This window comes from Spirosoma sp. 48-14 (assembly GCF_001898575.1).
Lineage (GTDB): Bacteria > Bacteroidota > Bacteroidia > Cytophagales > Spirosomataceae > Spirosoma.
Genome location: NZ_MKUD01000036.1, coordinates 1 through 57671 on the forward strand (window position 1 = coordinate 1; position 57671 = coordinate 57671).

The 57671-nt window shown below is 47.6% G+C and carries 58 protein-coding genes; 26 read left to right on the forward strand and 32 right to left on the reverse strand.

Annotated elements, in window-relative coordinates; all coding sequences use genetic code 11:
• The first annotated feature begins 71 nt into the window (after positions 1 to 71).
• Both BGO59_RS18520 and BGO59_RS18525 read left to right on the forward strand, forming a co-directional pair.
• On the forward strand, positions 72 to 434 hold the full coding sequence (locus BGO59_RS18520; RefSeq protein WP_293685460.1) for a transposase: 363 nt from the start codon (positions 72 to 74) through the stop codon (positions 432 to 434).
• 46 nt (positions 435 to 480) lie between these two features.
• Positions 481 to 1398: a transposase gene (locus BGO59_RS18525; RefSeq protein ID WP_293685462.1), complete on the forward strand. Its 918-nt coding sequence runs from the start codon at positions 481 to 483 to the stop codon at positions 1396 to 1398.
• Between the two features lie 1372 nt (positions 1399 to 2770).
• On the opposite strand, the gene BGO59_RS18530 is transcribed toward BGO59_RS18525, so the two are convergent.
• Positions 2771 to 3202 (reverse strand): hypothetical protein, encoded by a 432-nt coding sequence (locus BGO59_RS18530; RefSeq protein WP_293685463.1) that lies wholly within the window; start codon positions 3200 to 3202, stop codon positions 2771 to 2773.
• Between the two features lie 151 nt (positions 3203 to 3353).
• On the reverse strand, positions 3354 to 3851 hold the full coding sequence (locus tag BGO59_RS18535; RefSeq protein WP_293685465.1) for a DUF3299 domain-containing protein: 498 nt from the start codon (positions 3849 to 3851) through the stop codon (positions 3354 to 3356).
• Between the two features lie 90 nt (positions 3852 to 3941).
• On the opposite strand from BGO59_RS18535, the gene BGO59_RS18540 reads away from it, so the two are divergent.
• The 5 genes from BGO59_RS18540 (at position 3942) to BGO59_RS18560 (ending at position 8164) form a co-directional block, all read left to right on the forward strand.
• Positions 3942 to 5513 carry a sensor histidine kinase gene (locus BGO59_RS18540; protein WP_293685467.1) on the forward strand — a complete coding sequence of 524 codons (1572 nt, stop codon included), beginning with the start codon at positions 3942 to 3944 and terminating at the stop codon, positions 5511 to 5513.
• A gap of 4 nt (positions 5514 to 5517) precedes the next feature.
• Positions 5518 to 6174 (forward strand): response regulator transcription factor, encoded by a 657-nt coding sequence (locus BGO59_RS18545; protein ID WP_080057262.1) that lies wholly within the window; start codon positions 5518 to 5520, stop codon positions 6172 to 6174.
• Between the two features lie 136 nt (positions 6175 to 6310).
• Entirely contained in the window at positions 6311 to 6946 is a 636-nt protein-coding gene (locus BGO59_RS18550) for a peroxiredoxin (RefSeq protein ID WP_293685469.1), read from the forward strand.
• Positions 6947 to 7027: 81 nt separating this feature from the next.
• Positions 7028 to 7273 (forward strand): hypothetical protein, encoded by a 246-nt coding sequence (locus BGO59_RS18555; RefSeq protein WP_293685471.1) that lies wholly within the window; start codon positions 7028 to 7030, stop codon positions 7271 to 7273.
• 231 nt (positions 7274 to 7504) lie between these two features.
• Positions 7505 to 8164, forward strand: coding sequence for a GH25 family lysozyme (locus BGO59_RS18560; protein ID WP_293685473.1), 660 nt, complete (start codon positions 7505 to 7507; stop codon positions 8162 to 8164).
• Positions 8165 to 8190: 26 nt separating this feature from the next.
• Here the strand turns inward: BGO59_RS18560 and BGO59_RS18565 are convergent, their stop codons facing one another.
• The 3 genes from BGO59_RS18565 to BGO59_RS18575 form a co-directional block, all read right to left on the reverse strand.
• Entirely contained in the window at positions 8191 to 8934 is a 744-nt protein-coding gene (locus tag BGO59_RS18565; protein ID WP_293685475.1) for a shikimate dehydrogenase, read from the reverse strand.
• Between the two features lie 92 nt (positions 8935 to 9026).
• Entirely contained in the window at positions 9027 to 9674 is a 648-nt protein-coding gene (locus tag BGO59_RS18570; RefSeq protein ID WP_293685477.1) for a DedA family protein, read from the reverse strand.
• 120 nt (positions 9675 to 9794) lie between these two features.
• Positions 9795 to 10559 (reverse strand): phosphosulfolactate synthase, encoded by a 765-nt coding sequence (locus BGO59_RS18575; protein WP_293685479.1) that lies wholly within the window; start codon positions 10557 to 10559, stop codon positions 9795 to 9797.
• Positions 10560 to 10689: 130 nt separating this feature from the next.
• Between BGO59_RS18575 and BGO59_RS18580 the strand changes: the two genes are divergently transcribed.
• The 5 genes from BGO59_RS18580 to BGO59_RS18600 all read left to right on the forward strand — a co-directional run bounded on the left by BGO59_RS18580 (position 10690) and on the right by BGO59_RS18600 (position 18219).
• Complete coding sequence (locus tag BGO59_RS18580) at positions 10690 to 11139, forward strand: PaaI family thioesterase (RefSeq protein ID WP_293685481.1); 450 nt, start codon at positions 10690 to 10692, stop codon at positions 11137 to 11139.
• Between the two features lie 844 nt (positions 11140 to 11983).
• Positions 11984 to 13960: a hypothetical protein gene (locus BGO59_RS18585; RefSeq protein WP_293685598.1), complete on the forward strand. Its 1977-nt coding sequence runs from the start codon at positions 11984 to 11986 to the stop codon at positions 13958 to 13960.
• A 72-nt stretch (positions 13961 to 14032) separates the two neighbouring features.
• Positions 14033 to 14527 (forward strand): PPC domain-containing DNA-binding protein, encoded by a 495-nt coding sequence (locus tag BGO59_RS18590; protein ID WP_293685483.1) that lies wholly within the window; start codon positions 14033 to 14035, stop codon positions 14525 to 14527.
• 284 nt (positions 14528 to 14811) lie between these two features.
• Complete coding sequence (locus BGO59_RS18595) at positions 14812 to 14976, forward strand: hypothetical protein (RefSeq protein WP_293685485.1); 165 nt, start codon at positions 14812 to 14814, stop codon at positions 14974 to 14976.
• 894 nt (positions 14977 to 15870) lie between these two features.
• Entirely contained in the window at positions 15871 to 18219 is a 2349-nt protein-coding gene (locus BGO59_RS18600; RefSeq protein WP_293685487.1) for a gliding motility-associated C-terminal domain-containing protein, read from the forward strand.
• A gap of 20 nt (positions 18220 to 18239) precedes the next feature.
• Here BGO59_RS18600 and BGO59_RS18605 read toward each other — a convergent pair whose 3' ends face one another.
• From BGO59_RS18605 to BGO59_RS18635, 7 genes are all read right to left on the reverse strand, one after another.
• On the reverse strand, positions 18240 to 19070 hold the full coding sequence (locus tag BGO59_RS18605; RefSeq protein ID WP_293685489.1) for a hypothetical protein: 831 nt from the start codon (positions 19068 to 19070) through the stop codon (positions 18240 to 18242).
• Positions 19071 to 19222: 152 nt separating this feature from the next.
• Positions 19223 to 20155: an alpha/beta hydrolase gene (locus BGO59_RS18610; RefSeq protein WP_293685490.1), complete on the reverse strand. Its 933-nt coding sequence runs from the start codon at positions 20153 to 20155 to the stop codon at positions 19223 to 19225.
• A 61-nt stretch (positions 20156 to 20216) separates the two neighbouring features.
• Entirely contained in the window at positions 20217 to 20618 is a 402-nt protein-coding gene (locus tag BGO59_RS18615; RefSeq protein WP_293685492.1) for an OsmC family protein, read from the reverse strand.
• A gap of 92 nt (positions 20619 to 20710) precedes the next feature.
• Complete coding sequence (locus tag BGO59_RS18620) at positions 20711 to 21943, reverse strand: DUF6596 domain-containing protein (protein WP_293685494.1); 1233 nt, start codon at positions 21941 to 21943, stop codon at positions 20711 to 20713.
• A gap of 76 nt (positions 21944 to 22019) precedes the next feature.
• Positions 22020 to 22361: a YciI family protein gene (locus BGO59_RS18625; protein WP_293685496.1), complete on the reverse strand. Its 342-nt coding sequence runs from the start codon at positions 22359 to 22361 to the stop codon at positions 22020 to 22022.
• A 90-nt stretch (positions 22362 to 22451) separates the two neighbouring features.
• Complete coding sequence (locus tag BGO59_RS18630; RefSeq protein ID WP_293685498.1) at positions 22452 to 22865, reverse strand: hypothetical protein; 414 nt, start codon at positions 22863 to 22865, stop codon at positions 22452 to 22454.
• A 32-nt stretch (positions 22866 to 22897) separates the two neighbouring features.
• Positions 22898 to 23383 (reverse strand): N-acetyltransferase, encoded by a 486-nt coding sequence (locus BGO59_RS18635; RefSeq protein WP_293685500.1) that lies wholly within the window; start codon positions 23381 to 23383, stop codon positions 22898 to 22900.
• A 212-nt stretch (positions 23384 to 23595) separates the two neighbouring features.
• On the opposite strand from BGO59_RS18635, the gene BGO59_RS18640 reads away from it, so the two are divergent.
• Positions 23596 to 23841, forward strand: coding sequence for a hypothetical protein (locus BGO59_RS18640; RefSeq protein WP_293685502.1), 246 nt, complete (start codon positions 23596 to 23598; stop codon positions 23839 to 23841).
• A 121-nt stretch (positions 23842 to 23962) separates the two neighbouring features.
• A complete protein-coding gene (locus BGO59_RS18645; protein WP_293685504.1) occupies positions 23963 to 25189 on the forward strand; it encodes a L,D-transpeptidase family protein in 1227 nt (408 codons plus the stop codon).
• Here BGO59_RS18645 and BGO59_RS18650 read toward each other — a convergent pair.
• The gene (locus BGO59_RS18650; RefSeq protein ID WP_293685506.1) at positions 25159 to 25887 is read right to left on the reverse strand and encodes a murein L,D-transpeptidase catalytic domain family protein; all 729 of its coding nucleotides are present in this window, start codon (positions 25885 to 25887) and stop codon (positions 25159 to 25161) included. The genes BGO59_RS18645 and BGO59_RS18650 overlap by 31 nt on opposite strands.
• Before the next feature lie 111 nt (positions 25888 to 25998).
• Here BGO59_RS18650 and BGO59_RS18655 point away from each other — a divergent pair, with 111 nt between their 5' ends.
• The gene (locus BGO59_RS18655) at positions 25999 to 26742 is read left to right on the forward strand and encodes an EcsC family protein (protein WP_293685508.1); all 744 of its coding nucleotides are present in this window, start codon (positions 25999 to 26001) and stop codon (positions 26740 to 26742) included.
• 171 nt (positions 26743 to 26913) lie between these two features.
• On the opposite strand, the gene BGO59_RS18660 is transcribed toward BGO59_RS18655, so the two are convergent.
• Positions 26914 to 27585: a PorT family protein gene (locus BGO59_RS18660; RefSeq protein ID WP_293685510.1), complete on the reverse strand. Its 672-nt coding sequence runs from the start codon at positions 27583 to 27585 to the stop codon at positions 26914 to 26916.
• Positions 27586 to 27677: 92 nt separating this feature from the next.
• On the opposite strand from BGO59_RS18660, the gene BGO59_RS18665 reads away from it, so the two are divergent.
• The 4 genes from BGO59_RS18665 to BGO59_RS18680 all read left to right on the forward strand — a co-directional run bounded on the left by BGO59_RS18665 (position 27678) and on the right by BGO59_RS18680 (position 33276).
• Positions 27678 to 28595, forward strand: coding sequence for an EamA/RhaT family transporter (locus tag BGO59_RS18665; RefSeq protein ID WP_293685512.1), 918 nt, complete (start codon positions 27678 to 27680; stop codon positions 28593 to 28595).
• Positions 28596 to 28760: 165 nt separating this feature from the next.
• Entirely contained in the window at positions 28761 to 30335 is a 1575-nt protein-coding gene (locus tag BGO59_RS18670) for a sulfatase (RefSeq protein WP_293685514.1), read from the forward strand.
• Positions 30336 to 30426: 91 nt separating this feature from the next.
• Positions 30427 to 31467, forward strand: coding sequence for a formylglycine-generating enzyme family protein (locus tag BGO59_RS18675; RefSeq protein WP_293685516.1), 1041 nt, complete (start codon positions 30427 to 30429; stop codon positions 31465 to 31467).
• A 177-nt stretch (positions 31468 to 31644) separates the two neighbouring features.
• On the forward strand, positions 31645 to 33276 hold the full coding sequence (locus BGO59_RS18680) for an ABC-F family ATP-binding cassette domain-containing protein (RefSeq protein WP_293685518.1): 1632 nt from the start codon (positions 31645 to 31647) through the stop codon (positions 33274 to 33276).
• Between the two features lie 130 nt (positions 33277 to 33406).
• Here BGO59_RS18680 and BGO59_RS18685 read toward each other — a convergent pair whose 3' ends face one another.
• Both BGO59_RS18685 and BGO59_RS18690 read right to left on the reverse strand, forming a co-directional pair.
• Positions 33407 to 33697, reverse strand: coding sequence for a hypothetical protein (locus tag BGO59_RS18685; RefSeq protein WP_293685520.1), 291 nt, complete (start codon positions 33695 to 33697; stop codon positions 33407 to 33409).
• 385 nt (positions 33698 to 34082) lie between these two features.
• Positions 34083 to 35270, reverse strand: a complete 1188-nt coding sequence (locus tag BGO59_RS18690) for an amine oxidase (RefSeq protein ID WP_293685522.1) — start codon at positions 35268 to 35270, stop codon at positions 34083 to 34085.
• A gap of 251 nt (positions 35271 to 35521) precedes the next feature.
• On the opposite strand from BGO59_RS18690, the gene BGO59_RS18695 reads away from it, so the two are divergent.
• Positions 35522 to 36700: a glycosyltransferase family 1 protein gene (locus BGO59_RS18695; RefSeq protein ID WP_293685524.1), complete on the forward strand. Its 1179-nt coding sequence runs from the start codon at positions 35522 to 35524 to the stop codon at positions 36698 to 36700.
• A 315-nt stretch (positions 36701 to 37015) separates the two neighbouring features.
• Here the strand turns inward: BGO59_RS18695 and BGO59_RS18700 are convergent, their stop codons facing one another.
• A complete protein-coding gene (locus BGO59_RS18700) occupies positions 37016 to 37465 on the reverse strand; it encodes a (4Fe-4S)-binding protein (protein ID WP_293685526.1) in 450 nt (149 codons plus the stop codon).
• A 78-nt stretch (positions 37466 to 37543) separates the two neighbouring features.
• A complete protein-coding gene (gene pyrE / locus BGO59_RS18705; RefSeq protein WP_293685527.1) occupies positions 37544 to 38182 on the reverse strand; it encodes an orotate phosphoribosyltransferase in 639 nt (212 codons plus the stop codon).
• A 211-nt stretch (positions 38183 to 38393) separates the two neighbouring features.
• Between pyrE and BGO59_RS18710 the strand changes: the two genes are divergently transcribed.
• Complete coding sequence (locus BGO59_RS18710) at positions 38394 to 38945, forward strand: cupin domain-containing protein (RefSeq protein WP_293685529.1); 552 nt, start codon at positions 38394 to 38396, stop codon at positions 38943 to 38945.
• Positions 38946 to 38971: 26 nt separating this feature from the next.
• Here BGO59_RS18710 and BGO59_RS18715 read toward each other — a convergent pair whose 3' ends face one another.
• The 9 genes from BGO59_RS18715 to BGO59_RS18755 all read right to left on the reverse strand — a co-directional run bounded on the left by BGO59_RS18715 (position 38972) and on the right by BGO59_RS18755 (position 45905).
• A complete protein-coding gene (locus BGO59_RS18715; protein ID WP_293685531.1) occupies positions 38972 to 40255 on the reverse strand; it encodes a hemolysin family protein in 1284 nt (427 codons plus the stop codon).
• Positions 40256 to 40319: 64 nt separating this feature from the next.
• A complete protein-coding gene (locus BGO59_RS18720; RefSeq protein ID WP_293685533.1) occupies positions 40320 to 40553 on the reverse strand; it encodes a hypothetical protein in 234 nt (77 codons plus the stop codon).
• 41 nt (positions 40554 to 40594) lie between these two features.
• On the reverse strand, positions 40595 to 43255 hold the full coding sequence (gene ccsA, locus BGO59_RS18725; protein WP_293685535.1) for a cytochrome c biogenesis protein CcsA: 2661 nt from the start codon (positions 43253 to 43255) through the stop codon (positions 40595 to 40597).
• Complete coding sequence (locus BGO59_RS18730) at positions 43252 to 43518, reverse strand: hypothetical protein (RefSeq protein WP_293685537.1); 267 nt, start codon at positions 43516 to 43518, stop codon at positions 43252 to 43254. Before BGO59_RS18730 ends, ccsA (BGO59_RS18725) begins: the two co-directional genes overlap by 4 nt.
• The gene (locus tag BGO59_RS18735; RefSeq protein ID WP_293685539.1) at positions 43515 to 43712 is read right to left on the reverse strand and encodes a hypothetical protein; all 198 of its coding nucleotides are present in this window, start codon (positions 43710 to 43712) and stop codon (positions 43515 to 43517) included. Before BGO59_RS18735 ends, BGO59_RS18730 begins: the two co-directional genes overlap by 4 nt.
• A complete protein-coding gene (locus tag BGO59_RS18740) occupies positions 43709 to 44149 on the reverse strand; it encodes a cytochrome c maturation protein CcmE (RefSeq protein WP_293685541.1) in 441 nt (146 codons plus the stop codon). Before BGO59_RS18740 ends, BGO59_RS18735 begins: the two co-directional genes overlap by 4 nt.
• A 36-nt stretch (positions 44150 to 44185) precedes the next feature.
• Positions 44186 to 44443 carry a CcmD family protein gene (locus tag BGO59_RS18745; RefSeq protein WP_293685543.1) on the reverse strand — a complete coding sequence of 86 codons (258 nt, stop codon included), beginning with the start codon at positions 44441 to 44443 and terminating at the stop codon, positions 44186 to 44188.
• A 67-nt stretch (positions 44444 to 44510) separates the two neighbouring features.
• Positions 44511 to 45170, reverse strand: a complete 660-nt coding sequence (gene ccsA, locus BGO59_RS18750; RefSeq protein ID WP_293685600.1) for a cytochrome c biogenesis protein CcsA — start codon at positions 45168 to 45170, stop codon at positions 44511 to 44513.
• Between the two features lie 60 nt (positions 45171 to 45230).
• Positions 45231 to 45905 carry a heme exporter protein CcmB gene (locus tag BGO59_RS18755; protein ID WP_293685545.1) on the reverse strand — a complete coding sequence of 225 codons (675 nt, stop codon included), beginning with the start codon at positions 45903 to 45905 and terminating at the stop codon, positions 45231 to 45233.
• A 127-nt stretch (positions 45906 to 46032) separates the two neighbouring features.
• Here BGO59_RS18755 and BGO59_RS18760 point away from each other — a divergent pair, with 127 nt between their 5' ends.
• On the forward strand, positions 46033 to 46797 hold the full coding sequence (locus BGO59_RS18760; RefSeq protein WP_293685547.1) for a TSUP family transporter: 765 nt from the start codon (positions 46033 to 46035) through the stop codon (positions 46795 to 46797).
• 21 nt (positions 46798 to 46818) lie between these two features.
• Here the strand turns inward: BGO59_RS18760 and BGO59_RS18765 are convergent, their stop codons facing one another.
• The 4 genes from BGO59_RS18765 to BGO59_RS18780 form a co-directional block, all read right to left on the reverse strand.
• Positions 46819 to 47664 carry a serine/threonine-protein kinase gene (locus BGO59_RS18765; RefSeq protein WP_293685549.1) on the reverse strand — a complete coding sequence of 282 codons (846 nt, stop codon included), beginning with the start codon at positions 47662 to 47664 and terminating at the stop codon, positions 46819 to 46821.
• Positions 47665 to 47703: 39 nt separating this feature from the next.
• Positions 47704 to 49485, reverse strand: coding sequence for an ABC transporter ATP-binding protein (locus tag BGO59_RS18770; RefSeq protein ID WP_293685551.1), 1782 nt, complete (start codon positions 49483 to 49485; stop codon positions 47704 to 47706).
• 40 nt (positions 49486 to 49525) lie between these two features.
• Positions 49526 to 50860, reverse strand: a complete 1335-nt coding sequence (locus tag BGO59_RS18775) for a hypothetical protein (protein ID WP_293685553.1) — start codon at positions 50858 to 50860, stop codon at positions 49526 to 49528.
• Between the two features lie 188 nt (positions 50861 to 51048).
• Positions 51049 to 51555 carry a DUF3592 domain-containing protein gene (locus tag BGO59_RS18780; RefSeq protein WP_293685555.1) on the reverse strand — a complete coding sequence of 169 codons (507 nt, stop codon included), beginning with the start codon at positions 51553 to 51555 and terminating at the stop codon, positions 51049 to 51051.
• Between the two features lie 221 nt (positions 51556 to 51776).
• On the opposite strand from BGO59_RS18780, the gene BGO59_RS18785 reads away from it, so the two are divergent.
• Both BGO59_RS18785 and feoB read left to right on the forward strand, forming a co-directional pair.
• Complete coding sequence (locus BGO59_RS18785) at positions 51777 to 52001, forward strand: FeoA family protein (RefSeq protein WP_020595543.1); 225 nt, start codon at positions 51777 to 51779, stop codon at positions 51999 to 52001.
• 66 nt (positions 52002 to 52067) lie between these two features.
• Complete coding sequence (gene feoB / locus BGO59_RS18790) at positions 52068 to 54182, forward strand: ferrous iron transport protein B (protein WP_293685558.1); 2115 nt, start codon at positions 52068 to 52070, stop codon at positions 54180 to 54182.
• A gap of 455 nt (positions 54183 to 54637) precedes the next feature.
• Here the strand turns inward: feoB and BGO59_RS18795 are convergent, their stop codons facing one another.
• Positions 54638 to 56155 (reverse strand): NAD(P)H-hydrate dehydratase, encoded by a 1518-nt coding sequence (locus BGO59_RS18795; RefSeq protein WP_293685559.1) that lies wholly within the window; start codon positions 56153 to 56155, stop codon positions 54638 to 54640.
• A 113-nt stretch (positions 56156 to 56268) separates the two neighbouring features.
• On the opposite strand from BGO59_RS18795, the gene rplS reads away from it, so the two are divergent.
• The gene (gene rplS, locus BGO59_RS18800; protein WP_080057142.1) at positions 56269 to 56640 is read left to right on the forward strand and encodes a 50S ribosomal protein L19; all 372 of its coding nucleotides are present in this window, start codon (positions 56269 to 56271) and stop codon (positions 56638 to 56640) included.
• 76 nt (positions 56641 to 56716) lie between these two features.
• On the forward strand, positions 56717 to 57496 hold the full coding sequence (gene dapF / locus BGO59_RS18805; protein WP_293685561.1) for a diaminopimelate epimerase: 780 nt from the start codon (positions 56717 to 56719) through the stop codon (positions 57494 to 57496).
• Positions 57497 to 57671 lie beyond the last annotated feature (175 nt).

Consider the following 57671-nt stretch of genomic DNA (forward strand, 5'->3'; position numbering starts at 1 on the left):
GGATCAAGGCCAATACTTGTGGAGGGCGTTGTATTTTTCTAGGTTTGTGACTTTCATCAAACCTACTTGCTTTGGAGAGTTTCTTGCCCATCGTTCAGTTTCTGCTACCCGAGTTCATTCTAGACAATTTTGAACTGACTTCTATCGACCGACAGGACGGCCTCTTTCAGGTGCATATCGAGGAGAAAAATGCCGACCAGAATGACCCCGAACGCAAAAACTTACTCTCTAAAGGCTTTTTCCCTACTATCACCGTCCAGGACTTTCCCATCCGTGGTCACCAAGTGTTCCTCCATATCAAGCGTCGTCGCTGGCTCAATACCAAAACCGGAAAAGTCGTGTATCGAGACTGGACTCAAGTGGCTGATGGCACGCGGATGACCAGTGAGTTCTCCGCTTTTTTAAAACAAATCAGTCGATACCAACCCGAATAGCATCCAATCCATCGGTGGCTTTTATGGGGTTGGTGGCAAAGCCTTATTGCGTCACTATCGCGATTGCCCAAGTGGCTTTACCGATTGGGAGCAACGAGCCCATGCCAAAGAGTGGCTGTTGTTTCCTCAGAATCTGGGGGCGCATCTGTCACTGGATGAAACGAGTCTGTCACAGGGAGAACTCTATACCATCCTAACCAACAAAGCCGCCAAGGGCGGAAAAGGTAGTATTGTGGCGATTGTGGCAGGCACTAAGGCCCAAACCGTCATGGACGTCTTGCGTAAGTTGCCTGAAAAACAGCGTAAAAAGGTCAAGGAGGTTACCCTGGACATGGCCGGTAACATGGGGCTGATTGTCAAGAAATGTTTTCCCAAGGCCACTCAGGTAACCGACCGTTTCCATGTGCAGCAATTAGCCCTAGAAGCGGTTCAGGACATGCGCATTGGGTATCGCTGGCAAGCCCTGGAAGCCGAGAATGAGGCCCTTGAGCAGGCTAAACTCAACCAGACTGAGTATCAACCAGAGCTACTTTCTAATGGCGACACGCTTAAACAGTTGCTGGCTCGCAGTCGCTATGTGCTCTATAAAAAGGCCACGGCCTGGACGCTCAGTCAGCGCGAGCGGGCTGCTTTGCTGTTTGATCGGTATCCAGATTTGAAGCAAGCTTATGAATTGAGTCAGTCTCTGAGCCACATTTTTGAGAACACGACTGATAAACTCTACGGCTTAGCTCGGTTAGCCAAGTGGCACGAGAAAGTCCGCCAAGCTGGTTTTAAGGCCTTCAACACGGTGGCTCGTTCAATCCAGAACCATTACGAAACCATTCTCAATTACTTTGACAACCGTAGTACGAATGCCTCAGCCGAGTCCTTCAATGCCAAGATTAAAGCGTTCCGAAGTCAGCTTCGAGGGGTTCGCAGCGTGGAGTTCTTCTTATATAGGCTGACTCAGTTATATGCTTAATTCAAGTCGCTCCACAAGTATTGCGCTTGATCCGAGTTGTCTAAAGAGGATTCTCCACAGATAAACCCTTCCAACTTTGTACGCTTTACCCCTTAACCAATTTCTAGATCAAACTAAAAGCCCCGTAGAGCTGACCAAGCTTTTAGTTTGATCTAGAAATTGGTTAAGGGATCGTATTACATTTGTTTGGCTTGTTATAGTCAATTGATAATGAGTGATTTATCTTTGACGGATCAATAGCTGCCCCGCAACCGCAGACTACTATTTTTATCTAGAAACAATTTTCCAGTGGGGGTATAAAGTATTTGTAAAGCTTGCCCTTGATAATCTGGTGGCAGATATACGGCATGATTTAAGGTAACCACGTCCGTTTCTATTGGTAATCGTCCACACGACCATACACTTATATCTGTCCAACTGCCTGCCTTTAAACTATACATGCTGATACAACCGCGCACCGAGCTTATACCTAGTTGGAAGCTTGTTTCTGCCGATAAGCCAAGTGAATAAGTAGCTTTTTCTCTTAGGTTCAAGGGAGAATCTGCCGTGGTCGAAGACACGCCTGTAATGGTACTTGGGGATAGATAACTCAGACGATTGGCTAGGCCACTAACAGAGATGGAAAAGCTGGTTGGCGTCTCGGCTGTTTGATTGGGGATGCCCCTTGTTGTGGGAGAGCTGTTAAAGGACATTACTGTTACACTCATTGTTCCCGAAGCCGTTTGGCTATTAGCGTCAGAAAATATAGGAGTGAAGTTAGAAGTAAGGGCCGAGTGACCAGATAGCAGGATTTGAGCAGGACTATCAGTAGGGGATAGGGTTAATCGCTTAATGGTGGCTGACTTCGCATTCTTGATAGACAAAGTACTAGTAACTACATCATATCGTAGTATTATTGACGAATTTGGTAATAAACTAATCGGAACGATAGGCCATCTAGCCAAGGTGGGGAAGGAGAATAATCCAAGTCTGATAAAGAGTAGGGCAAGGAAAAGTTTGCGCATGAAGGATAGTGCCTGAGTGGATTTTAAATAAACTTTAGTGATAAATATAAGGTGCCTAAGGGCTAATTCTGCGAGATTCAGTTCTATGGGGCATGAATTTCGTATCAATAGTTTATTTTGGGAGTAAAATCAATAAATTATAAGTTGTGTTTTTCTCACATAGGTCGCGTCACCTTTGTCGGATACGGGTGCATATGGAACGTAATTGGTAATGCCCTTGAATTAAGGCAATTTTATAAAGCAACCCTTAATGCGGCTTCACTGGTTGTCTAGGCTTTACGAGACTCGTCTGATAAGTTCGGGGCTCAAGCCTATATATAATAGAACACCCCCGATTTCCGAGTTTTCAGGGTACGCCGTTTGTAAGGTTATTGGTTTTGATTGACCCAGATAGTGCAGTTGCTACTCGTCGAGGTCTTTTTAACAAACGCGTAATAGGTCGAGTATTTGAGCTGCCCTCCGCAGTTGGCTGCCACGTTCACGATTAATCGCTGGTATTTACTGACCAGGCTGTCAGGTACAACGAAGGTGCTGGCTTCTATCATTTTTATTTTTTCGTCCTTCGAGGTAAAACCCATGATGCGGCTGGTATCTTTCAATGCATAAATATCCCAGGTGAAACTTAGAGGTGCATCGCCATACTGACTGGCTGTTAGGCGCAGGCCATTGCCCGTATAGCATTCAGAATCGGCGGTTACCTGCTGGGGCTGGCCGCAGGGAGAAGTTGTTTGATTGGTGCAGCTTTCGGTAAGTCCGAAAAGTGCCAGGAAGCCTAGTGCAAGAAAAGCTGACGTTTTCATAACCTTGTTGATTAGGGTTTGCCTAAAGAGCAAACAAAAGGATAAAAGGTTGGAAAGCTCATGAAGCTACTTGACGAGGTAACTCATTGCAAAACAAAAATCCCTGTTACTCATACGAATAGCAGGGATTTTATGGATGACCGGAAGCAACTTATTGACCAATCATTTCCGCATCAGCCAGAATGTAGTTCAGTTCGTAGATATTATCGGCGTTCAGTTTAAGGGTTCCCCGGAAGGTCCGGCGTTCATCCGTCTTAAACTTCTTATCTGATTTCTTGAATTTTAATGATACGACCGATTCCGGGCCAGCACCCCCGCAGAAGAAGCAGGCACTATAGGGGAATGCCGAAAGCACATACACGTTCGTTTCCAGATCGACTGGCAGCACATAACCCGTCAGTTCAACCGTTTTGCCATTCAGTTTCTGGATACTCTGGCCAAAGGTAGGATATAGCATATATACTGATTCTTCGGCATACCATTTCTTCTTAAACGTCACATCGCGCAACACTTCCCACGACAGTTTGACGGGCTCGGCAGCGACGGAGGGAGCGGCTTTTGAAGTAGTTAGCTCGACGGACAACTTAGCAGGCCGAAAAGCCGAGGCTACGAGCGATACGCATAGGAAAGCGATAACGATACGGTTCATGGCGTTGAAAGACTTTAACGATAGAAACTAATGGTAAAACTACAAAAAAGATTACTTTTATAAATCATTTTGACTTGATTACGCTGTCCAGTGGCCGATTTACTTCACGATAACGCAAAAGACGGTTCGGTAATTCCCGTTCGATTCACTCGTTTATACATAACGATGTTTTTAATTCTGGCCGTTCTGCTAACCGTCGGACAGGGGCTGTCGCAGTGGCGTTTCGGCGTTATTGAGGACGAAATGGTCGTAGTTCGTCAAACAGCCCTTCAGCGGCACCAGAGTCAGCAGATTGTGAAGCAGGTACTTCAGATCACCGACGCTAGCGAACAAGGTAGTTTTGAAGAGAATGTAGCCGAGCTTCGTCAGCTATTTCCGGTTTTTGAACGGTACCATCTCGAAACCCGCGAAGGACGTGCGGGTGGCCGTGAAGTAAAAATGGTTTATTCGGACGCTATCAATCAGCTATATACCGATATAAAGCCACAGTTTGAAGCGTTTCAGCAAAGCGCGCATCGGATGATGAAGCTGCAGCATTTTGAAGAGGTACATCAGCCCGATGTGCAGGCTAATCTTCGGCTGATGCTAGCTAACGAAAAGCCATTTCTGGAAAAAATTGACCGGATTGTCGTTGTTTGTAACGCGCAATTACGGGCAAAGCTAACCTTGCTGCGTACCATTGAGTTTTACTCTTACATTTTTACACTGGTTACGTTAGTGGCCATTGGCTTACTAATTTTCAGACCCGCCACCCGAAAACTTAAACAAACGTTTGATCAGTTGGTGGAAGCTGAAAGTCGTACTACGGCGGCTAATAAAAAATTAGTGAATGCCAATAAATCGCTGAAGGAAACCCGCCAAAAACTGTTTGAGGCTACCAAGTTGCAATATCAGCAGCAAATCGACGACCAGAAACTGAGGACATCGTACCTGATTGCCGGGCAGGAAGAAGAACGAAAGCGACTTTCCCGTGAGCTGCATGATGGGCTGGGGCAAATGCTCACCGCCATCAAATTACAGATTGAAGGACTTGAAGCTGCACTTTCCAGGATGATCGTTGGTGAACAAAATGGTGTAAGTCCGTATGCTAAGAACTTGAAAACGTTAAAAAGTCTGGTAACCCAAACGATTCAGGAAACTCGTACAATTTCTAACAATTTGATGCCCAGTGTGTTGAGTGATTTTGGGATTATACCTGCCATTAAAATGTTAGCCGAGCAGGACCGAAGTGAAACAATTGACGTTACATTTAAGACAAATCTGACGACAGACATGCCTCGCCTGGATAAGAACGTTGAGATCATGCTGTATCGGGTTACGCAGGAGGCTGTTAGTAATGCCGTACGCCATGGCAAACCATCTCACGTGCATATCGAACTAAAGGACCGTGGAAACTCTTTACAGTTAGTAGTGAGTGACGATGGAAAAGGATTTGATGTGCCTTCTGTGAACCAGCCGAATGGGTTGATGAAACCTATACAGGAGGGTGAACAATTGCGGATGCCGAAATCCCGCCCGCCATCGCAGGGGCTGCATAACATACTGGAACGTACGAAACTCGTCAACGGTAAACTAAAAATAAATTCAACGCCCGGAAAAGGCACTAAATTACAGATTAGCATTCCCTACCAAACGCATTTTGCTCAACATGACACCTACTAAATTAATGCTGGTGGACGATCATTCAATCGTTCGTGATGGTATCCGACTTTTGTTAGAACAAGCCGAAGGGTTAGACATCATCGATGAAGCTAACGATGGTGAAGAAACGCTCGATAAGCTTAAAGCCAACCAGCAGACCCCAGAAAAATTACCCGACCTGATTTTGATGGATATTTCGTTGCCGGGTATGTCGGGTATTCAAACGGCACAGGTTATCAGTCGGTTATATAAAAATGTGCGGGTGCTGATGCTGTCCATGCATAATAACGAAGACTATATTTTGCGGTCGGTAGAAGCAGGCGCATATGGGTATATTCTGAAAGATTCCTCATCCGACGAAATGATCAAGGCGATCCGTACCATTGCCAGTGGAGAAAAATACTACAGTTCGCCGGTCGCTTCCATTATTCTGAGTGGCTATATGCAGCAACTCAAAAAAGGTAGTAAACAGAATCGGGCCGAACGTCAGTCGAAGCTTTCAAACAAAGAAAAAGAAATTCTACAGTTTCTGGTGGCCGGTATGAGCAGCCGAGAAATTGCTGAAAAACTGCAACTTAGCGTTCGGACAGTCGATAACCACCGCGCAAATATGATGCGTCGATTGCAGGTTCGGAATGCAGCAGAACTGGTCCGAATGGCGGTTGAAGATAAACTGATCTAAATTTATTAACGCTGTCATTGCGAACTCATAGCTTATTTTTTAGGTTTGCCCATCAAAACCGGCTCACTGCCGGTTTTAGATTCAATAACTACTATATTAATTAGATAGAATTTATCAACTAAAACCACCCTTTATTATGTCACTGCGTTTAGGCGATATTGCTCCCGACTTTGAGGCTGATACAACCCAGGGCCACATTCACTTTCATGAATGGCTGGGTAATTCCTGGGGTATGCTGTTTTCGCACCCGGCTGATTTTACTCCGGTTTGTACTACTGAGCTGGGCAGAACCGCATTGCTGAAAGACGAATTTGGTAAGCGTAATGTAAAGGTGATCGCTGTGTCGGTCGACGACCTGGAGTCACATAACCGTTGGACGCCTGATATCAAAGATGTGACGGGTTCGGAAGTGAACTTTCCGATCATTGCCGATCCCGATCGGAACGTAGCAACACTCTACGACATGATCCATCCTAACGCCAGCGAAAAAGCAACGGTACGTTCGGTATTTGTCATTGGACCCGACAAAAAAATCAAGCTAACGTTGACCTATCCAGCATCGACAGGGCGGAATTTCAATGAGCTTCTACGGGTAATTGATTCGCTTCAACTGACTGCCGACTATCAGGTGGCTACACCTGCCGACTGGAAAAATGGTGAAGACGTAATCGTAACCCCAGCCGTATCTAATGATCAACTGGAGGCTAAATTCCCGAAAGGTGTCACGTTTGTGAAGCCCTATCTGCGGACTACGCCACAGCCGAATGTGTAAGCGGACCATTCGAACACTTTATTAACCTTATGTCAAAACGGTCGGTTGCTGATTTGTAAAGAATCAAACAATTGAAACGTTATGGCTAAGAACAAGAATGACAATCCTGAGCACACGGAAGGCCCTGTAGCAACGGCCATTGAGGAACAAACCGCCAAGCTGCCTTCTGATATTTTTTTATGGGCCTCGCTGGGTTCGATGGCCGTATCCCTGGCTTTACAGGCAACGGGTGAGCGCCATAAGAGTTTATTTGTAGGCCAATGGGCAGCACCCTTTTTGTTGCTGGGCCTATACAATAAGTTAGTAAAACTGGAAGGGCACGACTGAGTTGCTTCTACCAATTAGTGCCTAAAAGCTCGTTGCTCCTGCATCGAGCTTTTTTGTATATGATAGGTTCGGAAAGAAAGCTGTATTTTCGGTGTTGAAAGAGTCAGTTTGATTTGAATGAGAGTTCGTGTTCTATATAAGTTGATTTCAAAACGCTACGGGTTTTGGATCATAGCCTTTTTTATCCTGTTGGTAGGTATCTGGGTTGTTCGTACAAGGCGGCCCGACGAAATGAACTGGCGATTTGTACAGTCGTTTGGGATTCGATTACCCATGCGCTATACCATTCATGGCATTGATGTGTCAAGGCATAATGATCGGATCAACTGGGCGAATGTACAGAAGATGGAAGCGGAAGGGATTCGTATTCAGTTCGTTTTTATCAAAGCGACGGAAGGGGCTACCTTGTCTGATAAGCATTTTAGCAAAAACTGGCGGGAAGCTAAAAAGATTGCGTTGCACCGGGGAGCCTATCATTTCTACCACCCAACCCGTGATCCGATAAAGCAGGCTACTAATTTTATTCGTCACGTCGAACTTCAATCAGGTGATTTTGCGCCGGTTGTCGATTTCGAAGTGGTTAATGGCCAAACGGATGAAACGATCGTGAATGGGCTAAGAACGTGGCTGGAAACTGTTGAAGAGCATTACCAGATTCGACCGATTATTTATACCAACGGTAATTTGTATCGGCGGTATATTAAAGGCAATCTGGATGATTATCCGCTCTGGATAGCCGACTATTCAACTAAACATCTGCGGAGTTATGATGCCGATAAGCTGTACTTCTGGCAGCACAACCAGAACGGATGGGTAAAGGGCATTCGGGGACAGGTCGACTTCAATGTATTTGTTATGGATGAAGACCGTATGCAGGAAATCTGTTTATGATGATAAGGCAACGCTCCGTAAAGGTGTTAGGATTGCCATATTTCCCAGGCTTTCTCGGCTTGTAGCTCCAGCATCCGCAATCCATTATGAACAGCAGCACCCTGTTCAAGGCCACGTTTCATAAACAGGGTTTCGGCCGGATTATACACCAGATCATACAGCAAATGCTTGTTAGTTAATAAGTGATAGGGCAGAGCTGGTGCCTGATCTATTTTAGGATATGTTCCGATTGGCGATCCGTTGATTAGCAGATGGTAGTCCGGTAAAAATGCTTCGACTTCGTCGTACGTTAACTGGTCGCTGGTTTTGGTGCGCGACACAAATTTGTAGGGAATACCTAGGTCGCTTAAGGCAACAGTGACCGCTTTGGAAGCGCCCCCCGTACCCAGTACCAAAGCATTCAGATTGATAGCCGTGCGTCCAAGTGATGTGAGCCAATTGGTCAAAGATTGGCGAAAACCGTAGTAATCCGAATTGTAACCTATTTTTGAGCCGTCAGCTTCCAGTTTAATGACATTGACCGCACCGATCTTTTCAGCAGAGGTATCCAGACGATTCAGGTAAGGTAAGACCGCCTGTTTATGGGGAATCGTTACGTTGAGACCTCGCAGGTTGGGTAAGGTAAGCAATTCAGGTAAAGCCGTTATATCGGGCAGTTCGAACAAGTCGTACTGACTGTTTTCGATACCTTCCCGACGGAATTTTTCTGAAAAATAGCGTTGCGAAAATGAGTGGGTGAGCGGGAAGCCAATAAGCCCGTAACGGTTCATAGTGCTGTATTAATAAAGATTCTGTGGATTTGCTGGCTTTGTCAGTGAGACAGAATCCCGCCAATCCACAGAATCAGAGCGAAAGCAATACATTACGCCCGCGATACGCGTTTTTTGAAAAACTCGATTATAATGGGCAAAATGGATAAGCCGACAATACCAAATACAACTAGTTCAAAGTTTTTCTGAACAATGGGGAAGTTGCCGAAAAAGTAGCCCAACAACGAAATACTCGTTACCCACAAAATTGCTCCTGCGATACAGAACCGGATGTAGGTGCTGTAATTCATGCTACCGGCGCCAGCTACGAAGGGAGCAATAGTTCGAACGATGGGAATAAAGCGGGCTATAATTACGGTGCGTCCGCCGTACTTTTCGTAGAATTTTTCGGTTTCGGCAATGTATTCACGCTTGAAGAATAAAATCCGTTCCCTCGATTTAATCTGACCACCCAGGAATTTTCCTACAAAATAGTTGACGTTATCACCGAGTAATGCCGCTCCGATGAGTAAAGGGATAATAACCCAAACGCTCAATTCGTTGGTAGGCCGTGCAGCTAGTGCACCAGCCGCAAACAGCAGCGAATCACCGGGTAACAACGGCATGACAATCAGACCGGTTTCCGTAAAAACAATCAGAAATAATATGGCATACAACAGAACACCATATTGGTTGGCCCACAGATCAAGGTAGCGATCCAGGTGAAGCAGAAAATCCAGTAAGGATTTGATTATTTCCATAGGACAGGAGTTATAAATGAGGAACGAAGACTGGGCTGTCGGGGCGATGAGAATGACCAGACTTGGTAGGCTAACGCACCTTTACCGCCGGACAGATTCTTTCTATTCGCTCTTAACTCTTCAATTCTTGGTTAAAAAATGCATAAACGTATCGCCACGAAGTCCTAACCGAATGGTTTCGAGAGGAATTACTTCATGGGGGGCAATATTACCCAGATTGACATTAGCCCCAAGTAATTTGACAAACCAAACCTGCTGTTCTTTCTGGGGCGCTTCCCACAAAATACTTTCAAAAGGAATTTGCGTAAGGATTTCTTCAACAAGGCCCTGGCGAACTTCGCCACTGGATCGGAATAAACCGACTGTACCTCCTTCACGTGCCTCACCGATTACTTTCCAGGCTCCTGCCTGTAACTCAGCTTTCATCAACTGAATCCATTTGTAAGGAGGTATGATCTTCGCTTCATCCTTAGAACCTACTTCAGACAGTACAGTAACCTGAGTAGCCAGCTGACGAATGTACTCACATTTTTCGTCCTGGGTCATTTCGATGGAGCCATCAGATACCTCAGCGTATTGCATACCGTACTGATCAAGAAGTTTACGGTATTCGTCGAATTGATTTCGGATAACAAAGGCTTCAAACAAGGTACCCCCAAAATAGACGGGTATATTGGCTTCCTTGTAGATACTTAACTTCTCTTTCAGGTTGGGTGTGACAAACGATGTTGCCCAACCTAATTTCACAATATCAGCGTAACCAGCAGAGGTTGACAAAAAATCCTCTACTTCTCGCAGGCTCAGCCCCTTATCCATGACCATAGTCAACCCGCTTTGACGAGGCTTAGTGGTACGTTCAGGGATTTGCGTAAGCGTATAATTCATAAAGGGTAATCGAGTAGGCGAAATGAAAATCGCCCAAAAGTAGTATAAGTCTTGGAAACCTCCCAAGAAAGTCCATAAATAATCGCACCAAAGGGCTATATAGCTTAGTTAAGTGCTATTTTTGCCGGATATGGACAATTTATCAAATTCTCGAATCGATTTCCTGCGCTCTCAAATTGGTCGTCCGATGGGTGGTGGCCTGTCTACTTTTGGTAAATGGTTAAACGGAACGTTACGGGAAGTAGCTTATGGACGTCTGGTAGCTGATTTCGAGATTCGGGACGATATGACCAATCCTGCTAATGTATTGCATGGGGGAGTTGCATCAGCGATACTGGACGATTTGATCGGTGTGATGGTATATGCTCTTGGGCGTGACTATGCCTATACCTCTGTCAATCTGGCTGTCGATTTTCTGCATGCAGCCAGGCTGGGAGACCTGGTTACCGTAACCGTTGAACTCATTCGGGCTGGGAAAAATATTATTCACGCTGAAGGGCGTATAGTGGCGACCGATGGAAAAATTATTGCCAAATGCGCTACCAATCTGATCCAGACTTCGGTAAAACTACCTTATTAACCGATATGGATCAGATATTCTATGCTAGTTTTAGCAGCTTTAGGGCTCTCCTACTATAGCCAGCCTGTTATATTAATTGTTATACTACGTCATTGCTTAGTAACAGACCGTATATCTGTTACCGCTAATAGGCAAATAAGATTTAGCTTTTTGGTAAATATAAAAATACTAATAGATATGCGTTTATTTTGGGAGAAAATGGAGAATAAATAAGACAAATAAAGGAAAATTTGGTTTCTATCGGCAGGAAAGAAGTATTTGTTTTATAATCACTCGTTTATTGCTATTATTGGCCGCCAATAAAAAAGGAAAAGATTTAAACACAATTGGGGCTATTTAGTAGTATTATAAGTCTGAACTTTATTCAAGTTTAGTTGCATAAACGATAACAACACGCCTGTTGAAAAATTAGATTGACAGACCTTATTAATTGAAAAAATATCTAAAGGATGAATTGACTTTTGCAATTCAGCCTTAACATTGCAGAAAAAATAGGGGTGAAGCCGTTTTAGGACTACATCTATGAATGGCTTACATGGCTAATTAAAGCGTTCGAAATGGTTCAAAGCCAGAATATGGCTCAATTGCAACAAAAAATTATATATTATTTGAAGCATTGAGAAACATTTCGTCAAAAAATTAGTCATATGGTGGTACGGTGGGGCTATAGACGTTAACTCTCTTGTGGAAATGGTAAAAAAGCAGTGAAATTCATAAGCTAGCAGCTGTTACCGTTCCCTAAATTTCTATAGTCGTATTTGGAAGATTTAAAGTTTAATAAGAAACATTGCGTCAAATTAACTCAATAAATATGCGAACATTTATCCAACAACACCCTCTGCGGATGCTGGCTGGACTCGTGTTGCTAAGTTTTGCAATACCAACTGTTAGCCTTGCTCAACAGGCTACAACAAGTCCATCATCGACTACTTCCAGTGGAAGTTATGTGCGTGAGAATATCTATCGGTTAGGAAAAGGTATTTATACTGACACCTTACGTAGAAATGACTTCAAGGCACAGGCCAGTGATGTGGCTGAGCTGGATGACTGTGATACTACATTTCAAACGTTCATCTTAGTTAGGCGGTTATCTCCCTGGCGTGTAGGCTTATATGCTGGCCCTAACTTTGCGTATTGCGGTACATGGGAAAATACGTTTGGTCCTACTAAACGTGACAATACGCTTTATAATGGAGCCGGTTTTAACATTACAGCGAATGCTGATTATTTCCTGACTCCTGCTACTCGACGTCTTCGCTTCGCAGTGGGGGCCGCTTTTGGGTATCAGAACTATATCACGCGTAGTATTTACCGAGATTACCTGTATAGTCTGGCCGCAAGTCGTGGTTTTACCAACAATCAGGTAACCATTAATCAGCGTGCTTCTGAAGATATGTTCCTAACGGTAGGGCCTGTTCTTACATTTACACTGGGACGGAGCCGTAAAAACCCGGATGCAACCTCCTTCATTGAGTTGGCTGCTCGTGGTGGTCTTTTCCGTACTGAGGCAGCTACTATTGCTGCTTATACACCATCAACCCTGACGTTGCCAGCGGTTCCCTCTTTTGTAGATGGTGGTGGATTGATTCGGTCTGTAAACCCTAGTTCGCACTTGTATCACTTAGGTGCTCTTGGTTCTGCGGCCGTTTTCTTCCCAATCGGGCGTAACAACTGGAACATTGGTGTTCAGGGGCAAGGGTTCATTACTCAGTTAAACTACCTGATCATCAATGGTATCGACGATCAGTTGTATGAGTTTAAGCGGAAGCATGGTGGATTTAGTGTTGGCCTGGCCGTTCGGAAAGGATTCGTGCAGAAGAAGCTTATTCCTAAAGCTCCTGTATCCTGCCCAACCTGCGAACAGGTGCCTGAGCTGAATGTACGGTTCAATGGTGCTTCTCTCAAAGGGGCGTCTCTTGCTTATGTTGATAACAGCAACGCAGCTCAGTCTGCTCCCGTCAACACAGCCGCTACGGCTCCAGTTATTAGTTGGCGTAGCACCACTCCGAATCCGAAAAACGAAACCTTTACAGCCCGTCTGTACTACCGTCCTGATTCGGTCGTAGCCGGTAACACGGATCAGGTAATTGCTCAGTTGGAAAATACAACCGATACCACGCTGGCCTTCCCATCGGCTTATTTCTCAGGTGGTCAACTGACTCCAGGTTTCTACTACGTAACGGTTCACAACAAGCAGACAGCTAAGTGTGGTACGTGTATGAGTGAAGTAGCGACAACCAGTTTTGCCAGTATCAAGCCTGTTGTTGTGACACCAGAGTGTGAATACAACCATCGCCTGGAGCGTCTGGAAGTGTTCTACCGGACTCCTTACACTCGCGAAGTGGCTAACGTCTGTTACTGTAACGGTACAGTTACCTCAGTTGGTGATACGGTTACCCGCCTGCGCTACCGTGGCCTAAACCGTTTGTTAGCAACCGGAGCTGTTGATTTCGATACGAACACGGTTATCCTGAACCTGAACGAGCTGCCAGGTGGTCTGGCCCAGCAACTGCAAGCTGAAAAAGCGAAAATTGAAAGCGGTAACGCGATTCGTTTCAAAGGCCGTCGGGTACGCCCACAAGTTCAGTACTTCCGTGCAGTGTTCACGGTTACCAAGAAGCCTTGCAATGGCCAGCCTGAACAAACAGTGGGTAGCTTCAGCACCACGATTAGCGATAACAGCTACACAATCACTGATCTGAAGCCGCTGACTAACGAACAGAAAACAAAATTACTGGCTCCTCCAGCACCGAAAAAGCAGGTGCGTCGCCGGGGCGGTAACAGTGGTCGCCGGGCAGATGTAATGTTTGGAGTTGAATAATTCATAAATACAATTGCAAAAACCGGGGGCCAACGCCCCCGGTTTTTTTGTTGAATAGAATTCAAAATCATAATGCGTTATCTCTTCGCCATTTACCTTATCTATTGCGTAACTATGCTACATGCACAACCTGCTCACACGGATGCTGTCGCATCGGCCACTATGCAGACGTATTCATTCAGATTAAGACCGGGTCAGGATCTAAAAAAGGAACTGGATGCTGTTGTTCAACAACAACGGATCGAAGCTGGCGCCATAATCACCTGTGTTGGCAGCCTTACTCAGGTGGCTTTGCGGTTAGCTAATCAGACTGAACCCACGATCTGGCAGGGGCATTTTGAAATTGTCTCGTTGGTGGGTACGTTGTCTACAGGGGGCAGCCATCTACATCTGTCTGTATCGGATTCGATAGGTCGTACTATCGGAGGCCATCTGGTAGATGGTTGTACTATCTACACAACTGCCGAAATTGTTATAGGCGTAATGACAGATTTGACGTACGGCCGAGAAATCGATCCAACATTCGGCTATCGCGAATTAGTCGTCCGAAAGAAGCGAAGAAAATAATAATAGGGATAACACATCACTCTAACTCATCAGTTGTGCATAACCCATACACAATTTTAAATTGGATTTGCCCATGTCCAAATGTCCGTATCCAACTATTCTGTAAGTGGAGTAGTAAGGTCAATACCGGGTGATCTGTAAAGTGAGACGGGCACCTCCATTCGACAATTATCCCGTTTTTCGGGTAGGGCTTTCTAATAACTTTTTTGGTTAGCTTTACATATTGGCACTTATACAACTTTTGTGAGAGTTAATTTTTCATCTTAAAATTTAGCCTCCTGTTTATGAAATGGAGTCAACTGGAGCGCTGGTATAAAAACGCATGGTTTCAAATAGGTCAGCTTTTCTGGTATCAGATCGAAAAAAAGCGAATGAAACGCAAAGCCAAGAAAGAAGGTGAAACTAAGCTAGGATGGCACACCGAAATAGGAGGAAAAAAACAAGGCTGAAGAAATGCGGTATTCACTGAGAATGGCAGGTTCTATCTTTTGTCCCTTTACATAAAGTGAGTTATAAAACTCGTCGGTAAATTAGACAAAATGCAAACGGTGGCTCATTTGGCCGCCATTTGCATTTAAAGAATAGTATTGATTTATCACTTTCAGACTAATCGGTTGGCCTGTGGGTCGATGATTTGCTGGGCAACTCTGGGCGGAAATAGCTGGTAGCTTCTCAAATTCCAGCTATTTCTACTTATATCTCCTCAATCAACGATCTTGATCGGAACTCCGTTGTACATCATCGAAATGCCCTGTTTGCAGCATTCGGCTTGTGTCGAAACTACGCGCGTTCAACACAGTAAGGTTAGTATGGAAGGAATTGGCATTTTCTAACTATCCTCTACAAAAGTATATGGCCGATTTGTTTTCTAAATCGGTGTTGGGATCAGCGTATGACGGAGAAAGAATTTGGAAATTTCTATCTTTACGGTATGCATGAACGGTTCAGGTATTGGCTTAAGCGTGTAGGCTGGCTGGGTTTTCTCTTCTTTCTGATCAAGGGCCTTTTGTGGCTTATCATCCCTTACCTTATCGCAAAGGGTATTCTTTCCAAATAGGAATCGAAACGTTTTTATTGATTCAGCTTTCCTGTCTTCAGAAGTTACGCAAACAGTAGAAGCATTATTGTAAATAATGCTTTCTATTGTGATGGCTTAGGTTACAATTGAGTGTTGGTATTGTGCCATACGATAACAGAATTAGCGGTTCTGATGTGCTATTTTGTTAGTATGCGTACATTCAGTATTCATTGAAACCGGAACGGGTATCGGGTAATCTGCTACAGAAGCCATGTGTAATGGAAGAAGAAAGGGTGACTGGCGTCTAGTCCTTTGGTTAGGATTGATGGTAATAGGTCCTGTACCCGTATCGGTGTTGGCATCCCATATTATTGGAGGGGATGTTAGTATGCAGGCTGTAAGGGGAACACCTGGTTTATTTCGCCTGCAATTGACTCAGTATTGGGATGCCACGCAATCGGTTCCCGGTAATCAGGATGCATCGGTTACCTTACGGATTTACCGGAAACAAAATCCCGTTTTAGTTCAGAAAGTATTATTATCCTTACAGGAAACTCTTCCGCTTACGTTCGATAATGTGGCTTGTGCTAGTTTGCGGCAACTTAGTTTTACGCAGGCGCGCTATTACACCACCTATCAGTTTACAACCGATATATACAATGATCCCGGCGGTTACTATATAGTTTGGGAACGTTGCTGTCGCAATGATGCACTGACCAACGTGAATACCTCTCTACAGACTGGGGTAGCTATGGCTTTTTACCTGGAGTTCCCACCCATGACACGAGCAGGGAAAGCGTTTACTAATTCGTCGCCAGCGTTTAAATTCCCCAATGGCGATTATATCTGCATCAATAATCCGTTTACGTTTGAGGCAGGAGCTACAGATGCTGATGGGGACCAGCTCCGGTATTCGCTCGTTACACCCCTAAACGGATATACAACGAGTACAGCCCCCACAGATTTCGATGATTCGCCCAAGCTCAGTTACCCGACGATAGCGTGGGCACCTGGCTATAATCTGTCGACTATCATACCCGGTAATCCTCCGTTGACCATCAACCCATCGACGGGCCAATTGAGTGTCCGTGCCTCAAAAGAAGGTCTTTTTTTATTTACGGTGCAATGCGAAGAATTTCGGAATGGAGAACGGATTGGAGTCGTACGTCGGGATTTTCAACTGCCTGTAGTTGACTGCTCAAAAAATACACCCCCACCAGGCGTAGTAATGGCTAATGGAAAAGTGGCATCCGACTTGGTCTGGTGCGGAAGTCAGCCGCTGGTATTGTCTGTTGAGCCAAATTCCGATTGGGCGTATCAATGGCAAAAGGACGGTGAAAATATACGGGGAGCTACGTCGGATACAATACAGGTACGGGTGCCAGGTGTGTATACGGTTGTAAAAAGCCTGGCCAAGTCCTGCGCTAATGATACTATGTCGCAGGCGGTAAAGGTAACGTATGTAACAGCGCCAGCCGTGAAAATCGGAACAACCTCCCCGGAGCCCTATTGTACAGGGGACACGATTAGGCTGGAAGCTACTGGGCAATTGAATTATCAGTATCGATGGCAACAGGATGGTAAAGATATCAATGGGGCCACGCAAGCTGTATTACGTGTTTATCAGTCAGGCGTTTATACGGTGCTGGCAAAACCAGCCAATGCAGTTTGCGATGGAACGGATACGGCCCGTATTTCGATTCATCCCAAGCCTGATGCAATTATCAAAGCACCCAGACTATCGTTTTGTGCCGATGAAGCAACTTCACTAACCGTCAGCAGTCAGACCGGATACCGCTATAGATGGCAGCGAAACGGTGCAACGATTTCGGATACGACCGCCTTGTTAACTGTTCGACAACCAGGGACTTATCAGGTTACTGTCAGGGCTCCAACTGGCTGTGCTGCGCTTTCGGCTCCGGTTAATGTGACCCGCTATGAGCGCCCGATTGTATTATTTGATTCAATTCCGCCGATTTGTGCTAATAACAGTAACGGGGTTACTCTACGGGGGCAACCTGCGGGAGGTACCTTCGATGGGCCCGGCGTGTCGGGGAATCGGTTCGACCCGAAAACGGTTGGTGCCGGTACGTATCAGCTTACGTATACTGTCGTTTCAGATACAGTTTGCCAAACGCAGACGAGCCAACGAGTAGAGGTCATTGCCAGTCCGAACATAGCAGGACAGGCACGCTATAGCTTAACTCGCGGAAGCAGTGTGCAGTTGGTAACTCAGGCTGATCAGCCAATCGTAACTTACCAATGGGAACCCCCCACTTCGCTTGATCAGCCAACTATTGCCAGCCCAACAGCTAGTCCTACTGAGACAATCATTTATCAGGTCACGGCAACCAATGCAGAAGAGTGTGCAACCACCTTCTCGGTGCAGGTCGATGTGTCGACCCCGCTCTACATACCAACCGCCTTTTCTCCCAACGCCGACGGGAATAACGACGTGTGGCTGCTTTCCAATATCAGCTCGTTTCCTCTGTGTGAAGTGTCTATTTTTAATCGATGGGGAGAGCTGATTTTCTACTCGAAAGGATATGAACAGCCCTGGGATGGTACCTACAAACAGCAATTGGTACAAACAGGGATCTATACCTATCAGATCAAAACGGGTAATGATCCGCTTGCTCATACATACCGAGGGCAACTGACCGTACTCCATTGAGCCGATTCGGCAGTACTTAACTAGTTGGCCAGCGTGATGGCTAAACTTTGTAAATCCTGATTGATAGATCGTATGGACGATTGTAGCTGATTGAGCATATTGGCCCGGTTGTGTAAGTCATCGGCCTGATAGTCACCGCCCTCACCAAAGTAGAGCTGCTCCTGGTCTGACGAGAGCGGGCTGAGGACATAGTTTTTCCAGCGTTCGCGAATGGTGTAATGGATCGAAACCTGATGGGTATTGCTAAACGATTTTTCATTCAGTATATACCAGATCATGGGAGGATACACGGAAGACGTATCAGATTGCTGCCAGATGTCGGTCAGCAGGTTACGTTGGTGGCGGAATGTGACGGTTCGATTAGACGAAAACGCAGCCAGACCGCCAAAGCCAGCTCCAACAATACCGCCACTAATACCAATTACTTTGCTAGTATTGTCGGAGGTAAGTAGGGTAGTTGCGACAGTAGTAGCAGCTCCTATTACGATAGAAAGAATGGTTAATCGACGGATACGCCGGGTATCTCGCTGGTCGAGGTAGGTTGCGATCTGGTCGGCGCGTTCGCCTTCGCAATCCAGTTCAGCCGCCAGACTGGCAATCTGGGTTGAGGCTAACAGAAACCGATTAAGGATTTTTTGCCGTATGCTGAGCACTGTTAGCTGATTGTCTGATACCGGGTGTTTCTCCAGTAAAACCAATTGTTGCAGAAGTGGTAAAACGCCGATGGCATTAGCTAACAGCAAATCGTGTTGTGAGTACCGTTTCACCAGCAGCGTATCCGTTTGCAAAATGTCCTGGATAGTTGGCTTAGGCAGATAGGTTGTATCATAAGCATACTGTACCGATGGCACACAATAACTGTTCGTTAGTGCTGGTATGCCTCGGGGTCGGAACGAGCTACAGGAAGCCAGTGTGAATATACTGCATAAGGCAAATACCCATCTACACATGCGAAAAACCATCAGAATGCTATAAAATGTATAACCATAAACTCCGCACTAAATTAGCGAAGGTAGGTATCTAGCCAGCTAAAAATAGCCTGACGGTTATAATCACTATCGAACATAATACCGTAATGAGGAGCACCGGGCACAACGATAAGTTGGTTTTTTACGTTGGCGAGGGTCAGCCAGGAACTCAATAGTACCGATTGGGCTGCTGGTACCGACTCGTCTTTCTCTCCCTGAATGATTAGAAAAGGCGGATCATTTTTGTCAATATAAGTGATGGGGCTGGCCCGCTTAGCCAGGTCAGGACGAAGAAGAGGAGAAGCGCCTAATAAACGGCTTTCTGGTGTCGCAATGGCGGTATCCGACAGAGGAACGTCCCGGCGAGTCATAGCCAGTAAATCGGCAGGACCGTAAAAATCAATAACTGTTTTGATGCGAAACGACGGCTTTTTCCGATTAGGGTAAAAGTCGGCAATAGAGTTGTTAGTCGATAAGGCTAATAAAGAAGCCAGATGACCACCTGCCGAAAAGCCCATCAGGGCAATACGGTTGCGGTCGTAACCGTATTGGGCCGCGTTTTGATACAAAAACTCCATTGCCTGATTGCAGTCCTGAATCTGAGCCGGAAACGGTGCTGCAGTGCTATGTCGGTAGTCGATGGAGGCAAACGCATAACCTTTTTCAAGAATAGACCGAACCGTATTTTTCATGTAACTCATGTCGGCATACTTATCGTTGACCATCCAGCCTCCCCCATGTACCCACACGACCAATGGGGCATTGGCGGCCATCTTCGCGGGTAGATAGATATCCAGCAGGTGCTTTTTCAGGGTATCGCCTGCATAAGCTACGTTCGGAATAAACCGGGTATCTGCCGGAAAAATCGCTTTAACAGGGTTCGTCGGTTGGGCTTGGCTGATTGAAGAAGCCAGCAGATACAAGCTCAAGTGGCTGTATAGGATGTGACGGAGAAGTTTGTAAGCCATATACGGGGAGAAGGATACGCAAAATAAAGTCGCAAGATATGGATACAAACCATTGATCAGATTAGTCGTTAGTTAACCTGACCGATATTCCTTTTCGGAGGGTGTTGTGTACTTCTGCGATTTGATCAGTATGGCTTATCAACGCGTCGATTTCGGCAGCAGGCGCATCGGATGTGACATGGGCTTTATAGGTGAAGTTGAAGCCGGGTTCACCATCGGCGCCAAATTCTCCCGAAACGGTAACGTCAACACGCGAAACGGCTATGTTTCGCTTACTGGCTTCCCGGTAAATGTCATTACAGAAGCAGGTAGCCAGCGAAAGCAGGAGCAGTTCACCCCCATTGATGGCTGAGCCAAACCCAGACGGTTTGGTAGCAATGGATAATGTCTTTGAAGCACCATTGGTTTGCACGACGATATCATGCTGGTTGAAGGCGCTCTTGATACTGGCTGACATTTGCATGGTTCAGGAGGTTTTCAAAAGAGGTTGAAGGGAATTTTGCTATCGTTTTGTGGCGGCTATTCCCGCAAAAGAATGCCATCATGAACCTGAAACTACAAACAATTTCCGTTTATTTTCAAGAGATTTTGAGCGATCAGATGCTTGTCGGCCTGTGTTTTAGCCAATGGTAGCGCCTGCTCAAAATTTGCTCTGGCCTTTTCGGGGTCGATGCCTTTATATAGCTCACCGAGTAGCGTAAAGTAATATGGGCTGTTTGTCAGTTGAAGTTTTTCGGCTTCGCGGATAGCCTCCTCGTTGCTGTTGGCTTTTGATAGCGCATAGGTACGGTTGAGGGCTGCAATCGGCGAATACGAAATCTGCAACAGCTTGTTATAAAGCTGTAGAATCGCTTCCCATTTTTCGGTCGTATCGGCTTTGATGGTATGCCAGTACGCAATACTGGCTTCCAGATGGTATTTGGAGAGCGTATGACCCTGCGCAGCCTGTTGCAGATAATAAGCGCCTTTCGAAATTAAGGTATAATCCCATTGGGTTTCATCCTGGTCCTGATACAGAATAAGTTCGCCCTGTGCATTCTTTCGGGCTGGGAACCGTGACGAATGAAAACACATCAACGCAAGCAACGCGTTGACAGCAGGAAGATTGGTTCGCTTGTTTTCTGTCAGTAGCTGAGTTAGGCGCATCGCTTCGTCGCATAGGTCTTCGCGAAGTACAGCATCCTTACTTTCGGAATAATAACCTTCGTTGAAAAGGAGGTATAGGGTTGTCAGGACGGTTTCCAGTCGCTCGCCAATCGCCGGTTCGGATGGAAGTTCGATGCGTACCTGTTCGAGTCGTAATTTTTCTTTCGCTCTAAACAGCCGTTTGTTGATGGTTTCTTTATTGGATAGGAACGCATTGGCAATTTCGTCAATCCCGAAACCGCAAAGGATACGCAGAGCCAGACCGATCTGGGATTCAGCCGGGATAGACGGATGGCAGATGGCGAACAACATTTGTAACTGGCTATCCTGTATGTTGTCGGCCGATAAGTCAATGTCGGGCTGGTAGCTTTGTTCGATATCAACCGAAGGCAGAACCTTATCCTGGAACGATTTGATGCGGGCACGGTAGTTAGTTGCTTTGTGTTTGGCTACCGTATAAAGCCAGGCTGTTGGATTATCGGGTATCCCTTTATAACTCCATACGTCGATGGCTGTCAGGAATGTATCACTGGCAATATCTTCTGCCGTTTCGATGTGATCAATCCCAAAATGCCTGCACAGAACCGTTGCTATTTTTCGGAATTCGGTTCGAAACAGATGGGGTATTATTTCCTGATTCATCGGGTAATGGATTGGGTGACGTTGTCGAAAGAAAGGAGTTTAGAAGGACTTCCGCCACCCAATCTGCCTACCGGGCTTACCGACTGGCCACCCTTCGAACTTCGACACTATTGCCTTCGCCCTGTAAAACGGGGCACCCTTTGGCAAATTCAACGGCTTCATCGACCGATTCGGCTCTGACGGTAATGAACCCGCCAATGGTTTCCTTGATGTCGCCAAAAGGGCCGTTTGTGACGATATTGTTGGGATGTACTACACGAGCATCTTCGAACGGAAGTCCCGTGCCTGATACAAATTTGTTTTGGGCAGCAATACCGCCGATCCAGTCCATAGTTTGTTTCATCCAGATTTGCATCTGTTCGGGTGAAACCAGGTTTTTACCATCTTCATGCCGCATCACTAAAACGTATTCGTCCATTTCTGCTTGTTTTTATCGGTGACTAACTGGATTAAACTACACCTATACGACAGATGAGAACGTAGAAATTGGACAGAATGAAAGAAAAAATTAGCTGAAAGGGAGCAGATCGGGTTCGATGTAGGTACGTTTCGCCAGATCGGAATTGTAAATATCAAGCTGATAATGAGTCGCTAGCAACGCTCTAAAATCGGATTTGAGCCGTGGAAACTGATGAATAAACTTATAAAAGCTGTCGGTGTCGGATCGGTTCATGAAATGGCTGACGGCTCGTATAGCAGCAACGGTCAGCGTCTGGTTGTACTTGTCGCGGGCCCCCAATGCATCTACATAGCGAATCAACTGTCGGCACACGTTCTCAACGGCCTGTTCGGTACCGTATTTTCGGATATGTATCCAGGCTAGCCGGAGGTGCGCTTCGTGACTAAAGAGGGCTGGTGGTAAGGTACAGGCGTCAAATTGCTGTTCAAACGCTTCGTCGCTCAAATCGAAATGAGTTTCCATTCGTAAAGGTATCTAATTGAATAAGGCCCTGTTTACTTTTTCATAATGAGCAGATTCCCTCTTGACTTGTCGCCATAGTTCTCCTTTTGCCCAATTTCCTGAAACCCGTTTCTCTGATAAAAACGGATACCCTTTTCGTTACTGGCCAGCACCTCCAGCCTGATTTCGCTCAGGTTAAGTTGTTTCCGGATCGAATCAATAAAGGCCATACATTGGGTACCTAAGCGTTGGCCAACGACCTTTTGCAAAAAATACATTTTACTCAGAAACAGCGTATCATTATCAACAGTAAACTTAAAATAACCTACTGGCTCATCGGCTACCTGGACAATGTAAAACTGTGTATCCGGGTCCGCTAGCTGATCGGCAATGACGGCTGTAGCAAAGGATTTGTCGATGTAATGGGCAAGCCCTTGCTCGTCAGGCCAGGTATGCGCAAATGCCTGACTATATGTTTCTTTCGCTAAAAAGCTCAGTAACGCTACATCGTTCGGGTTTGCTTTTCGAAATAAATTCATGGTTTAGTAGTGAAAACGGGGCTTGTCTGGTTTTCAGGTGTTTACTGGCGATCCTGGTAGGCAAAATAAAGCCCGTTTGTAAATAAGGCAAAGCGTCCGGGCTAGATTTCGAAAGTGTATTTAGCTCAAAGCGCCCCTACTTTCAGAAACAATACGGTGAGTAGTGGGTTAGAAAGGCAAGACATTGTCCGATACGAAAAAATGAGGTTGTTATGGAAAATCAAGAGAAGGACGACATTATTCGGGCCAAGCAGGCCATTTCGCCAGCAGGCCTGGCCAATCAATCCGTAGAAGGAACCAGTGGACCAGGTAGTGAGATTGATCCCGACGAGCTGGCCCCCGACGAACTGGAAGATGAGTATATGGATGGCGATAAGCCAGCCGCTAATGTACGCATGAAACACCCCAATCGAAATCCCAATCCAAAACCGGATATTGACAAACCGGCATACAGCTAAGACTGAAAAGGGCAATTCGACGAACGAGTTGCCCTTTTCAGTTAACAGCGAACAATGTAAACCATAACCAACAACTCGGTTAGGTCGTTATGTAGTTATAGACCATTCATACCATTACAGCATGGATAAGCAGAAGAAAATTATTGTTGGCATAGCGATAGGGGTGGGCCTGATCATCCTTTTCTTTGTCGGGCGATGGTGGAGTGCCCGGAAGGAGGATCACCAACAGGCGGCCCGTGTTGAACAAAAGCGGAAGCAGGATGAAAAAGTTGTCAGACAGGCGGCCCTGACTCTTCATCAACTGTGCTTATTTGCCGATTCGATTGGGATCGATACCAGTCGATTTGGAACGCCTAAACATCTGGATAAAGCCGAAATTGATGCGAACCTGACGCATGTGCTGATGGAAACCCGGTACGGAAAGAAGCCGTCGCAACTGGCATTCAATGGCTTAAAAGAAGCCGTCGATTCGGCCTGGGCCGAAAAGACGGATGCAGTTCAGGCTGGGCAGGTCAAAGCGTCGTTACTGGCCTTTGAGCCTTATGCAAAGCTGGTGGGGCATTATAACCGATTGCGTAAACAAGCTGGGAAGAATGCTACAAGTTCGGATTCACTGCGATTGATTCGACAAACGCTTAACTTCTATCGGTACGTTAATCGGTTCAATCCCGATCAATTTGTGGTCGTTAATATCCCGGCGGGTGAGCTGAATGTATTTAATCAGTCGGGGAAACGCTTGCTACCCATGCAGGTCATCGCGGGAAAACCCGATCGACGGACTCCCTGCATGACGACCTACATTCAGGATATTATCGCCTATCCGTACTGGAACGTTCCCCAGAATATTGCTCTGGATGAAATTGTTCCCCACGTAAAGCGTGATGTGGCGTACCTGTACAACCAGAATTTTCAGGTCCTGGACGAGCGAAACCGTGAAGTTGACCCGGAAGAGGTTGACTGGGACGGCATTACGGAAACAAATTTTCCTTATCGAATCCGTCAGGCTTCAGGCTGTGAGAACTCGCTTGGGTTACTGAAGTTCGATCTGGCTAATCCGCTTGCAATCTATCTGCACGATACGAATAGCCGCGACTTGTTCAAACTCACCAGCGACCGCTGGCGGAGTCATGGCTGTGTGCGTGTACAGAAACCCGTTGAACTCGCCAATCTGATATTAGGCCAACAAACCTTCGACGAGGATTTTATTAACAAATGCCTGATCGATCAGAAGCCCCGCGTCCTGAAAATCCCAAAACCTTTTCCGGTTTTTATCACCTATAATCTTGCTGATGTAGATGCTACAGGAAAGCTTCGGTTTTATAAAGACGTATATGGCTGGGCTAAGTAAGCCGACTGAGCCAAATAGTCTGAATTGGGCGCGTAAACGAACAGGCATGACCCGCCTTTGACAGCCTGAATAATGCCTTTCGAATCGGCATAGGGAACGGCTGGGCAACCCTGGCTGCGACCTAAACGACCCGTCTTCCGAATAATGTCTTCACAAACATAATCAGCTCCGTGAAGGACAATATTTCGATTGTAGACATTGTCGTTAAAGCCTTTCTCCAGCCCTTTCAGTTGGAGCGACAGACCATGTTTACCCATATAGGTGCTCAGGGTCTGATAAAAGCCGAGGCTCGACTGAAACGAGGACTGCGTATTGGAGAATTGATTGGCCACCAGATCACCTGAGTTTCGTCCATGCGCTACATAGGTGTTGAAAAGCAGCTTTTTGTTGAACAAATCCACCACATACAGTCGTTTACGATTCGAGGGCTGGCTCAGATCAACGATCGTCAGCATAGATTTGGCCGTGTCCATTTTCTGCCAGCCACGGAGAGCGTACTCAAAAACACTGCGCTGCAAACCAGTCTGTGCTAAGTTAAGTTGGTCATAGATAGCAAGATGCCCGGTCGAATTAAGTTTTAATGTCGTTGCCGCCTTAGGCGCTGCGGCTGCCAGAGTCACGTTACGAGTGGATTTGTATCCGGTGATAGCCAAATAAACTATGGCTAAACTTACCAGAAGCAAAAAAACATTCTTCATGCCGATAAATAAGTAATTGTTTATGGGTTTATGAGGATGTACAAACTTACAACAGCCTGACTACAGGTTTAATTCGCTCAAGATATTACTTTTTAGTTAAAAAAAGCAAGTATGACTGCTTACGAACGAGCGGTTCGAAACGAATTGACCCGCTGGCAACAGGCCATGCAGAAGCCACCATCCTCCTTTGGAAAGCTCTCAACGTCGTTGCAACGCCGAATTAATCGTATTATTCCTGATCGGGTCCATGCCATTATTACAGCCACAATCAAGCAGATGACACGGGCGGTTTTATTTGGGGCTGAGTTTTTAAACAAGGCGCCTATTGAAGGGCAGACCCTCACGCAGCGCGATGCGGCTGTAGCTAAACGGATCGATTTCTACCGAAAGACCAGTGCGGCCGAGGGGGGCGTAACCGGGGCAGGTGGGTTTTGGCTCGGTCTGGCCGATTTTCCTATCCTGCTGGCTCTGAAAATGAAAATGCTGTTCGAAATCGCCAGTCTGTATGGATTCTCGGTGAGCGACTACCGCGAACGGGTATTTATTCTATATGTCTTTCAACTGGCCTTTTCGAGTCAGGAGCGCCGGCAGCTGGTATACGAGTATATTGCCAACTGGCCTGAACACAGCCGTCAATTACCAGAAGACATTAATCAGTTCGACTGGCTAACGTTTCAGCAGGAGTATCGCGACTATATCGACCTGGCGAAGATGGCTCAACTGATTCCTGGTATCGGAGCAGCGGTGGGCATTGTTGTCAATTATCGACTGATTAACCAGTTGGGCCGAACCGCCATGAATGCATACCGGATGCGACTCCTGGCGACTGATCATCCTTCATTGTTAACTGAGTAGTCTGGCTAAAAAATAACCAGTTTACGGCTTTTTGGGGATTTGGTAACCCAGGAATCCGGATGTTGCGGGATCATAGCCCATAATCTGTCTCGTAATGTCGCTGATTAGTCGTAAGCCAGTGGTTGAATTGGTAAAATACACAACGGCATCTTTGCGGCTACGATGGCGTTCTCAAAATGCATAAGCTGCATGCATCAACAGGCTGACTTCGAAAGAGTTGTCGTGCGTGCTGGCTCCGCCCAATTGCCCAAAGTTATAACTCCAGACGGGTTGTGCCGATACTGTATACCGATCGGTCAGTTTGTAGCGAGCCCCTGCCCCTAATAACCCCAGAAAAATAGGGCGCGGTTTGTCGAGTAGTCGTAAATACTGGGTCGATTCACCCGTCCGCTTCACAACCACTCGCGAAGTGATAGGGAGATCGACCAGGAAACCCATTGAGAAAAAGGGGGACAATCGTTTTGGCGACGAGTAGTAATTCAGTTGGATTGGGAATCGGACGACTCGTTTGTGAAGCGCAACGGTGCCTTCGCCCGCTGTAGGTTGCCGTTCTTGCCGAATGGTAAGCTGCTGAAACCAGATGCCTGACGAGTACGACCAGCCGGGGGTATAGTCCCGAATGACGGATACCCCAGCCGAAAAGCCGGTTGCCCAGCGGCTGCCGTTCAGGAAAACAGGTTCCACAATCTGCCCATCACTCTCTGGATAGAAATACCGGAATTTATACACCGTATGCGAAAACGTAGGGGAGACCGTTGCCGAAAGGGACAGCTTTTTCTGACCGAAAGCCAGTGCGATTGGAGAAAGGAGTAAGGCAAGCAAAAGACAGAACGTCCTGTTCATACTGAAACCGCTGAGTTCGGATGGGAAAGATACACCGACAACCGATTGGACCCATTAACTTAGCTCCAAAATTACCAATCTTACATTCGCTCATGCTCTTTTTAGCCCTTAGCATCCTGCTTTCGGTGCTGTTGCTGCTGAATTTTCGAATATTCCCCCGCTATCAGGTCGATACCTTTCAGGCCATTGTGTTCAACTACCCGGTCTGCTTTCTGACTGGATTGGCCCTCTTACCTGCTGGGCAGTCGTTCACCATTGATTTTTCGCAGACCTGGACCTGGCTGGCATTTGGCTTGGGGGTTGGTTTCATCCTGACATTCATGCTGTCGGGAGCCTCAACGCAGCGGATGGGCATTACGGCGACGTCGCTGGCGAACAATCTTTCGCTGGTGGTGCCGGTGTGCTTCAGTTTGTTTGTGTTTAAAACGGGCGGTAAGGTGTTCGATGCCCTGAACTACCTCGGTCTTGTTCTGGCCGTTGTGGCGGTAGGGTTAAGTACGTATAAGCCCGAATCGGCATCCGATCCTGGTGCAAAGCGTGGTCGATTAGGAGCCAATGTCCTGCTACCCATAGGCGTATTCCTATTTTATGGCGCCACCAACACCATGATCAACTACATGAACCTGCACTATATTCCTTCGACCGATAAGACCATTCAGGTAACTCTGACAATGGTAATCGGAGCAATTGTCGCTGGTTTGCTGATGCTGATCATTCGACTCATTCAGGGAAAAGAGCGGATTCTGGCTCGTAATCTGGTTGGGGCAGTTACGCTGGGTATTCCCAATTTCCTGAGTTTCTATACATTAGTCATGGCCCTGTCGGCATTTGGGGGCAATGGCGCATTTGTGTATCCGCTCTACAATATCGGCGTTATTCTGCTGGCTGCCCTTATGGCCGCTCTGTTCTTCAAAGAATCTCTCTCGACGGCTAATAAGCTTGGCCTTGGGTTAGCTGTTGTAGCGATTAGTTTGATTTCCTGGCAGGAGCTTGCCTCGCTTCGGTTATAATCCCTTTTGTTTCTTGCCTGACTACAAGGTATATGGCAGAGAAAAAATGACGATGCAATCGGGCGATTCGATGCGGGTAGTGGCGCAACCGATTGGCTATTTACCCGGTGCAGAGGTTAAATTCCGGAAATAAACGACTTTTGTTCCAACAAAACTCCTGAGTGTATGACGTTGAAACTGATGGCTAAGTCCGTAGCAGGGCTGGCTGCTTTGGGTACCTTGCTGTTTGTCGCCCCCGGTTATTTGCCTGAAAAACCGGCCCCTGTTCAGAAACCCGCCCGTCCGAACATTATTTTTATTTTCTCCGACGATCATACGCATCAGGCTATCAGCGCGTATGGAAGTAAGCTAGCCAAAACCCCCAATATCGACCGGATTGCCAACGAGGGGGCTATTCTGCATACCAACATTGTGACCAATTCCATTTGTGGGCCCAGCCGGGCTACGCTTCTCACAGGCCAGTTTAGCCACGTGAATGGGTACAAACTCAATGAGAAGGTATTCGATATCCGGCAGTCGGTATTTCCCGAAGAGTTGCAGAAGAATGGCTATCAAACGGCCTGGGTTGGGAAAATGCACCTGGGTTCACTGCCGCATGGTTTCGATTACCTGAACGTACTGCCCGGACATGGCCATTACTACAATTCCGATTTTGTGAACTCAAAAAATGAAACGGTACGCTATCCTGGCTATGTGACAAATGTGATTACGCAACTGTCGCTTGACTGGCTAAAGCAGCGCGACGAATCGAAACCGTTTTTTCTGGTCGTCGGTCATAAAGCCACCCACCGCGAGTGGTTGCCCGATATTCCCGATCTGGGGGCGTATGATAACCGCACCTTTCCCATTCCGCCAACTTTTTATGATGATTATGCAGGGCGCTTAGCGGCTCAGGATCAGGATATGACCATCGATAAAACGATGCGACTTAAAGAGGATTTGAAAGTTCATCTCGATTACGACAATAAGGGGGCTTTCAATGGCTATAATCGATTTACGCCCGAACAACGTAAACCCTTTCAGACCTACTATGATAAAATCAGTAAAGAGTTCGATGAGAAAAAGTTAACAGGTAAGGCCTTGGTGGAGTGGAAGTACCAGCGCTATCTGAAAGATTATCTGTCAGTAGCCAATTCCCTGGATCGCAACATCGGCGAACTGCTGGATTATCTGGATAAAACAGGGCTGTCGAAAAATACCGTCGTGGTGTATGCCTCCGATCAGGGATTTTACATGGGCGAACATGGCTGGTTCGACAAACGCTGGATCTACGAAGAATCGCTGAAAACGCCCTTCGTGATTCGGTATCCGGGTGTGATTAAACCCCACACGCACATCAACCAACTGGTATCTAATATCGACTGGGCTCCGACGATCCTCAGCCTGACTGGTACGGCTATTCCAAGCTATATTCAGGGCGAATCGTTTCTGCCATTACTGAAAGGCGAAAAGACAAATTGGCGAAAAGAAGCGTATTATCATTACTACGAGTTCCCACAGCCACACCACGTATCCCCCCATTTTGGCATCCGAACCGAACAATATACCTTGGCTCGTTTCTACGGTCCAAAGGATTTCTGGGAACTGTACGACATCAAAAAAGACCCGCACAACCTGCATAATTTGTACGGACAGAAAGGGTACGAAACCATTACGGCCGATTTGAAAAAGAAACTGACGGAGCAGATAAAGAAGTATAAGGACGATGAGGCTCTTAAGCTGGTTGACAGTAAATCGTAGTATAATCACCTCACCAACATGTCGGCCCGGCCTGATAGAAGGAGAGGGGTTGGGGTGGAGTAGCCTCTTGCTCTCCACGATTCTAATCACCATGGCAGGGTGCTCGTCTTCCAGCCAGACCGACGAAGAAAAGGCACAGGCTAAAGCTGATTCGGCTGCGGCTTGTATCGCGGAAGGAATGCCTTCGCGGGCGGCTGCTATTCGGCAGTCGGCTTCCGGGCCAGAGTCGGGTACGGGCACTACGGCTGGTATGGTCTGGATACCCGGTGGTAATTTTCTGATGGGGGCCGACGAGTTTGTGGATGCCCGTCCTGTTCATCCCGTTTCAGTCAAAGGATTCTGGATGGATGAGCATGAAGTGACCAATGCCGAGTTTGGCCGATTCGTTGCCGCTACGGGTTATAAAACCATTGCCGAACGACCACTCAATCCCGCCGATTATCCGAGTGTTCCGGCTGAACAACTTGTGCCGGGCTCCGCCGTGTTTACGCCACCTTCTCAGAAAGTATCGCTCGAAAACCCTTTACGTTGGTGGCAGTATGTGAAAGGAGCCAGCTGGGAGCATCCTGTGGGGCCATCCAGCACCCTGAAAGGGCATGAGAACGAGCCTGTTGTGCATGTCAGTTATGAAGATGCACTAGCCTACGCAAACTGGGCTGGGAAACGATTGCCTACCGAAGCCGAATGGGAATTTGCGGCCCAGGGGGGCAAAGGAAATCGGACCTATTATTGGGGGACGGAACTGAAACCAGCTGGAAAATGGGTAGCCAATATCTATCAGGGCAGTTTCCCTGACCATAATACCTCCGAAGATGGGTTTACAGGGGTAGCGCCGGTAAAATCATTTTCGCCTAACCCGTATGGGTTGTATGATATGGATGGCAACGTGTGGGAGTGGTGTCAGGATTTTTACCGGCCCGACTATTACGCGAAGCTGGTGAAAGACAATCCAAAAGGGCCGTCGGACAGTTACGACCCCGACGAACCCGGGGCGGTGAAGCGGGTGCAGCGGGGTGGCTCCTTTTTGTGCAGTGATGAGTATTGCATTCGCTACAAAGCGGGCAGCCGGGGCAAGGGCGAAGTGACTAGCGGAAGTAATAATCTCGGTTTTCGTTGTGTACGGGATAAATGAATTTTCTGACAGGATTTACAGGATAAAACAGGATTGGAAAATTTGAAAGAAAATCCTGTTTTATCCTGTAAATCCTGTCGAAAAGAAAAGATGTAGCATGCGCTGTTCGAGGCTGACTACCCTAAATCCCATTAAAAATGCGTACCTTTGCGGTTCAATTGAACAGATAATCAGGACATGCTATCGGTACAAAACGTCTCACTTCGCTATGGTAAGCGGGTGCTATTCGACGATGTAAATATAAAATTCACTTCCGGCAACTGCTATGGCGTCATCGGTGCCAACGGAGCTGGTAAATCAACGTTTTTGAAAATTCTGTCCGGTGAAATCGAGCCGCAAACGGGTGGCGTATCTATCACGCCCGGTGAGCGGATGTCGGTGCTAAAACAGAACCAGTCAGCGTATGACGAATATCCGGTGTTGCAGACGGTAATTATGGGTAACCAGCGCCTGTACGACATCATGCAGGAAAAAGACGTGCTCTACGCCAAAACCGACTTTACGGATGCCGATGGTGAAAAAGCCGCTGAACTCGAAGCCGAATTTGCTGAAATGAACGGCTGGGATGCAGAATCTGATGCCGCAACGCTGCTGTCGGGTTTAGGTATTAAAGAAAGTATGCACTACGCCCAGATGTCGGACCTGAACGGGTCGGAGAAAGTGCGGGTGCTGCTGGCGCAAGCGCTGTTTGGCAATCCCGACATATTGCTGCTTGACGAGCCAACCAACAACCTCGACGTGGAATCGAGCATCTGGCTCGAAAACTTCCTGGCCAACTTCGATAATACCGTGATTGTGGTATCGCACGACCGGCACTTCCTCGATCAGGTCTGTACACAAATCGTCGATATTGATTTCAGTAAAGTGAAGCTCTTTGCCGGCAACTATTCGTTCTGGTACGAATCGAGCCAGCTGGCGCTGAAACAACGGCAGGATCAGAACAAGAAAACCGAAGATAAGCGGAAAGAACTGGAAGAGTTTATCCGGCGGTTCTCGGCCAATGCTTCGAAATCCAAACAGGCTACCAGTCGGGCCAAGCTGCTTGAAAAGCTCACGATTGAGGATATCCAACCTTCATCGCGGAAGTATCCGTATGTAAACTTCAAATCAGAACGGGAACCCGGCGATCAGATTCTGACGGTTGAAAACCTGACGTATACGGCCGAAGATGGCACTAAATTGTTTGAAAATCTGTCGTTTACGGTCAATCGGAAAGACAAGATTTTTCTCTATAGCCGCGATGGCCTGGCCGTGTCGGCGCTGATGGATATTCTGGCGGGTGAGCGCAAAGCCGATTCGGGTACATTTAGATGGGGTATTACGATTACCATGTCGTATTTCCCGACGGATGCCGAAAAAGATAAGTTTTTCCAGACAGATCTGAATCTGGTTGACTGGCTGCGTCAGTACTCGGCGGAAAAAGATGAAAGCTTTATCCGGGGTTTTCTGGGGCGGATGCTGTTTTCGGGCGAAGAGTCACTGAAGAAAGCCAGCGTATTGAGCGGGGGTGAAAAAGTGCGGTGTATGCTGTCCAAAATGATGCTGTCGGGCGCTAACGTGCTGATGCTCGACGAACCGACGAACCACCTCGACCTCGAATCCATTGAATCGCTCAACAACGGTCTGATCGATTTCAAAGGTCCGATCCTCTTTACCTCGCACGACCACCAGTTTGTGCAGACCATCGCCAACCGCATCATCGAAATTACCCCGGCGGGTATTATCGATAAACTGATGACCTACGATGAGTTTATATCCGATGATCGCGTAAAAGCACAGCGTGAGGGGTTATACGAAGCAGTGGCCTAGTTTCTGACTAGTTACTTATAGAACGGGGCTGATGCATGCATCAGCCCCGTTCTATAAGTAAAACCGCATGGACACAATCGATTGTCTATAGCAGGGAGTGGTTCAATACCTACGCTTATCACTCAACTACTCAGGAGTGACTAGACAGAATCAGTACAATTTGGGTGAACTCGGCTAATGAAAGCGGGTGACGAATGGGCTTTTCGGCCTGAAACTGGTTCCAGTGAAAGGTTACCAGGAAATAGATAGGGCCGCTTATACTGGATTGTTTGCCATTCAGGTTATGTTCGATCAGGAGTAATCGTTTGGGGTGAAACTGGTAATGACTGACTAATTCAGTCGCCAGGCTGCTCACCCCGTTAGAATGATTGATAGATTGATCGGGCCAGGAAGCAATTACAATCTGTAACTTCCTGTCCATTCGAATCAAACAGGAGTACATTTGATGGTTGGTGGCTTGAAAAACCACTACACATTCCTCCATAGGGTATAAGTCAGCCGGTTTATGAATGTTGCAGAAGAATAGAAAATAGCCATCTGCCAATGACAAATGGCTATTTAGTCCGCATCTGGATCAGAGATGCATTTCCAACTTGAATGTTCTGTAAACGCGTATGAATAACCCGTTGGGATCAACCAGGGTAACAGCAAAATTAGATGACTCCTCTGAAACTATACCTGTCCAACCGATTAGAAAAAAATTAGAGTTGATTAGAATTCTATTAGAAAATACGCCTGTGGCAGGTGATAGCAGAATGAGCTATATTGCTGATTAGTAACGGCCTAAAGTTCGGCTTTGCTTGATCTTACAAACTCACGCCCATGTATTCTTTTGTGACTACTCCATTGCATAGTCGTTGGGCGTTGATGAGTGCATGGGCATAGGGAATATGAAGCACGCGACCTGGTGGGTTACCTGTTAAATCGGCATCCCAAAGACCAGCCTGGTGCCAGTAATCAAGATGATCCCAGTCGGGACGGTCAATGATCGGGTACAGACAGATACCCCATAATGGTACACCTGCCTGCAAAACGGCGGCACACTCCTCGGCAATCATGGTTATCCATTGGGGGCGATGCTCTCCAGAATGACTGGTTTCGGTAAGCGCAATCGGCTTCTGATACCGGTGGTGGGCTTTCATAAGGAGTTTTCGAAGCGGCAACCAGCGTGGGTCTGGTATGGCGTCGCCCCAGGGCAGATAGTCGGTAAAACCCAGTATCCACTGATTGTTGTAGTAATAATTGAAACCCAGTATGTCCAGATAGTCAGGTGAGCCGCCCAGATCGGGAGCCAGATAGCCCGCCAGCATGTCAACAGCCTGGAATTGGGCTTCGTCGGCAATGGCTGCTTCTATTATCTGGTCGGAAGTAGCATCAAGAGGAGGGACAATCTGAACCAGCGGCTCAGTAGTCAAAATGCGGACTGTGGGGTCTAGCTCACGCATCGCGGCTACGGCTTCAATATACGCTCGCATTAGCCCTCGTTTCACCTCCCATCCCTGATTGATGCAATAAGGCGTGGTCCCCCGCGCATCGCCCCCGAGCCAGGAGATAAAACTGACTTCGTTGATAGGGGTTACAACCAGGTCTTCGTCGGGATAATGGTCACGGTAAAATTGGACAAACGCTCGGCTCATGGCGGCAAAACGACGGGCAAATAAGGGGTGCAGGGGGGATAAGTCGTCGGGATACCCAAAATGACATAAATCCCAGATTTGCTGAACACCGAGTTTATGCCCCGTATCCAACAAGGTTTTAACCACACTCCAGTCGTATTGATACGCTCGTTTCTCGACCTGACTCCAGCGAATTCCTTCCCGAACGGTTCGAATATGAAACGGTAAAAGCCGACGGTAATCGGCCTCGATCAAGTTCAGGTGTCCGGTTTGAGTCAGTAAATCGACCCGATGACCGAAACAGTTCAACTGATCAGCGCATTCAAAGCCCGCCCACCAGAACGACTGGAAGGGGTTGTGGTGTAGTGATGAATCCATAAATGCCAATGCGGTACCATTCCAGATGTGTCCTTATGCGAAAGTGTATTCGTCTGGAAATTGTTTGTGGATTGTCTGGTTTGCCATGCTTGGGCGGACCGTCTGCTAACAATTCAGATGAGAAACGAGTCTGTTCGGATTGGATTCCGGCGCAGCGTTAACAACCGTACGCATACACCGTTCATACTCCTGCGACGATTACCGCACATTGCCTTCGGGCTATGTTCATCACTTATATCCTTCAACAGCCCATGTCCGTCCCAAATTTGAAAAAAGAAAAGGCCAGTCCTGTTTCTTCTCTGCCTGTACAACCTACTCATTTAATCGATCAGGAGGTAACCGATTTAGTGTGCTTTTCCCACCTGCGATGGAATTTTGTTTTTCAGCGTCCACAGCATCTGCTGAGTCGGGCCAGCCGTCAGTGGCGGGTCTGGTTCGTAGAAGAGCCGATCTATGGCGATACCGACCAATTGGAGCTTCGTTCCATTGCCCCAAACCTCACCGTAGTTGTTCCCCATATCCCCCACGGTAGCACTCCTGAAAAAAGCCTTGAGCTACAACGAAGAGCGGTCGATCAACTTATGGTTCAGCATTCCATTCAGGATTTTATAGCCTGGTACTACACACCGATGGCACTGGCATTCAGTCGTCACCTGAAACCCCGGCTGATGATTTATGACTGCATGGATGAGCTGTCGGCTTTTTTGGGGGCTCCGGCGAATCTGCTGGAACAGGAGAAAGAGTTACTCAAACGGGCTCATCTCGTATTTACGGGCGGACTTAGTCTGTTCGAAGCCAAGCAGGGCCGACATGATCATGTATTTGCGTTCCCCAGTAGTATTGATTTTAATCATTTTTCACCCGCTCGAAACGAACTTCCTCTGCCCGCCGATTTGGCATCCATTCCGGGGCCGCGCATTGGTTACAGTGGTGTAATTGACGAGCGAATGGATCTACATTTACTCCGAGCTCTGGCAGAAAAGCGGCCCGACTGGCAGTTTACGTTGTTAGGGCCCGTCGTGAAAATTGACTGGGCAAACTTACCACAGGCGCCTAATATTCATTACCTGGGCTTTAAGCAATATGCATCGTTGCCGCATTATTTTTCTCATTGGGATGTAGCTATCATGCCATTTGCCATCAATGAAGCTACCCGGTATATAAGCCCTACCAAAACCCCCGAATACCTGGCGGCTGGCCTGCCCGTTGTATCGACGCCAATTCATGACGTGGTGAGTATGTATGGCCATCTGACTCCTGTTGATATTGCGAATTCTTCTGACGCCTTTGAGCAGGCCATTGCCAGAGCCCTGCTCGAAAACAACTCGTGGGAGGAAGTCGATGCGTTTCTGTTGAGCCATTCCTGGGACACCACCTGGGCCGAAATGAGCCAGCTTATCCAGTCGCAGCTAGCCTTGCTGTTCGAATAAAGAGTCGGGCAATACATTGCGAAAAGTGAGGCAATGGGCCGGGTATTGGTGGTACCCGGCACGGAATGTACTAGCCAATCTCTATCTATATTTTTGTGAGCACTGGCTTTTGTGAGCGTTCTGATTTAGTAAAGTGTATTGGAATCCGCAATAATATTGATCGACAATAATACCTGGGAATAGCCTACAAAAGCGAATCCTGATTCGCTTTGTTACCACATACCCGTTAAAGAAGGCAGTTTTGTTCTGTAAAGTACAGTCTGAACTTCAGCAGGACAAAACTGCTTTGTTACCCTTCTACTCTGACAGTATAATTCAACCCAAAAAGCCAATTTTAACGTGTGTTCCATCGCAGTAAGGTTTATTACTGCTGCCACCGCATCGGCAGAAGGCGGTTACTTTATTTTTCTGCGTTTCGTGACCGCTGGCATCTTTTACCCTGAGATTCCCATATACCAAAAGAGGGCCATTGGGCAAGGGTTCTACAATGCTTTCCGCCTGAATATCGTCGACTTTAACCGGCTCTTCATTTCGGTAATAGCTCAGAGCTTTTGATGGACAGCGATCGATCTGGTCAGCAATGCGTTGCGTCGCTGCCCCGTCCATATTGACCCACGGACGTTTTCTCGGGTTGAATACCTCGACTAACTGCGTCCAGCAGATTTTGGAATGAATACAGACGGACGGTTTCCAGACCACGGTAATCTCGCCATTCGTATAGGTTTTGGTAATGTCGGGTGTGGGGGAATGTTCAGATTGGCTCATACGAATTAGTTGGTTTGTTTAAGTTATACAGTTTTCAGTCGCGTCCGTTTGCTGAAATCCGTATACCGGAAACTGTATTTATTTCCCCCATTCGGACGGATTCTGTCGCCAGGCTGCTAACGATTCCATCGCGTCGGCTGGAATATAGTCAAGTGCCTGAGCTTCCTTCAAGAGTGCGTCATAATTACTCAGGCAAACCAGCGGCACACCTTTATTGGCAAAGTTCTGATCGGCTATCGGAAAGCCGTAAGTGAAAATAGCCGCCATACCCAGCACTTCAGCACCAGCCGCTCGTAGGGCATCGACCACTTTAAGCGAACTGCCACCGGTCGAAATTAAGTCTTCAATAACGACTACCCGCTGACCGGCCGACAGATGACCTTCGATTTGTTTCCCCATGCCGTGTGCTTTAGGTTCAGGCCGAACGTAGCAGTAGGGCAGGTTCAGTACGTCGGCAACTAGCACGCCCTGAGGTATGCCCGCTGTAGCGACGCCTGCAATCACATCAGCCGTTGGAAACTGTTGCCGTATGGCCTGGGCCAGTGCGTTTTTAATAAAGCTACGAACCTCAGGGTGGGCGAGCGTAATCCGATTGTCACAGTAAATGGGTGATTTCCATCCTGAACTCCAGGTGAAGGGCTCAGCAGGGCGGAGCCGGACGGCCTGTACAGCCAATAGATGCTGGGCTACCGTTTTTTGAATGAGTGAAGAATCCACAGAGTCATAAAATAGTAATGGTCAAAAGTAAGCAAACTCCTTTGGTCCATCAGCACCGATGTGCGAATAATCGATCGATCCTTGGTTTTCAGACAAACAGAAAGATGCGCTTCGGTCGGGTTCATGAGCCATTTGTTCCGTTTCATCGGGTGAGGTATTGTAAACAGCTGATGCATTCCGTCAACTTTAACACGCTAAAGGAAAAACAGATATGGCTTACGCTACTAAACAAATCCACAATACAAGAACCGGGCAGACGATTCGCTTCCTGAAAACGAGCGAGGATACCGATGGGGAGTTGCTGGACATGGAGGCTACCTTCAAAGTGCACTCCAGAGAACCAGCACCCCATTACCACCCATCGCAGGTTGAAGATTTTACGATACTCGCCGGTGAATTAACCGTCCGGATCAGTGGTCAGACACGGATTTACAAACAGGGGGAGTCATTCCGCATTCCGAAACAAACGATCCATTCGATGTGGAATGAGGGGGACCAGCAAACGGTGGTGAACTGGCAGGTTCGACCGGCATTGATTACGGAGTATTTTTTAGAAACGGCTACCGGACTGGCGAATGAAGGCAAAACCAATCAGGATGGAGTGCCAACGTTTTTGCAGGCAGTTCTTTTGCTGAATCGGTTTATGGCAGTTTATCGGCTCCCGAAGCCTGCCTTTGCCATTCAGAAAGTAGTCTTTACCGCGTTAACGCCATTAGCCTACTTGTTTGGTTATCGACCAACGTACAAAAAGTATATTGACTAAGAAGGGGTGATGGAGTAACCATGCGGTTATTTTTCACGATTCAAATGTACTTTAACCGTATCGATTCGAGTGCCATCCATAGAGACTATGGTGAACGTGAATGGTGAAAATTCAATAACCTCGCCAACCTGTGGCACATCTTCGTGGGTTGCCAGAATTAAGCCGCCCAGTGTATCATAGCTGCCTTCGGGGATATTCCAGCCGTAGGTTTCGTTCAGACTGTCGATTTCATGACGGGCACTTAGTAGCCAGGTACGTTCATCGAGCTGTTGCTCAACCCAATCTTCGTTGGTGTCATATTCGTCCTGAATTTCACCGAAAATCTGCTCTACCATATCTTCTACGCTCACAATGCCTGCCGTTCCACCAAATTCATCGACTACCAATGCCAGGCTTTTCCGCTCTGACAAAAACCGCAGGAATAAGTCCTGGGCGGGCATGGTTTGGGGAACGGTAATGATTGGCGTAATTATTTCTTCAATCGTGGCTGGTTTTTTGAACAGGGCCAGTGCATGGCAGTACCCGATCACGTCGTCGATGGTATTGCGGTATACGACAATTTTTGAATGACCGCTGTCCTGAAAGGCCTGCCGTAGTTCCTCAACCGAATCGTCGACTGCAACGGCCGCAATTTCAGTGCGTGGCACCAGACAGTCGCGTACGCGCACATCCCGAAACTCAATGGCGTTGTTGAAAATCTCGGTATCGACCTCCACCTCTTTTTCGGCGTCGGCTTTTTGATTAAGCTGCTGAAGATACTGATTGAGGTCTGTCAGGCCAAAAACGGGCCGAATTTCCGGGTTTCGTTTACCGAGAATGTACCGAATGAAAAAGCGAGCCGTCCCAACCAATACCCGGACAATAGGAGCAATGGCTTTATAGATTACCCAGAGTGGAACCGCCAGCCCTTCCAGAAATCGGTCGGGGTGAATGAGCGCCAGACTTTTGGGGATGTAATCGGCAAACGGTAAGAAAATAATGGTGAGAATAAGCGTCTCAATGGTAATGATGACAAACTCGTGCGCTGCCCAGGCAGGAGGTAGTATCAGTGCCAGTAAGGGATTCAGGGCCATGACGCCTAACACGGTGTACAGAACCAGAAAAAGCGTGTTGCCGGTCAGCGTGGTGCCAATAAACAGAATTGGGTTTTTCAGGAAGCCCGACACTAATTTTTCGCTTAACGGGCCTTGTTTGCTGTGGAGTTCAAAGTACAGCCGGTTTACGGATACATACGCCATTTCGACGGCTGAAAAGAAGCCGGCCAGGACAAGAGCAAGTAAAGCACCAAACAAAAGGGCGTATGATTCCATAGACAATGAAATGTGAAACATGAAGGGTGAAGAATATTTATTTCTATTCTTCACCCTTCATGTTTCATTTCTTTTTCTTCTTCCGTTCTTCTATCATTTGTTTGATGGTAGGAGAAACGGCTTTTTCTCGTTCGAGTCGTTTATTTTTAAAATATTGGAAAGACAGCAGAAAGCCCAGACATAGCATCAGTAACCAGTAGCTTTCGGCAAACGTTGTACGCTGATACTCCGCGATCCAGAGAATCAGAAAACCGGCAGCCGCCGACAGGAGTAAAATCTCAGAAAGTTTTAACTTCATGGTTCGTTAGTCGTCAATGCCTACCGGCTGACGACTGTAGGCTATCTACTCTTTTGAAATTCCCGATACCGACGGACCGTTGAAATGCTCAGACCAAGCACAACGACCAGCGTTCCTATCCAGAGAATATTGATCAGCGGTTTTTCAACAGCTTTCATGACGATATAATCGCGTTGGGTGCGGTTCACAGCAAATGAGAATTTACCCGTGCGTGGATCAATTTCGTTCAACTGAATGCGTACGCCAAGTTCATCACTGATTTCGGCGGGGTGGGCAACCATCCGATTTTTGATGACAAAGGCAGGGGTAAGCATATGCTCGCCATTTTTATCGAGCACCCGTACATGCGCCCGAACAGCCGCATCTTCTGGCCCTACCTCAATACCGTCAACTTCGTTCGTGCGTACCACATCGTCCAGAATAGCCACATAGTCGTTCAGGAAGAAGGTGTCTTTGATCGCTACAGAATAGGTTTCGGTTTTTTCCCACTTGTTTTCAGCATTTGGGTCAGGCACCGACGATACATAGGTGTACATATCCCGATCGACTTTATGCCGAATATCGGGTGATGCCAGCAGCCCCATGCGTTCGTTTACCTGAGCGCGTGGATACAGACTAAATACTTTTCCCCCTGGTTCCCTGTATTCAACCTCATAGTAGGTGTTTTCAGGGTAAAGAGCCAGGGTATCCCCTTTTTTATAATAGACTTTGCCATTCTGCTCAATATCCCGTTGGGCAATGCCGTGAAAATCACCTTCGATGACCATCACATCCTTGCGGGAAAGATACCCCGGTACGTCGCGGGCTTCGATACGCTGGCCCCGGTAGGTTAGCTGGTAAGGACCCATGCGTTCGGGTTGATTCAGCCAGAGCAGTGTATTCTCCTTATTTTCTTTGTTGTCGTTTTTGGTGAACTCATCTTGCTTGGAAATGAGTAAGCCGGTTGTATTCAGCGAAATAACTTTCGAAAAGCCTGCCGAATAGAGAATACCCAGTAGCATCAGGGCCATACCGATGTGGGCAATGGCTCCGCCCGAAAACCGATAATTTCCCCGGATAACGCCAATCAGGATGGAACCGTTAGTAACAAGCGCAAAGACTGAAGCCACCAGCAGTGCCATGTAAACTGGGTTTTTCATCGACCCGAAGGCAATCAGACCGGCGCTGATGAGTAGCGTGATGATTCCCGGTGTAATAAGCGCATCCCATTTTTTAGCTTCAATTTTCCGCCACCACATATACTGACCAACGCCCGTCAGCAGGCAAATGGCAACGAAAAACCAAATCTGGAATTTATTGTAGTGGGCAATCTGATCAGCCGGGAGAGCGAGGTTCGTGATTTTACCGAACGATTCCAGAATCTTCGTATATACCGGGATCGACGTAGTGGCAATCACTTGAAAAGCGGCCAGACAAAGAACAGTAGCCCCCATAAAGAGCCAGAACTCTTTGGTATAGACCGATGCTTCCTTTTCATCGCTGGGAATGAACTTCCACTTGCTGGCTGCCAGTACAATCGAAACGGCCACAAACACCAGCAGGTAAATCAACAACTGGCCAGAAAGGCCCAGGTCAGTAAAGGAGTGAACCGATGCATTGCCCAAAATACCGCTACGTGTCAGGAAGGTAGCATAGAGTACCAACAGGAATGTGCTGATGGCCAGAATTATAGCGGTTTTGAGGCCTGTGGAGCTACGCTTGGCAATCAGCATGCCGTGAATAGAGGCTACCATGACAAGCCAGGGAACATAGACCGCATTTTCGACGGGGTCCCAGTTCCAGTAACCGCCAAAGTTGAGTGTTTCGTAAGCCCAGTAACCACCCATCATGATGCCTACGCCCAGGATCATAGCACCAAAAAGGGCCCAGGGGAGTGCTGGCCGAATCCATTCGGACGGTTGGTTCCGCCAGAGACCTGCTACACAAAACGCAAACGGAACCAGGGTCAACGCAAAGCCCAGAAACAGGGTAGGCGGGTGAATGACCATCCAATAATTCTGGAGCAATGGATTCAGGCCGTTACCATCTTTCGGAATAAAATTAGGGTCCGTTGCGAAGATCGGCGCATCGGGCATGGCGTCCCGCAGCAATAGAAAAGGCGATGAGCCAATTTTGAACGAATCACCAAACACAACGCCCAGAATCATAGAGGCAAGGAAGGCCTGGACTAGCGCAAAAATGGTCATCATGGGCGCTTCCCACTTCGACCCGGCGGTACGAATCAAAACAGCGCCCAGCACCGCATTCCAGAATAACCAAAGCAGAAATGAGCCTTCCTGGCTTTCCCAGAAACAGGCAATCATGTACTTGATCGGGAGAGCCCGCGAGGAATGGCTCCAGGCGTAATGATACTCGAAATAGTGATTGAAAATGATGTAGAACAGACAGACCGCAACACCCACAACTGCAGTACCATGCAGGTAGAAAGCCCAGCGTGCCAGCTTCCTCCAGTCGTCCCGTGCGGGGGGCTCAGTGATCTGAACAGTGGGCTTCGCTTTTCGTTTGGCGGTTTTACCTCCGAAACTGGCTTCGTTGGCCGATTCACCGGCATAGGCTAACTGAGGCTCCTCGACTGCCTGGGTCTCAATTTTAGCAGGTCGTCCAAGAGCCGACAAAAAATAACCCACCGTTGCCACCAAAGCCGTGACAAAGGATAAGATGACGAAAAAGTGGCCGAGGTTCCCGACAGTTGTGTGTATCATTGGCTAATTATTCTATCGTATTCGGCATGAGAGCCAATCCAAAACCAATATAGTTCATCGCTTTCCCGAATGGCTAATGCACGGAAATGATCGCCTACTCGTGCTGACCATAAATTCTCTTTATGGCTTAATTCTTTAAAATGAAGTGATGGATGAAATGGATCTGCTTTTAAAATCTCGAAGTTTTTATCGGCTAAATCCTGAATAGCATCGGGTAAAGCATAATACCTTTTCCAAAACTTAGTCGTGGTCCGATGATTCATAAGGGTTTTGTTCGCCCCTGACGAATATCTTCTCTAGCTTCATTTAATAAGGCATCCAGACGTCCGGCTTCTACATCTCCTTTTATTTGTTTGTCCCAGCGATCATGAAAGAAATCAAAAAGTCGATTCAAGAGCCCATCCAACTCGTCGGTAGGCAGTTCTTTGGCTGCCTTTTCAATTTCCTGTACGCTCATAATTGTGCTGTTTTAGCTTCGTGTTCAGTCGTTTCGAGCTTGTTGTTCTGGTATTTCGACGGACACTTCAACAGAATTTTCTTGCACTGGAAATGATCACCCTGCATCGCTCCGATAACCACAACCTGCTCCGAACGGTCGAAGTCCTGAGGTTTAGGGCTATTGTAAATCACTTTCTGAGCCCGTTGATCATTATCGACCAGCGTAAACTCAAAATGGTTGGGGTCGATAGCCGGGTTGTAAAACATATCGACAATCTGCCCGTGGGGGTCCTTTTTGAGTTTGCCGACAACGTGAATCATTTTTTCGTCACCGTCCTGGGCCATTTTTTCAGCCTTGGTAAAGGTCGTGTATACACTGGCGTCACCTGCCGTGCTGGCAATCACTCCAATAGCAATGGCGATAACGATAATGCCGATAATGTGCGAAATTTTCATGGGATTAGTACTTGTTAGCTGTGGTTTGTTTGGGGCTTAATGGCTGATTACAGACGACGATTTTTTCCTGACGTCCTTTTCCAGTTTGCTGATTTGGCGGTCCAGCCGAATCAGATAGGTGACAATTCCAGCAAATACGGCTGCAATCACGGCAACAACCACCCAGATTTTACCATCGGCTCTTAACCGATCAGCCATTTCAACACCGTCGGCAACGGGCTGCTGGGCGAATAGATGCTGGCTGAGTAACAGAAAAGCGGCTAGTGGCGCTTTTCGTATAAATGACAATCGCATTTGACTACGAAATAGTTAGAAAAATAACGCAAAAATACACTGAATCATTCACGAACACTACATGAGTTTACTCATCGAGGGCCGCTTTTATTCGTCGATAACGCACACGCAGTTGTGTTATCCAGACACCTAGCAATGTAAATCCGATAATAGCCGGATAAAACACCATACGAAGTCTATTGTCCATGTCGTATTTGCCGAAAGCCGGATTACCCCCATTACCAGGGTGTAACGAGTCGGTTAGTCGGGGAACAATGAAAATGAGGGGGATGAATACCGCAAAGGCAAAGATGTTGTAGACAGCCGAAATACGCGCCCGTCGCTGCTCATCATCGAACGATCCCCTTAGAATCATATAAGCCATATACATGAGCATGGCAATAGCCACACTATTCAGTTTAGGGTCATTGGGCCAGGGTTCGCCCCAGGTGAAATTGGCCCAGATCGACCCCGTAGCACAACCTAAAATACCAAACAAAATGCCTGTATTGGCAAACTCAACGGCCACAACATCATCATCGAACCGACCATTGCGAAGGTAGCGAATGGAGTAAATGGCAGATGTCAGCAGCAGGGTAATCATCCCAAACCAGAGCGGAACGTGAAAGTACACATTCCGGATACTCTCGTTCAAAATCGGTTGCCGGGGCACTACACCCAGCATACCTTGCAGAATCACATAAGTCAGAATCAGGACGGCCAGAGCCTTCCACCAGTTTTTATTCATAATGTAACGCGGGTGAAAACCCGCATCTTCAATTAAAAAGCGGGTTTCCACCCGCGTTACTCAACTCCGCCATAAAAACGGAAACAATAACCAGGACACAGTCAGCACAATAGCGTCAATAGCCAGTACTGTACCTATTTCGCTCCAACTCACCGATCGGTCGAGGCCATCGAGAGCATTTTTGGCAATCTTTAACAACGTTAGCAACAAGGGCAGAATGATCGGGAAACTCATCACCGCCATCAACGTGGCTGGGTTTTCTGCTTTGCTGGCAATACCCGATACCAGTGTCAAGGAAGAGGCAAAGCCGATGGCACCCAGCACCAGAGTTAAAAGGTATAAAGGCATATCGCCTACCGGGTTTCCCAGCACAAAGGCATAGACGCCAAACCCCAGAAACGCTAATACCAGCATCAGCAGGGTATTGTATAGAATTTTTGACAGGATGATCTGCTGGGGGCTGGCGAGCGTGTAATAATAAAGCTGCCGACTGGCCCGTTCCTGCACGAAACTTTTGGCAATAGCGTTGATGGCCGTAAATAGCAGAATAATCCAGAATAGGGTATTCCAGACAATGGGTGTCAACTGGCCACGGCGGGCATTAAAGCTTAAATAACAGACAAATACGGCACTGACAATGTAAAGTAGCATACCATTGAGTGCGTAGCGTTGCCGCCATTCGAGCAGAAACTCTTTCCGCATCAACGCGCCCATTTGCCTAACCGATTCGACCATACCCTGTTGTTTGTTACCGCAAAGTTACGGCAGGCAGAGGAAAGGAGGAAAGGAGATGAGGAGAAAAGCTGTGAAGCGTACAACAATCTGGTTCAAATGATGATCTTTGCCCTTCATTCGTTCATGCATGGATTACGGTTCAATCGGTACGCTTTGTTTCTTCTCGTTTTTGGCGGGTTTCATTGATGCAATCATTGGGGGAGGAGGGTTGATCCAAACGCCCGCCATTCTGTTTACGCTTCCCCAATACCCGGTTCCTACCCTGATTGGAACAACGAAAATTCCTTCGCTATCGGGTAGTCTGATGGGGGCTTTTCAGTACAGTCGGCGGGTGGCTGTTTCCGGCCGCTTTATTGGGCCGATGATGGCCATTGCCTTTGGGGCTTCGTGGTTGGGAGCGATGACACTGACACGGGTGCCGAACAGTTTTATGAAGCCATTGGCTCTACTCATTCTGATCGCTGTCTTTATCTACACGTTTACCAAAAAAGAGTTTGGGCAAGTGCCGCAGGGCGTAGTTACGGAGCGGCAACAGCGCATACGCATGTGGGCAATGGGGGTAATTATTGGGTTTTACGATGGGTTTTTCGGGCCCGGAACGGGTAGTTTTCTGGTACTTGGGTTTATTGCCCTGATTGGTTTCGATTTTCTGAAAGCCAGTGCGCATGCTAAACTGGTCAATGCGTCGACTAATCTGGCCTGTACGCTTTTCTTTTCGCAAAAGGGCTATATTCTATACGCAGCAGCTATTCCCATGGCAGTCGCTAACCTTTCGGGAGCGTTTCTGGGAGCCCGGCTGGCTATCTTAAAAGGCAACCGATTTATCCGGGTATTCTTCCTGCTGGTCATAGCGGCCACCATCCTACGCTTCGCCTGGGATTTAACCCATTAGCCCTGAATCGGGATGTGGGGGTTATGACTTAATTTTCATCCACCATTTTTGCATGGGGCCCATCCAGTCGGGAACGTCGAGCCGCGAAGGCTCCTGAATGATTGCCAAAACCTGTTGGGCCGTTAGCCGACGTTCGGGCGATACGGTGAGCAGTTTCTGAATCAGTCGTTCGCTGGCGCGGGACAGGTTAGGATTTAATTTAACTGGCGACAGATAGTCGGCCTTTTGGATCAGCCGTCCGATCTCTGATTCTGTACTCCCGCCAAAAGGTGTATAGCCGGTCAGCATTTCATAAAACAGAACACCCAGTGCCCAGCAGTCGGAAGCGGCAGTGCTAATACCCGAAAACTGCTCGGGAGCCATCGACGCCATCGTTCCGACCACGTGCCCCTGGCGGGTCAGTCGGGGGGCGTTGGTTAGTCGTGCCAGCCCGAAATCCAGTAATTTAGGCTGACCTTCACGCGTGAGTTTTATATTTCCGGCTTTCAGGTCGCGGTGAACAATTTCCCGGCTATGCAGATAATCGAGTGCAGACGCTAGTTGCCCCAGAATTTTCCAGGCTGACTGTTCCGGCATAGGGCCATTTCGGCGGAGTGTTTGCTGGATTGTTGGGCCTTCTACATACTCCATAACCAGGCATGGAAGCTGACCTTCTACAAAAAACTCATAGATCAGAGCGACGTGCGGATGGCGGACGGACGCCTGTAAAGCCGCTTCGTTCCGAAACCGTTCGGCCTGCTCCAGTCGGCTTAACAGCTTAATCGCAACGGTACGCTGCGTGGCGTCATGGATGGCCTGATACACCTCGCCCATACCGCCCGAGCCGAGCCACTGTACTAACGTATATCCTCGAATAGGTTGATTCATAATGAATTAAGTTCCGTGTTTTACGTGTCAAGTATGAAACTAACCTAACACCGTAGCCGCCAGCCGGCTGATGTTTAGTGTGCGTGCGTTGGAGTCGATAATATCCCGGTACAGTCCTTTAACCTGGTAAAGCGATTCGTGAGTGCCCTCGCCAATTACGTCGCCCTCTTCCAGTACGTAAATCTTGTCGGCATCCATGATCTGGCTGATGTTATGGGAGATAATCAGCACCGTTCGGTCTTTCTTGATTGCATCCAGACTTTCCTTGATTTGCTCCGTCGTAATGGCATCCAGGCTGGCAGTGGGTTCGTCGAGAAACAACACGGGCGGGTTTTTCAAAAACAGCCGGGCAATGGCGATGCGTTGTTGCTGTCCACCCGACAACGACCGGGCCTCGGTAGCATAACCATGGGGTAATTTGAGAACCTGTTCGTGCAGACACGCCTTGCGGGCCGCTTCAATCACGTCTTCGTGGGTAGCTTCCAGGCGACCGTAGCGGATGTTTTCTTCAATTGTTCCGGCAAAAATGTGGTTCTTTTGAAGGACCAGGCCTACATTTTCCCGGACAAACGCGCTGTCGTAAGCCGACAGTGGTTGCCCATCCAGTAATACCTGTCCCTGGGTAGGATCATAAAAACCCGCCAGCAGATTCAACGCCGAACTCTTACCCGCTCCCGATAATCCTACAAGGGCCGTCACTTTTCCCGGTTCCAGCTCAATGGTGACGTTACGAAGGGCCTGTTTTCCATTCGGATAGACGAAATCCACGTTCCGAAGTGAAAAATGCCCTTTCCAGACCGAGCTGGTTAATGTACCCGTCTGGGGTAGGTAGGCGTTGTTTTCAATCATATCGAAGAAGCCTTCGGCATATACAAGGGCTTCGGTGTATTCGTCGTAGATGCGGTGGAGATGCCGAACCGGAGCCGATACGTTGTTGAACAGCATAATATGCAGCAGAATAGCCCCAACGGTCATTTGTCGATTCAATACAAAATAGATGGTGACAACAAAGACCAGTATAATTCCGACCTGTTCGGCCACGCTTTTCAGACCGTCGAACAAATAATTGGTGCGGTGGTGACGGATTTCGTTTTCGCAAAGGCTGCGGTTGATGTCGCGCTGATGTTGCTGTTCATACGTTTCCCGCACAAAGGATTTGACAACGAAAATGGATTCCAGCAGCCCGAACAGTGCATTGGCTTTGTTTTCCCGAACCTCCTGAATATTGCGTCGAATTTGTTTCTGGCGGTTAGTCTGTTCGCGACTGATGTATGCGTATAGAGGCAACACCAGCGTCGCCACAAGCCCGACGCCAATATTTTTATTGTAGATCAGAACCAGGGCAAATACCGCATTGGCTAACATCGGCACTATATCGACAAACAAGTTTTTGACGGTTTTGGTCAGGTTTTCGATGCCTTTGTCAATCCGCTTTTCGAGCTTGCCGGTCTGGTTCTGATTAAGCGCAAAAAATGATAAATGGTAGGAAACAATCCGGCGGATGGTGTAATCATAGAGGTCGGCCGCCATTCGAAAGCGGATGCGATCACTCAGAAATTTTTGGCCTAGCTGAACCAGTAAACTCAGTAATTCTTTAGCCAAAAGAATAGCGACCAGCGTGCCAACTACCCAGCTTACCTCTCCTTTGTCGATCGGGTGTTTCAGCAGCCCCTGAACGGTATTGACCGTATACTCCATCACCAGGGGAGTTACCTGGGCCAGCAATGCACCAATGGTGGTTAGCAGTAGGGCCAGCACCAGACTACCCCGATAAGTACGGATAAACGGCCAGAGTTTTTGAATGAGTAACCAGGTAGACATGGGTGTAGCGTGGGTTTAAAATCGATCCGAAGTCGTTGGATTATTTCATGTTGATATGGCCCACAAACTCCTGCGTATTCATCCGGCCATCGGACTGGTAATCGTAGAATAGTTCGGTCATGGAAGCGACAATGTGCGGATCTTCAGTCAGAAAGGCGGTCAGTTTGGTAGCTCGTCCGCTGGCACTTGAGCCACTACCGAGGATACAGACGCACAGCCCACGGAAGATGCCGGGTTTATTTTCGCGGGGGGCACTGATAAACAGTTGAACCGGAAGTGTTTTGTTGACTTTAGACACCCGGATGCCCAATTCCTGCATTTCCTGGATTGCCTGCGAATGATCTTTGTATAACTGGCTAACGAGTAGGGCCTTAGGGTCGGTAGCATCTTCGGTCGATGAGGCTACCAGAAACCGATTATGATGTGGGATATCTTCACGGCTAGTCAGAATTGCGTTGCTTCCGGGACGGTACGTTTCGACCGAAATGTGCTCGTTGACGACTTTACCGAGGTATTTCAGAAACGCATGGGTAGCGCCTTCGTTCTGGTCGTTAAGGGTGACGAATTCTACATGGGCATCGCTTCCCATATTTTGCAGATACAGAGCTGCACCTTTTAGTTTATTTTCAATATCGGTACGGTCGCGCTGGAGGGCTTCGGCTTTGCGGGCGTAATCAAATTGGGTAGCATTCCGCAACTCATGGGGTTTCAGGTTGGCGTGTTTGGCCACATATTCCATGCGATACGGAGCAATACCTTCGATGCGGGCCGTGTTGGATAGCACCAGTAAATCATTCCCCTGCGACTGCGCCGACTCGACCACCTTGCCAATCCCTTCCAGGAGTTCATCGGCACCTTCCATCAACTGCACTTTTTCGTTGACCTTGCCGCTTACATCAACCATCAGTGTATTCAGTGACTGGGTAGCCTGAACCAGCAGATTGGTTTGCGTTTTGATATGCTCCATTTCCTGCTGATTGATCTTCTCTTTCTGGCGGTTGGCTTTCTCAGTCGATACCGTTACGAACAGGCCAATGAAAATCCCGACTATACCCCCCAGCAGACCAGCAATGTCAAGCTCGCGAATGTAGCGGTCGATACCGGGGCTGAAATAAACGTTCTGATCCGACCAGCCTCCAGTTTTGGGGTCGATCTGGAAGTTGGACAGGTAATGCGCTGAATCATTAAACACGTAAAACCATTTGAAACCCAGAGAAATCAGTAAAGCCACGAAGGGAATCATAAATAGGACTGTAAACAAAACAGGATGCCGACGAATGATTTCGTACAGAACGGTGAAAAAGCCTTCATCTTCCGTTTTAGGATCGACGCCGGTAAAGGCGGAGGCAGTAGGAGTAGGCAAAGCGTGTTGCATGAGTTCTTGATTGTTAACGTGTTACAAAGTTCTCCCGTAGTTGACTGCGGTACTATCCACAAAGACCTACATACTGGCTATAGGAAAACCTATAAATTGAGAAGTAAAGGGAATGAAAAGCGGGGTTGATAAGCGTCGGCGTATCCCGAACCAGCCGATTGTCAGGAAGAAGTGATAATCCGTAACTACTATTGACCAGTTAACGAAAGAAGGGTATCCGCGTCATTCAGGGCAATCGTGATCAGGGCTATGGCACTCAGGGTCAGTGCAACCCAAGGTAAAACGTTGTCAAGGAATACGGCCTGTTCCCGAGCCAAAGCGGGGTTAGTGGGCTTGTAGAATAACCGAACAGAATCACCTACTGAAAGTTGGGGTGCATACGGGCTGCAATGTATAGGGTAGGTGTAGGTAGTGGCATCAATCACGTAAACTACAGTGAGTGTATCCCACAATTGGCCAAACTGGCTTTTTTTCTGCCGACCAATGATCATACCTGTAACGGAACTAGCACCACTGAACCAGTTTCGCTCGCATTGATACGTGCGAATCAGTATACATACAGGAATCAGAGCAATCAATAATAAAGCAGCAGGATGGCGCCATGTATTGGCCAGGTAACAGGCAAAAAGCCCTGCCTGACTCAACGCAGCTCCCAATAGAGGGGCGGCCAGTTTGAATGAATTGGTTGTGTTCATGTGCGTTTGGTTTTTAGAAAAGGCAAATGATCAAAGAACATGACAAAGGTCATATCCTGCCTTTTGCTGAACCATCGGCAAACACCTACATTTGGCCTACAGGAAAACCTATAAATTTCATCTATATGGATTTTGTGGGAACCTTCCTTGGATTCTACAACTTTACATTGTAATCTTGCGTTAATTAAATTGAATCTAAATAAATAGTAGCAGTACCCACCATGAGTAAGCGTAGTGTTGCTGATTTGAAAATAGGCGAGCGAGCCACTATTCAGTCGTTTGAAAACCAGGTGATGTCGCTTAAACTGCTCGAAATGGGCTGTTTACCCGGTGCTGAAGTATGTTTATGTGGTAAGGCTCCACTCGGTGATCCAATTTGCCTGGATGTGTCGGGCTATTGCCTTGCCCTCCGTAAATCGGAAGCTGCTACCATTTTTGTTGACTAAGCTCCAGGCTTGTCGGGGGTGAACTTTTTTGCCTCCCCAATCTGGCAGACTACAAACTATACCGAGTTGAGTTCCCCCGTAATTGCCCTTGTTGGCAACCCCAATGCCGGAAAATCCTCTTTATTTAATCAGCTAACCGGCCTGCGTCAGAAAACCGGTAATTTCCCGGGGGTTACGGTTGATAAAAAGTTTGGGACATGGTCAATCGATGCACAGACTGTTGCCACCGTTGTTGACCTGCCCGGTGTTTACTCTATTTACCCCAAGTCGCTCGACGAACAACTTGTTACGGATATTCTGGCAAACCCCGACCACGCCGATTACCCCGATGTGGCTATTGTCGTTGTCGATGCTTCAAACTTACACCGGAATTTACTACTCTTTACCCAGGTTGCTGACCTGAAAGTGCCCGTTATTCTGGCGTTGAATATGCTGGATGTGGCTCATAAACAGGCTAAAGAGGTCAATGCCGTCAAGTTAGCCATGCGATTGGGGGTTCCTGTGGTGCGCATCAACGCGCGAACGGGTGAAGGACTTGACTCACTCAAAAAAGCGGTTACCAGTCAGATTCAGGAACCAACCTTACCGGGTAAACTATTTTTTGATCCAGCCGACGAAGCCCCCGACCTGATTGCCGATACCCGACAACAGTATGGTCTTGATAATAATTACCTGGCCCTGCAATATGTGATTCAGCACGATGGGTTCACGTTTCTAAATCGTCAGCAACAGATTGGGCTCGATGCGCTTATTGATAAGCATCAGTTCAATGAACAAACATTTCAGGCAGGAGAAACCATTACCCGGTACAAGCGCATTGCAGCTATTGTCACCGAGACAATGACAAACCAACGACCAATTGGACAACCTACCTGGAGCCAGAAACTGGATCATGTGTTGCTGCATCCGGTTTGGGGCTACGCTATTTTTGGTTTTATTCTCCTATTGATTTTTCAGGCAATCTTCGCCTGGGCACAGCCATTTATGGACGCTATCGACACGGGTGTGGCCTGGCTGAATGGACAGTTGAAAGAAAGTATGCCTGCCGGGCCACTTACTGACCTACTTACCGATGGGGTTCTGGCTGGCGTTGGCGGGATTCTGGTATTTATTCCGCAGATCGCTTTTTTATTTCTACTGGTTTCATTGCTGGAAGAATCGGGATATATGTCGCGGGTGATGGTCATTATGGACCGCATTATGCGGAAGTTTGGGCTTAATGGTCGGAGTGTTGTGCCTTTGATTTCGGGTGTAGCCTGTGCCGTCCCCGCCATTATGGCTACCCGCAGTATTGGAACCCGGCGCGACCGGCTGATTACCATCCTGGTCACTCCTCTGATGAGCTGCTCTGCACGACTGCCGATTTATACCATTCTGATTGCGTTGGTGGTTCCGAGTCACCGTGTGCTAGGCGTTTTTAATTTGCAGGGACTGGCTCTGATGGGGTTATATCTGCTGGGGTTGGCAAGTGCCTTGCTGGCTGCTTATATACTAAAGCTCTTTTTGCGCACCAAGGAACGCAGCTATTTTATTATGGAGCTGCCGACGTTTAAGATGCCCCGATGGAATCACGTTGGTCTTGCGGTCTGGGAAAGTGTTCGGTCTTTTGTCTGGGAAGCAGGGCGGGTCATTCTGGCGATTTCAGTCATCTTGTGGGTACTGGCCAGCTACGGGCCTGGCGATGCTATGAATCAGGCCGAAGCACGGGTTCGTCAGCAAAATCCTTCACTAGCTACCGATCAACTCCAGAACCAGATTGCTTCCGAGCGGCTTGAAGCGTCGTATGCAGGGGTGTTTGGCCATTTTATCGAACCGACAATTCGGCCACTCGGCTACGATTGGAAAATTGGTATTGCCCTGCTGAGTTCGTTTGCTGCCCGGGAGGTTTTTGTCGGTACAATGGCCACGATTTACAGTATTGGGGATGGGGCCGACGACGAGGGGGTTACTGTACGTGAGCGACTTCAGCAGGAGCGTAACCCCAAAACAGGCGGCCCCATGTACACACCTGCATTAGCCTGGTCGTTACTAATTTTTTATGTATTCGCCATGATGTGCATGAGCACGCTGGCGGCTACACAACGAGAAACCAAAAGCTGGAAATGGCCTGGTGTTCAGCTACTCTACATGATGAGTCTGGCTTATCTAGCTGCGTTTGCCACCTACCAGTTTTTAAAGTAGTAGTCGGTTTATTGTATTCAGTTTACGGTTTTCAATAAGCCGTGCCAAGGAGCTAGGCAACAGTTCGCCGTAAACTGAATACCGTATACGTTTACCAAAGCACCCCTTTAGAAATAAGTGGATAGAGATGGTAAAGAATATAAAGCAGCAGGGCAACGGCTAAGCTACCTAGAGCAGTTGTTTGATCAAAACCGAGACGGTCTTTTCGGGAAGGGCGGTTATCCCTGTGTGTAATTTGTTTCACGGGTGGGTCAGTATGAAATTGGGTAGTACAAAATTGAGCGTTTGCCAGTTCTTAAAACACCGCAAAAACCCTGCTTTTACATGCGTATTACTACCTGATCTGACAATCACCTGTCAACATTAGCGTGGCTGGCAGCGGCAGTTGGTTCATAAGACACCGCTGTAGACATAAAGTAACGGGATAACGTTATAGTTTAATAAATTTTTTATCGCTATTCCCAGCGCAGAGCATCAATAACGTCGGAAGCGGTCATGCCAATCGGCCCTCTTTGCCGGGCTACGCGGTCGCCTGCCAGCCCATGAGCAAAAACCCCCAATACAGCGGCCTCTACAGAATCGTAATTTTGAGCCAGTAAGGCCGTTAGTACACCTGTCAGAACATCGCCGGTGCCTCCGGTACTTAAACCGGGATTGCCGGTCGAGTTGAAATGAATATCTCCCTCTGGAGTGGCAATGGCTGAGAAAGCCCCTTTTAAGACCACCACCACCCGATGTTGTTTGGCAAAATCTCTCAGAATGTCCAGCTTCTCATAGTCATTTTCCCATTTTTTCGTCAACCGCTCGAATTCTTTAGGATGAGGAGTCAGAATGCTGTTCTTAGGAATATGTTTTAGCAACTCACGATTTTCGGCAATCAGATTCAGCGCGTCGGCATCCAGTACCATAGGCTTTTTAATTGATCGCAACAGCCCTTTGAGCATATCCAGTGTCTCAGGGGCTTTGCCAATACCCGGTCCAACTCCCACGGTCGCATAATCGGCTGGGGTAAGGCTGCCTATCTCACTAATACCTCGATCCAGTGTGCCAGTTAGTACATTCGCCCCTCCGTCGGGACGGCACATGGCTTCGGGAACCGCCGTTTGCAACACATCGTAGCCACAGCGTGGAATTTGAACAGTCAGAAGCCCAACGCCCGACCGCAAACAGGCTTTCGCAGCCAATACGGCGGCTCCAATTTTGCCATAACTGCCCGCGATAAGCAAAGCATGGCCAAAAGATCCTTTATTTGAATAGCGTTCCCGTTTACGAAGCAACAGACGGGCGTCCTGAGGCTGGGTGAAGTAGTAGGGTGTTGGGGCTAGGTCGATGTACCGCTTACGGAGTCGAATATCAACGATATGCCAATCGCCGACAAACTTGCCGTTGGCAGGAAGCATAAATGCCAGCTTAGGCAACTGGAACGTAATGGTATAATCCGGCTCAATAATGGTATCCGTAGCTTCATTGGGCTGATCAGCAAAAAGGCCACTGGCAATATCCACTGATACGACGGTGGCGGGCGAGCGGTTGATCGACTCAATAACGCTTTTTACGATACCTTCGGTTGGGCGGGATAACCCCGAGCCAAGAATAGCATCGATTAGTACTTCGTTATGCCGTAATGCCGGAATATCCTGCGTATGCTCAACATAATGAATGGTTTCTACAAGAAGTTTGAGCCGACGATGGTTATGCATAAAATCATCAGACTCACGGGGAGCATACCGAACAACATACACCTCAATCGGATAGTTACGCTCCAGAAGTAATCGGGCAATCGCTAATCCATCTCCACCATTATTACCTAATCCACAGAAAAGTTTCGTAGGGGTTGTATTCGGAAATTGGCGGGCAAACCAGTCAACAAAGGCAAGTGAAGCCCGCTCCATTAAATTGATGGGAGCAATTGGCTCATGTTCAATTGTGGATTGGTCAAGCTCCCGGATTTGGTTAACATTGAGGATTTTCATAGGATCGGCGTCACAAACACAGCGTAATTTTACAAAAGTATTTTCTCAGACCGAGATTTTTACTATCTTTGCGGCTCAATTCGCAAATACTTATCTGGCGATTATATACAGTCATGAGCGACTTAATCAAATTAGTGGAGGCAGACAACGCGCAGCGTCGCACCGAGTTGCCCACATTCCGGGCGGGTGATACGGTGAACGTACACGTTAAAATCCGCGAAGGAAATAAAGAGCGTATTCAGGTATTTACGGGAACGGTTATTCAACGCCGGAACCCAAGTACCGGTGGTGAAACGTTCACCGTCCGTAAGGTATCGAATGGCGTAGGCGTTGAGCGTATTTTCCCACTGCTGTCGCCCAATATCGACAAAATCGAAGTAGTTCGGTTGGGTAAAGTTCGTCGGGCACGGTTGTTCTATCTGCGTGGTCGCCAAGGTAAGGCGGCTCGTGTGAAAGAGCGCAAGCCTAAAGCAGTGGCAGCTTAATTTCCTGTTTTGTTTGCCTAAAAGATCAAAAGCTGCCTGAAAAGGTGGCTTTTTTTATTCTCTCACTCGTAAGACCATGACCTTCGACTTTTATAAATACCAGGGCACCGGAAACGATTTTGTGATGATCGATGACCGGAACCAAACCTTCCCGGCTTCCGATCAGGCTCTAGTAGAGCGCATTTGTCATCGGCGGTTTGGCGTTGGAGCAGATGGACTCATTCTGCTTCAGAATGACCCTGCGTATGATTTTCGGATGGTTTATTTCAATGCTGATGGGGCCGAAGGTAGCATGTGCGGCAATGGGGGGCGATGTATCGTTCGGTTTGCGCATGATCTTGGTCTGTTTGAGAAGGAAACCCGCTTTCTGGCAGTCGATGGCGAACACACGGCTGTCGTAAGCGAAGCGGAGATCTTTTTGAAAATGAGTAATGTGTCGGGCATAGAGAATCGGGGTGGCTTAACGTTCCTGAATACGGGCTCTCCACATGTCGTTCAGTTTGTTGATGATCTGGAATCGCTGGATGTTGTGGCAGAAGGGCGTGCTATTCGGTACGACACTCGTTTTCAGCCCGGTGGAACGAACGTTAATTTCGCACAGGTAATTGATGAACACACACTGTATGTCAGAACCTACGAGCGGGGTGTAGAGGACGAAACCTACTCTTGTGGGACTGGTGTGACAGCTGTAGCCTTAGTGGCGCATCACCTGCTAGGGCGAACCAACCCCATATCGATCCGAACGATGGGGGGAAACCTCCGGGTTTCGTTCGATCCTACGGGTAAGGAACAGTTTGAGAATATCCATCTCATTGGGCCCGCCAAACGGGTATTTACTGGTCTGATAACTGTTTAGAGGCAAAAGGTATACGTAGTTAAGTTGATGCTATTCTGGCTGGAAACAAGCTTTTGACGAATGATTGGCCCTAAAACAAAAGCTTACTTTCTTCCATCTGGTATTGTCACCCAGACAGACTGCTTCGCCGGTTTATCATCGTCGCTATACACCTATTGACTGGGTTGTTGAAAAG

Coding starts and splice junctions, on each gene's coding strand:
- BGO59_RS18530 (WP_293685463.1), bottom strand. CDS start 3,202: ATGAAAACGTCAGCTTTTCTTGCACTAGGCTTCCTGGCACTTTTCGGA.
- BGO59_RS18535 (WP_293685465.1), bottom strand. CDS start 3,851: ATGAACCGTATCGTTATCGCTTTCCTATGCGTATCGCTCGTAGCCTCG.
- BGO59_RS18545 (WP_080057262.1), top strand. CDS start 5,518: ATGCTGGTGGACGATCATTCAATCGTTCGTGATGGTATCCGACTTTTG.
- BGO59_RS18550 (WP_293685469.1), top strand. CDS start 6,311: ATGTCACTGCGTTTAGGCGATATTGCTCCCGACTTTGAGGCTGATACA.
- BGO59_RS18555 (WP_293685471.1), top strand. CDS start 7,028: ATGGCTAAGAACAAGAATGACAATCCTGAGCACACGGAAGGCCCTGTA.
- BGO59_RS18560 (WP_293685473.1), top strand. CDS start 7,505: ATGAACTGGCGATTTGTACAGTCGTTTGGGATTCGATTACCCATGCGC.
- BGO59_RS18565 (WP_293685475.1), bottom strand. CDS start 8,934: ATGAACCGTTACGGGCTTATTGGCTTCCCGCTCACCCACTCATTTTCG.
- BGO59_RS18570 (WP_293685477.1), bottom strand. CDS start 9,674: ATGGAAATAATCAAATCCTTACTGGATTTTCTGCTTCACCTGGATCGC.
- BGO59_RS18575 (WP_293685479.1), bottom strand. CDS start 10,559: ATGAATTATACGCTTACGCAAATCCCTGAACGTACCACTAAGCCTCGT.
- BGO59_RS18580 (WP_293685481.1), top strand. CDS start 10,690: ATGGACAATTTATCAAATTCTCGAATCGATTTCCTGCGCTCTCAAATT.
- BGO59_RS18585 (WP_293685598.1), top strand. CDS start 11,984: ATGCTGGCTGGACTCGTGTTGCTAAGTTTTGCAATACCAACTGTTAGC.
- BGO59_RS18590 (WP_293685483.1), top strand. CDS start 14,033: ATGCGTTATCTCTTCGCCATTTACCTTATCTATTGCGTAACTATGCTA.
- BGO59_RS18595 (WP_293685485.1), top strand. CDS start 14,812: ATGAAATGGAGTCAACTGGAGCGCTGGTATAAAAACGCATGGTTTCAA.
- BGO59_RS18600 (WP_293685487.1), top strand. CDS start 15,871: ATGGTAATAGGTCCTGTACCCGTATCGGTGTTGGCATCCCATATTATT.
- BGO59_RS18610 (WP_293685490.1), bottom strand. CDS start 20,155: ATGGCTTACAAACTTCTCCGTCACATCCTATACAGCCACTTGAGCTTG.
- BGO59_RS18615 (WP_293685492.1), bottom strand. CDS start 20,618: ATGCAAATGTCAGCCAGTATCAAGAGCGCCTTCAACCAGCATGATATC.
- BGO59_RS18620 (WP_293685494.1), bottom strand. CDS start 21,943: ATGAATCAGGAAATAATACCCCATCTGTTTCGAACCGAATTCCGAAAA.
- BGO59_RS18625 (WP_293685496.1), bottom strand. CDS start 22,361: ATGGACGAATACGTTTTAGTGATGCGGCATGAAGATGGTAAAAACCTG.
- BGO59_RS18630 (WP_293685498.1), bottom strand. CDS start 22,865: ATGGAAACTCATTTCGATTTGAGCGACGAAGCGTTTGAACAGCAATTT.
- BGO59_RS18635 (WP_293685500.1), bottom strand. CDS start 23,383: ATGAATTTATTTCGAAAAGCAAACCCGAACGATGTAGCGTTACTGAGC.
- BGO59_RS18640 (WP_293685502.1), top strand. CDS start 23,596: ATGGAAAATCAAGAGAAGGACGACATTATTCGGGCCAAGCAGGCCATT.
- BGO59_RS18645 (WP_293685504.1), top strand. CDS start 23,963: ATGGATAAGCAGAAGAAAATTATTGTTGGCATAGCGATAGGGGTGGGC.
- BGO59_RS18650 (WP_293685506.1), bottom strand. CDS start 25,887: ATGAAGAATGTTTTTTTGCTTCTGGTAAGTTTAGCCATAGTTTATTTG.
- BGO59_RS18655 (WP_293685508.1), top strand. CDS start 25,999: ATGACTGCTTACGAACGAGCGGTTCGAAACGAATTGACCCGCTGGCAA.
- BGO59_RS18660 (WP_293685510.1), bottom strand. CDS start 27,585: ATGAACAGGACGTTCTGTCTTTTGCTTGCCTTACTCCTTTCTCCAATC.
- BGO59_RS18665 (WP_293685512.1), top strand. CDS start 27,678: ATGCTCTTTTTAGCCCTTAGCATCCTGCTTTCGGTGCTGTTGCTGCTG.
- BGO59_RS18670 (WP_293685514.1), top strand. CDS start 28,761: ATGACGTTGAAACTGATGGCTAAGTCCGTAGCAGGGCTGGCTGCTTTG.
- BGO59_RS18675 (WP_293685516.1), top strand. CDS start 30,427: ATGGCAGGGTGCTCGTCTTCCAGCCAGACCGACGAAGAAAAGGCACAG.
- BGO59_RS18680 (WP_293685518.1), top strand. CDS start 31,645: ATGCTATCGGTACAAAACGTCTCACTTCGCTATGGTAAGCGGGTGCTA.
- BGO59_RS18685 (WP_293685520.1), bottom strand. CDS start 33,697: ATGGACAGGAAGTTACAGATTGTAATTGCTTCCTGGCCCGATCAATCT.
- BGO59_RS18690 (WP_293685522.1), bottom strand. CDS start 35,270: ATGGATTCATCACTACACCACAACCCCTTCCAGTCGTTCTGGTGGGCG.
- BGO59_RS18695 (WP_293685524.1), top strand. CDS start 35,522: ATGTCCGTCCCAAATTTGAAAAAAGAAAAGGCCAGTCCTGTTTCTTCT.
- BGO59_RS18700 (WP_293685526.1), bottom strand. CDS start 37,465: ATGAGCCAATCTGAACATTCCCCCACACCCGACATTACCAAAACCTAT.
- BGO59_RS18710 (WP_293685529.1), top strand. CDS start 38,394: ATGGCTTACGCTACTAAACAAATCCACAATACAAGAACCGGGCAGACG.
- BGO59_RS18715 (WP_293685531.1), bottom strand. CDS start 40,255: ATGGAATCATACGCCCTTTTGTTTGGTGCTTTACTTGCTCTTGTCCTG.
- BGO59_RS18720 (WP_293685533.1), bottom strand. CDS start 40,553: ATGAAGTTAAAACTTTCTGAGATTTTACTCCTGTCGGCGGCTGCCGGT.
- ccsA (WP_293685535.1), bottom strand. CDS start 43,255: ATGATACACACAACTGTCGGGAACCTCGGCCACTTTTTCGTCATCTTA.
- BGO59_RS18730 (WP_293685537.1), bottom strand. CDS start 43,518: ATGAATCATCGGACCACGACTAAGTTTTGGAAAAGGTATTATGCTTTA.
- BGO59_RS18735 (WP_293685539.1), bottom strand. CDS start 43,712: ATGAGCGTACAGGAAATTGAAAAGGCAGCCAAAGAACTGCCTACCGAC.
- BGO59_RS18740 (WP_293685541.1), bottom strand. CDS start 44,149: ATGAAAATTTCGCACATTATCGGCATTATCGTTATCGCCATTGCTATT.
- BGO59_RS18745 (WP_293685543.1), bottom strand. CDS start 44,443: ATGCGATTGTCATTTATACGAAAAGCGCCACTAGCCGCTTTTCTGTTA.
- ccsA (WP_293685600.1), bottom strand. CDS start 45,170: ATGAATAAAAACTGGTGGAAGGCTCTGGCCGTCCTGATTCTGACTTAT.
- BGO59_RS18755 (WP_293685545.1), bottom strand. CDS start 45,905: ATGGTCGAATCGGTTAGGCAAATGGGCGCGTTGATGCGGAAAGAGTTT.
- BGO59_RS18760 (WP_293685547.1), top strand. CDS start 46,033: ATGGATTACGGTTCAATCGGTACGCTTTGTTTCTTCTCGTTTTTGGCG.
- BGO59_RS18765 (WP_293685549.1), bottom strand. CDS start 47,664: ATGAATCAACCTATTCGAGGATATACGTTAGTACAGTGGCTCGGCTCG.
- BGO59_RS18770 (WP_293685551.1), bottom strand. CDS start 49,485: ATGTCTACCTGGTTACTCATTCAAAAACTCTGGCCGTTTATCCGTACT.
- BGO59_RS18775 (WP_293685553.1), bottom strand. CDS start 50,860: ATGCAACACGCTTTGCCTACTCCTACTGCCTCCGCCTTTACCGGCGTC.
- BGO59_RS18780 (WP_293685555.1), bottom strand. CDS start 51,555: ATGAACACAACCAATTCATTCAAACTGGCCGCCCCTCTATTGGGAGCT.
- BGO59_RS18785 (WP_020595543.1), top strand. CDS start 51,777: ATGAGTAAGCGTAGTGTTGCTGATTTGAAAATAGGCGAGCGAGCCACT.
- BGO59_RS18795 (WP_293685559.1), bottom strand. CDS start 56,155: ATGAAAATCCTCAATGTTAACCAAATCCGGGAGCTTGACCAATCCACA.
- rplS (WP_080057142.1), top strand. CDS start 56,269: ATGAGCGACTTAATCAAATTAGTGGAGGCAGACAACGCGCAGCGTCGC.
- dapF (WP_293685561.1), top strand. CDS start 56,717: ATGACCTTCGACTTTTATAAATACCAGGGCACCGGAAACGATTTTGTG.